This is a genomic window from Kribbella sp. VKM Ac-2571 (assembly GCF_004362255.1).
Taxonomy (GTDB): Bacteria; Actinomycetota; Actinomycetes; order Propionibacteriales; family Kribbellaceae; genus Kribbella; species Kribbella pratensis.
Genome location: NZ_SNWS01000010.1, coordinates 168,692 through 224,862, shown reverse-complemented (window position 1 = coordinate 224,862; position 56,171 = coordinate 168,692). Strand labels below are relative to the sequence as shown.

Below are 56,171 nucleotides of genomic sequence, written 5' to 3'. Positions count from 1 at the left end.
CTGTACGCCGTCGACGTCGCCCGCGGCGGCACCGGTGAGGCCGAGGCAGGCGAGGACGTCGACGTCACGTCGGCCGTCGACTGGCGGACCGTACTGCTGCTGATCGCCGCGTTCGTGGTGAACCTGGTGCTGATCGACCCGCTGGGCTGGGTGATTAGCGGGAGCCTGCTGTTCTGGGGTTCGGCGTTCGCACTCGGCAGCCGGCACCACATCCGCAACGTGGTCATCGCGGTCGCGCTGTCGCTGATCACGTTCTACGCGTTCGCGATCGGGCTCGGCGTCAACCTGCCGGCCGGCGTACTGCAAGGGATTCTGTGATGGACAACCTGACGAACCTGCTGAACGGGTTCGGCGACGTGCTGACGCCGATCAACCTGTTGCTGGCACTGCTGGGAGTCACGGTCGGTACGGCGGTCGGCGTACTGCCCGGGATCGGGCCGGCGATGACGGTGGCGCTGCTGCTGCCGATCACCTACGGGATGGAGCCGGTGCAGGCGTTCATCATGTTCGCCGGCATCTTCTACGGCGGCATGTACGGCGGCTCGACCACCTCGATCCTGCTCAACACGCCCGGGGAGTCGTCATCGGTGGTGACGGCGATCGAGGGCAACAAGATGGCCCGAGCCGGACGCGCCGCGCAGGCGCTGGCGACGGCCGCGATCGGATCGTTCGTGGCAGGGACGATCGGGACGCTGTTGCTGGTGCTGGTCGCGCCGCAGGTGGTGAAGTTCGCCATCAGCCTGGGTGCGCCGGACTACCTGGCGATCATGCTGCTCGCGTTCGCCGGTGCCACCTCGGTGCTCGGGTCGTCGCGGATCCGCGGGTTCGCGGCGCTGCTGCTCGGACTGGTGATCGGGCTGGTCGGCATCGACAAGGTGACCGGCCAGCAACGGCTCACCCTCGGGATCCCGCAACTGGCCGACGGCATCGATGTCGTGGTGGTTGCCGTCGGCATCTTCGCGGTCGGCGAGGCGCTCTGGGTCGCTGCGCATCTGCGGCGGAACCCGGGCACGGTGATCCCGGTCGGACGGCCGTGGATGGGCAAGTCGGACTGGCGTCGCTCGTGGAAGCCCTGGCTGCGAGGTACGGCGTACGGCTTCCCGATCGGAGCGCTGCCGGCCGGCGGCGCGGAAATCCCGACTTTCCTCTCGTACGCGACCGAGAAGAAGCTGTCCAAACACCCTGAGGAGTTCGGGCACGGCGCGATCGAGGGCGTGGCGGGACCGGAGGCCGCGAACAACGCGTCGGCCGCCGGCACGCTGGTCCCGATGCTCGCGCTCGGTCTGCCCACGAACGCGACCGCAGCGGTGATGCTCGCCGCGTTCACGTCGTACGGCATCCAGCCCGGACCGCTGCTGTTCCAGCGCGAACCGAAGCTGGTGTGGGCGCTGATCGCGAGCCTGTTCATCGGCAACCTGTTCCTGTTGCTGCTCAACCTGCCGCTCGCGCCGGCCTGGGCGAAGCTGCTGCAGATCCCCCGCCCGTACCTGTACGCCGGGATCATCTTCTTCGCCTCGATGGGCGCGTACGCCGTGAACGCGCAGCCGCTCGACCTGCTGCTGCTCCTGCTGCTCGGCCTGCTCGGGTTCGGGATGCGCCGCTTCGGGCTGCCCGTACTCCCGCTGATCATCGGCGTGATCCTCGGACCCATCGCCGAACGGCAGGCCCGGATGGCGCTGCAGCTGTCCAACGGCGACGTCTCGGGGCTGATCGGCGGGCCGGTCGCGTACGTGATCTACGCCGTGATCCTGCTGATGATCGCCTGGCCGCTGATCGCCAAACTCCGCCGGAAAATTATGACGAAAGATGTCGTATATACCGGCTGACACTAGGTGCATGAACGATCTGAACAGGGCCTGGCTGGGTGTGGTCTCCGCGGACCACACCCGGCGGGCCGTCGAGGGCGGTTTCATCCAGCTCAATCACGGCAAGCGGTACGGCGTCGCACGGCTGCGTGAGGGTGACGGGTTCGTGATCTACTCCCCCACCGAGCGGTACGGGTCCAAGGAACCGCTCCGGGCGTTCACCGCGCTCGGGGTGGTCGCCGACACCGCGCCGTACCAGGCAGAACCGATGTCGATGGGTGCCCGCGGCACGGTCCAGCCATGGCGGCGGCGGATCGAGTTCCTCCCCGTCCACCGCGCCGCGCTCCGCGAGGTCGACCTGAAGCTGACCCAGGCGCCGAACTGGGGCTACCAGCTCCGCCGCGGCCTCGTCCCGCTCGAACCGGACGATTTCGAGACGCTTCGCGAGGTCATGTCAATTTCCTGAGGTCGCGTCCGACGTAGGGGTATGACGACGACATTCAGGCGGTTGCTGATCAACACGTTGGTGGCGAACGTGACGACCACGTTCCTGAGCTTCGGCTTCGCCTTCTGGGTGTACCTGGTGACGCACTCGGTGCTCGCCGCGTCGCTCGTCTCCGGCGTCTCGATGCTGATCGGCGCCGCCTCCGGGACGATCTTCGGCGCGGTCGTGGACTCGCACCGCAAGAAGACCGCGATGGCGCTGTCCACCTCGATCACCGGCGTCGCCTTCGCGCTCGCGGGCATCCTGTACGTCGTTGTCGGCCGGCAGCTCACCAACTGGCACGGGCCGTGGTTCTGGACGTTCGCGCTCCTGGTCCTGGTCGGCAGCACCGCCGGCCAGCTCCGCAGCATCGCGCTCTCAACCGCGGTGACGTTGCTCGTCCCCGCCGACCGCCGCGACAAGGCGAACGGTCTCGTCGGCACGGTGAACGGGGTCGCGCACCTGATCACGAGCGTCCTCAGCGGCCTCTCGGTCGGCTTCGTCGGCATGGGCGGCACGGTCGCGATCGCCGTCGTGTTCACGGCCGCCGTACTCGTCCACCTGCTGCTCGCGATCCACCTCGACGAGCCGCGGCCGGAGCACCACGAGCGGACCCGGATCGACATCCGGAGCGCCTGGCAGACGATGCGCGACGTACCCGGGCTGCTTCCGCTGGTCCTGTTCAGCACGTTCAACAATCTGATCATGGGCGTCTTCATGGCCCTGATGGACCCGTACGGGCTGAACCTGTTCTCGGTCCAGTCCTGGGGCATCGTGCTCGGCATCACCAGCATCGGCTTCATCGCCGGCGGCGCCGTCGTCGCCCGCTTCGGCCTAGGCCGTTCGCCGCTGCGGCTGCTGATGCTGGCGAACGTCGGCATCGCGGTCGTCGGCCTGGGTACGGCGGCGCGCGAGTGGCAGTCGCTGCTGGTGCTGGGCATGTTCGGGTTCATGCTGCTGATCCCGATCGCCGAGGCGGCCGAGCAGACGATCCTGCAGCGGATGGTTCCGTTCGAGAAGCAGGGCCGGGTATTCGGGTTCGCGCAGAGCATCGAGACCGCGTCCACCCCGATCGCCGCCTTCGCCGTCGGCCCGGCGGCGCAGTTCCTGCTCATCCCCTACATGGACTCGGCAGCGGGCCGCACCACCTTCGGCTGGCTCCTCGGCGACGGCCAGGCCCGCGGCATCGCCCTGACCTTCGTCACCGCCAGCCTCCTGATGCTGATCGTCGTACTCCTAGCCTTCCTGAGCGCCGCCTACCGCCGCCTAACCCTCACCTACGACTCCCAACTGATGCCCGCGTAACACCGGTCCGCTATATGTTCGAAGCATGGCTGCCGTTGGTGATGAGGTTTCGGGGGCTGAGGCGCGGCGGATTGCGTTGGGGGCGCAGGGGTTCGGGGAGCTGCGCGGGCGCGGGGATGTGCGGCGCGTGCGGAAGGCTGTCCAGCGGGCAGGTGTGCTGCAACTCGACTCGGTGAACGTGTTGTGCCGGTCGCATTATCTGCCGGTGTTCTCACGGGTGGGGAAGTACTCGCGAGCGGGTCTGGACAAGATGAGTTGGGGCGCGGACCGGGAGTTGTTCGAGTACTTCTGGGCCCACAAGGCTGCACTGCTCCCGTTGACGACGTACCCCTTGATGCGGTGGCGGATGCGGGCGGCCGAGCGGCAGGTGTGGGACGAGGAGCTGAGCCCGGACGTGACCGCGCCGTGGTCGGTCGTCGCGGGAATGCGCCGGCTGACGGCGGAGCGACCCGGGTACGTCGACCAGGTCCTGCGGCTCGTGACGGAGCAGGGGCCGCTGACCGCGGGCGAGGCGAGCCCGGACGGCGTACGGCGGAAGCGCTCCGAGCCGCATCCGGATCCGACGACCGGCACGATGTGGAACTGGCAGGACGCGAAGATCGCGATCGAGTACCTGTTCTGCGCGGGCGTGGTGACGATCGCGGGCCGGCGGCACTTCGAGCGGATCTACGACCTGACCGAGCGCGTGCTGCCTGCCGACGTACTCAACGCTCCGGAGCCGACCGCCGACGAGGCCCGTCGTGAGCTGGTCGGGATCGCGGCCCGTGGTCTGGGGATCGCGACGCTGAAGGAGCTGTGTGGCGTCAGCGGCCGGGGGCACTTTCCGTTGCCCACAGCAAATGGTCGCGAGGTGGTCGGCGAGCTGGTCGAGGCCGGCGAGCTGATCCCGGTTCGTGTCGAGGGCGTGAAGCAGCAGGCGTACCGCTGGCACGAGGCGAAGGACCGCCCGATCGACGCGCAGGCGCTGCTCTCGCCGTTCGACCCGCTGATCTGGAACCGCGACCGCACCCATCACCTGTTCGACTTCTTCTACCGGATCAGCATCTACACCCCCGCCCCACAACGCATCCATGGCTACTACGTCCTGCCGTTCCTCCTGGGGGATCAACTCGTAGCCCTGGTAGACCTCAAAGCCGACCGCCAGACATCAACGCTCGTCATCCCCACCCTCACCCCCGAACCAGCCGCCCCCGACTTCGTCGAGCAGTTGGCCGCGGAGGTCCACCTGATGGCGGACTGGCTGGACCTCGAGCACATCGCCGTACCCGCCAATGGTGCTACCGCCCGCGCTTTGAGTGAGGCCCTCGGCTGATCACGCCCGCGGTCCCAGTAGGAGCCAGGCGGGCGTCGGACCCTTGCCCTTCAGATCGATCAGGCCGCGCTGTTCGAAGCTGTACCGATCAGACAGGCGGTCGTAGACCCGTGACGAGACCTGGATCGAGCCGGGCACACCATGACTCTCCAGCCGGCTCGCCGTGTTGACCGTATCGCCCCACAGGTCGTAGCTGAACTTGCGCTGCCCGATGACGCCGGCCACGACCGGACCGGTGTCCATGCCGATCCGCAACCTCACGGTGTTGAGGTCTGTCAACCCCTGGCACACCTGCAGCATCGCAAGGGCCATCTCGGCGACAGCCTCGCAGTGATCGTCCCGCGGCGTCGGAACGCCGCCCGCCACCATGTAGGCGTCGCCGATGGTCTTGATCTTCTCCAGGCGGTAGTCATCGGCGAGCCGATCGAAAGCGGTGAAGACCTCGTCGAGCAACCTGACCACGTCCTCCGGCGGCAACCCGACCGCAAGCGGCGTGAAGTCCACAATGTCGGCGAAGAGCACGGTTGCCTCGGGGAAGCGGTCGGCGATGACCCCCTCACGCTGCTTGAGACGGGCCGCGACCGCGGCCGGCAGGACGTTCAGGAGCAGGCGTTCCGACCGCTGATGCTCCCGATCGCGCTCGCGAACGAAGTACTGCAGGAGCAGGTAGGCGACCAGCGACGGCCCCGTCAGGTTCCCGACGAAGAACGCGGTCTGCACGGCATCCGGAATCGCAGCCGGTTCGAGGATGGGCTCGATTGCGGCAGAGATGGCCAAGAGGGCAAGGTATCCGGCGAACCAGACCACTGCCCCGCGCGCCCCCACGAACAAGACCGCGCCGAGTGCCGGCCAGAGACCCCAGAGCGACACGGCGCTCGACGCGACGAAGCCGCCGAGCGACCACTGGAGGGCGAAGGGGAGCAGGAGCATCAGCGTCAGCTGGAACGTCCGGAACGGGACGTATCGCCGCGTCCGGGCGAACCAGACCAGCGAAGGGATCGTGACGACCAGGTAGCCCAACGGGATCGACATCGGGATCGGCAGGCCGAGGGCGAGGTAGGTGACCACCCAGAGTGGCGTGAGGACGCAGATCAGCGAGGTCGACAGCACGAGCGTCGACCGTCGGAGGCGCTCGTCCTCCGCATCGCCGTCGACGGCGCCGAACGCTGCAAGGCGCTGGATCAGCAGCGATCGCTCCCGGCGGTTCGTCATGGTCCGCTCACGCCTCATCGTGACAGGAGCGAGCGGCTGCAAGCCAGAGGCGGCCGCCTAGCTGACCGAACGGATTCGGGTGACCAGTACGCCGGCAAGGAGCGTTACCGCGGATGCCAGGAGGTAGAGGACCGGGTAGCCGCCCAGGTGTTTGACGATGGGGGCGGCGATGGCTGGGGCCAGGACCTGCGGGAGGGAGTTGGCGATGTTGATGACGCCAAGGTCCTTGCCGCGGCTGCGGGCGCTGGGGAGGACCTGGGTGAGCAGGGCGAAGTCGACGGACAGGTAGACGCCGAAGCCGGCGCCGAGGACGGTCGCCCCGAGGATCGCGCCCGGCCAGGTCGGCCAGACCGCGAGTACGACGCCGGCCGCCGCCATCACCCACCCGGACGCGGTGACGAACACTTTGCGCCGCGCGGACCGGTCCGACCAACGGCCGAAGCTGATCGCGGTCACCAGCACGCACACGCTGTAGATCGCCGTCAGGATCAGTACGCCGGTGTCCGGGTCAGCGACACCGACCTCGTCCTGCAGGTAGTAGAAGAGGTACAACGTCCCCAACGCATTACCCACGTTGAACAGGAACCGTGTCAGCCACGCCCACCCGAAGTCCGGGTAGCGCCGCGGGCTGATCCAGAAGCTCTTCACGAATTCGCCGAACACGAACGCCGGTCGCTCCGTCAAGGTCGCATCCCCGCTCCGAAGCAGGTACGGCACGACCGACAACAACAAGAAGACGGCGCAGGCGACGTACCCGAGGGTGAAGCGGTTGAACGCCGCGGCCAACGCTGTCCCGACCAGTGCGCCGAGGACTTGAGAGATAGCGACCCATCCGCCGACGGCGCCGCGCTGCGTGACCGGGACGCGGTCGGGTACGACGGCGGTCGCCGCGGCGAGCAATGCGTTGCCGAACAGCTGCATCAGGCACCAGCCGATCAGCATCAACGCGATCACGTGCGCGCCCGACAAGATGCCGAGCCCGATCGCGCCACCGATCGCACCGGCGACCACCCACGGGACCCGGCGTCCGTAGCGGGACGTGGTCCGGTCGGACATCGCACCGAAAGCAGGGTTCGCAACCACCGAAACCGCCGCGCCGACGCCGGTCACCAAACCGAAAACGTATTCCTTGTTGCCTGGAGCAACTGCCTCGGACTGCTTCGCGAGCAGCACCTGAATCGGTCCGAGCCAGGCCGCGAACACCCCGACGTTCGCCAGTACGACGGCAGCGGTCCAGCCGCCGCGCACCCGGACAGTCGGTTCCGCCAGCGCGGACGGCACCACGCCCGGCTCGGGAATCATCGCCGACCCGGAACCGATCGACTCTGGGCAATCAGGTCACGGAACCAGTGGTACGACGCTTTCGGCGTCCGCTCCAGCGTCTCGAAGTCGAGGTGCACGAGCCCGAACCGCTGCGAGTACCCGGCCGCCCATTCGAAGTTGTCCATCAGCGACCACTGGAAGTACCCGCGGACGTCGATCCCGTCGTCCATCGCGGCCTTCAACGACCGCAGATACCCGTCCAGGTAGTCGATCCGCCGCTGGTCCGACACCACCCCGTCGACGGGCTCGTCGTTGATCGCGCACCCGTTCTCGGTGATGTAGATCGGCGGCAGCCTGTCGCCGTACCGCGCCTTGAAGATCCGCAGGATCTCGCCGAACGCGTCCGGCACGATCGGCCAGCCGAAGTCCGTGGTCGGGTACCCGGGCAATGTCCGCGGCTCGAACGGCAGGCCGGGCGGCAGCAGCACACCGTCGGTGGCCGCGGTGTCGGCCTGCCCGGTGGCGACACCGACGGAGACCGGCGCGTAGTGGTTGATGCCGAAGAAGTCGAGCGGCGTCGAGATGACCGCGAGGTCGTCGGCGACCGGGCCGGGCATCGCGTCGCCCATGCCGGCCGGGTACTCCCCGAGCAGGATCGGGTCGGCGAACAACCAGTTGATCAGGTTGTCGTACAGCGCGGCCGCCTCCTTGTCCTCCGCGCTGTCGCTCGCCGGCCAGGTCGGTGCGTGGTTGGACGCGATGCCGATGCTCGGGGCGCCGGCCGCTCGCAGCGCCTGTACCGCGCGGCCGTGGGCGAGCAGCTGATGGTGCGCGACCGGGAGCGCGTCGAACAGCAGCTCCTTGCCGGGAGCATGCGCACCGAGGGAGTAGCCCATCAGTGTCAGCACCATCGGCTCGTTGATGGTGATCCACATCGGCACCCGGTCCGCGAAGTGCGCGGCCAGAATTCCGGCGTATTCCGCGAACCGGTCGGTGATGTCGCGGGACAGCCAGCCGCCCGCGTCCTCGAGCGGCTGCGGGGTGTCCCAGTGGTACAGCGTCGGCGCCGGCTGGATCCCGGCGCCGAGCAGCGTGTCGATCAGCCGGTCGTAGAAGTCCAGGCCGGCCGCGTTCCCCGGCCCGCTTCCCGACGGCTGGATCCGAGGCCAGGAGAACGAGAACCGGTAGGTGTCCACCCCCAGCTCACGCATCAGCGCGACGTCCTCGGCGTACCGGTGATAGTGGTCGCACGCCACCGCCCCGGTGTCGCCGTTGAGAATCCGGCCGGGCTCGGCGCAGAACGTGTCCCAGGTCGAGGGACCGCGGCCGTCCTCGGCCACGGCACCCTCGATCTGGTACGCCGACGTCGAGACGCCCCACCGGAAACCGGGCGGAAATCGAAGGTCAGCTGTCATTGGCATCGTCCTCGTCGGGAGTCGTGTCGGTCGGCCGCGGCGGCTCGATCTTCCGCACGACCACCGCCGTACCGTAGGCGGCCACCTCGCTCATGGTCTGCGCGATCTCGTTGCAGTCGAACCGCATCGCGAGGATCGCGTTGGCGCCCATCTGCTGCGCCATCTGGCACATCCGCATCACGGCGACGTGCCGCGACTCGGCCAGCATCTGGGTGTACTCCGGCACCTCGCCACCGCCCAGCGACCGGAAGCTCGCGGTGAAGTTCGACCCGATGTTGCGGCTCCGCACGGTCAGCCCGAAGACCTCGCCGAACACGTTTTCCGCGGTGTACCCGGGCAGGTCGTTCATGGTCGAGACCAGCACCGGGTACGGCGATCCCTGCGGGGCGACATGCGGCACGTTCGAGGGAGCCGGCTGATAGCCGCCCTGCTGGCCGTAGCCCTGCTGCGGCTGACCCTGCTGAGGAGGCGGACCCTGCTGGTACCCCTGCTGATACCCCTGCGACGGCCCCGGCTGATACCCGGGCCCTTGCTGATAACCGGGCCCCGGCTGGTAACCGGGCTGCTGCGGCGGATACGGCGGGTTCGGGGGAAAGTTCTGGTTCATGGCCTAATCCTGACAGGCCCCGGGGTATCACCATCTGAAGACTTGCAGCTCATACAGTGAATACCCGTACGCCGTCGCCCGCTGGGTTCCCGTCACCCGCACATACCGGGCCGGTACGGCGCCGAACCGCACCACATCCACCCCACCGTCACCGGCCGTCGTCGCGTACACCTGCTGCCAGGTGGACCCGTCCCGTGACACCTCCACGCGGTAGCCCTTCGCGTACGCCGCCTCCCACCGCAGCACCACCCGGCTGACGGTCTGCTCGTTGCCGAGGTCAACCTTCAGCCACTGCGGATCGGACCAGTCACTCGCCCACCGGGTGTCCAGTTTCCCGTCGACCGCCTGGGCCGGCGGGGAGTTGTACCAGCCCTTCTCGTAGCTGCTCGCGGTCGCCGTCTTCCCGACCGCCAGGTTGCTGACGTCGTCGCCGCGCTTCGCCGGGAACTCGACCACCTGCTGGTACGTCGGCCGGTTCACCCACGCGATCCGGTCCTGGGTGATGCCGCCCATCAGGTTGTGCGCGATCTGGTCGGCGCAGAACTGATCACCCGCCGCACAGTCCGCGGTTGCCGGGTACGTCGTCGTTGCCGGCACCTTGGTTGCCGCCAGCAAGGTCTCGGTGAGGACCGACCGACACGCGGCCAGCGCCCCGCCACCGCAGTACGTCACCGGCTGGGCCGCCTGCACCGGGTCGCCGAGCACCTTCCGCAGATCCCGCTGGACGAAGCCCCACCAGCCGCTCTGGAACGCGGATCCCTGCGCGCTCGGGCGCTCGTCGATCTTCAGGTTCGCGACCAGGGCGCCGTACAGGTCGGGGCCGAGATCCTTGAACTCGGCCGGGACGAGCAGCGGCCACCAGGCGTCGAGGATCCGGATCGCGTCCGCGTTGTCATACGTCTTCGAGGACGCGTTCGGGGTCTTCCGGTGTGCGCCGGCCTGTTCCCAGGCGGTCAGCTTCGTGACCGCGTCGGCGACGGCCGGATCGCTGATCGGCGCGGACTCGAGGACTCTCAAGAGATAGGGCAGGACCTGGTCGCCGCGGAGGTCGACCGTGGCCGCGTCCTCCATCGCCTCGACCAGCTTCCCGCGGGTGAACTTCTGGCCGTTGCCGATGACCGCCTTGATCCGGTCGTCGAGCGGCTGACTCCGGTAGACCGCGTTGTAGCCCCACTGCCCGTCCGAAGCGGAGAACCCGGGCGCCTGCTTGTTGTTCCAGCTGGTCAGGTAGTCCTGGTTCACCACCTGCGGATGCTGGGCCTGCGGTGTATAGGTCGCGCGGTTCGTGGCCGGGTTCCAGCCTTGCCACTCGTACGAGCTCCAGCTCGGCAGGTTCGGGTCGGCGCCGTCCGCGCGGACCGGGTTGTCGCCGGAGTTGAAGTACGCGATCGAGTTCTTGTCGGTGTAGAACCAGTTGAACGTGTAGCCGATGTTCGCCGCGGCCTTCTGGAAGTCGGCGGCCGAGTGGATCTTGTCGGGGTCGTTGAACTGCATGAACCCGAGCGCCGACCCCGCCTCGTTGCCGTACGTCGACCGGTTCTTCGTGAACAGCACCGGCTTTCCGCCGACCGTTCCGCGGTGCGTGACGATTCCGTACTTGGTGCGCAGGGCAACCAACGTGTACGACCCGGCGGGCTCCGACGAACCGAGGCTGGAGTACCACGCATTGTGTCGCTCGAGCCGCTCGATCGGCACGCACTGGCCACGGAAAACGTAGTACTGCGAGGTCTTGGTCGGCGTCCCGCCGTTCGGCTCACACAGCGGTACGGCGAACGTGTCGGTGATGTCCTGCCCCGCGGACGTGGCGCTCCACGAGTAGTCGGCGCCGCGACCGATCAGCGTGTAGAAGTTCAGGCCGGCGAACGCGATCCCGCGTGAGCTGACTCCGGGCCCCTGCAGTTCCTGGCGGAGCAGCAGCTGCGGGGCGAAGTACCCGGTCTGCGGGCCGTAGACGGCGATCGGGTTGCCGGACTGCGTGTGCGCGCCGGAAACCAGCAAGGCATTCGACATGCCCTTCTTTCCGAAACCTTCCGGAAAGAGTCCGCCATCGAAGATTCCGCGCAGACTTTCCGCGCCCTTCGGCGCCGGCTTCGCGGTCGCCGTCTTGTTGACCGTCTGGTCGACCACCTCAGGCTCCGGGGTGACCGAGCCGCGGTCCGGCAGCGCGCGGCCGGCCGGGTTCGGGCCGGTGGTGCCGTACGGGAAGGTCGTGCCGTTGTGCACCGTCGTACTGGCTTCCGGGTCGTTCTGGGAACGGAACGACTCCCACACCTTGGTGCCCTGGGCAACGCCGTACTTCGCCTGCGCCTCGAGGAGCGCGAGCGCGGACGTGACCTCGGCGCCGCCGCCGGTGCCGAAGATGCCCGCGACCACGGCCGCGGTGGCGACCACGTCGGTCACCTTCCAGTGCGGCGTCGGCCAATCGAGACCGAGGGCGACGTACTCACCCGGGTACGCGATGCCGACCGTGTCGATGTAGTGGTTCACACCGTCGACCCAGGCCTGGATGTCCTGCTGCATCTTCACGCCGTCGGCGCCGTACAACTCGTCCGCGTCGTCGAACTGCCGCTGCAGATCGGCCTCCGTGTACGGCGCGGTCCGCCAGAACTCCTGCTCGAACTCGCGGTTCGCCGCCGCCCCACCCGCGAACGGGGTCAGCTGGCCGCGCCCGAGATGCCGGAACACGTCCATCACGAACAGCCGGTCCTGCGCGCCGGCGTACCCGGCACCGAACATCGTGCCAAGCCGGGTGGTGCCGGTGATGTGCGGGATGCCGCGCGATTTGTCCCGGACGATCGTGACATCACTGCGCGGTTTGACGGTGCTTGCCACGTCATCCGGTTTCACGCCGAACGACGAGTCGTCGTAGTACGACGCGAGGCCGTCGTCGGTGATGCCCTGTGAGTTCCAGACCAGGTCCTGGTACGGCTTCAGCGTGTCGCTGAAGTGCGCCGGCCGGACCCCTAACGCCTTGAAAGCAAGGAGATCCGTGAACGTGGCGTTACCGTTCTGGCCCGGCGGCAGGATGTCGCGACATTGCTCGAGGCAATAGTCACCGGGGCTCGCGGCAACAGCTTGCGACACCACTCGCGGTGCCGCTTGGGTCGGCGCGGGCAGGGCTGCGAGGGCGGCGGTGACGGCTGCCACGGCGAGCGTCGTACGAAGGCGGGTTCGGGGTGCGGGGCGGGGCACGGTTCCCTCCTCAGGTCGGTAAAAGTGAGAATGACTCACGAGTAGCTTTGGGTCAAGATCTCGACTGCTCTCAGGCTCTCGCCAATTGCAGTCCGTCACCACTACGCTCAGCAACACCATGAGCATTCACGATCGTTATCGGTTGAGTGTGGTGATCAACGCCAAGGGGACGTACACCCCGCTGGGGGTGTCGAGGAGCTCCGACGGCGTGGCGGCGGCCGTCGCACAGGCACTGCCCGAGTTCTTCGTGATGGACGAGCTCGGCGACCGCGCCAGCGAAGCCATCGCGCAAGTGACCGGCGCCCAGGCGGGCGCCGTCGTGCACTGCACCGCGGCCGGCATCACGCTCGCGGTCGCGGCCACGATGACCGGCGGCGACCCCCGGCGTACGGCGGCGTTGCCGGACACAACGGACATGCACAACCGCGTCGTCCTGCCGGCCTGCCACGTGATCGACTACGGGCATTCCAACCTGCAGGCCGTCCGGCTGGCCGGCGCGCACGTGGACCTGGCCGGCGACGAGGACGGCTGCTCGATCGCCGACCTGGAGGCCGAACTCGACGGGCCCGACATCGCCTGCCTGATGCTGGTGTCGTCGCGGTTGACGACGGGTGCGCCGATAGATCTCGTAGCCGCGATCCGGGCCGCGCACCGTCGCGGCGTACCGGCGATCATCGACGGCGCGGCGCAGTTCCCGCGGATCGCGGACCTGCTCGCGACCGGCGCGGATCTGGTGCTGGTGAGCGGGCAGAAGTACCTCGGCTCGCCGACCGCCGGGATGGCGGCCGGGAGCTGGTCGCTGGTGCAGGCGCTGCGGGCGCAGGAGAAGGGCATCGGGCGAGTGATGAAGCCGACGAAGGAAGCGATCGTCGGCGTCCTCGCGGCACTCGAGGAGTGGCAGGCGTTCGACCGGATGAAGTGGGAGGCCGACGAGCTCGCCAAGGTGGATGCGTTCGTCGCCGCGGTCGCGCGGATCCCCGGCGTCACGGCCGAGGTGGTCCCGGACCCGACCGGCCTGCAGGTGTCGCGGGTCCTGCTGAAGGTCTCCGACGCCAAGCGCGTCGCCACCGAGCTCGAGGCCGGCACACCACCCATCTACGTGATGACCGACCGGATGGCCGACAACGAGCTGATGCTGGAGCTCATCCCCCTCGACCCCGAAGAGATCGCAACCATCCTGGCCCGACTCTGGGCCGTCCTCACCTGAGGCACCGCACACAAAACGGTGGGCTGACACAGGTTATTTCCTGTGCCAGCCCACCGTTTGTTGTGTATCAGTGCTGGTAGGACTTTCCGTCGGTACGACGGCCGCCGCTGCCACTGCGACGCGGGCCGTTGCCGCCCCGGCTGTCGTGGCCGCGACCCGGACGGGTGCTGCCGTAGCGCTTGCCACCGCCCTTGTTGAAGCGCTGCGGCTTCGGGGCCGGAAGCTTCACCGGGTAGCCGGACGGCTTGGTGCCGCCGGTCAGCTCGGTGACGAGCTCGTCGCCCGGACGGGCCCGGACCGGCTCGGCCTTGACGCCGGCGGACTCGGCCATCCGGATCATCCCGCGGCGCTGGTGCGGCAGCAGCAGGGTGACGACGGCGCCCTTGCCACCGGCACGCGCCGTACGGCCGGCGCGGTGCAGGTAGTCCTTGTGCTCGGCCGGCGGGTCAGCCTGGACGACCAGGCCGACGTCGTCGACGTGGATGCCGCGAGCCGCGACATCCGTTGCCACGAGCACCGGAACCGAACCGTCCTTGAACTGGTCCAGCGTCCGGTTCCGCATGCCCTGGGTGAGGCCGCCGTGCAGCGCCGCTGCCATCACGCCACGGTCGCGCAGCTGTGTCGCGATCCGGTCGGCGCCCAGCTTGGTGCGGACGAACACGATGGTCCGGCCGTCCCGGCTGGCGAGTTCGGCGGTCAGGGACTGCTTGTGCGCCGGCTCGATGACCAGCAGGTGGTGCTCCATCGTGCTGACCGACGCCTGGCCGGACTCGGTCGAGTGCTGCACCGGGTCCTTCAGGTAGGTCTTCACGATCTTGTCGACGTCGTTGTCCAGCGTCGCCGAGAACAGCAGGCGCTGGCCTTCCGGCGGTGTCATGTCGAGCAGCGTGGTGACGGCCGGCATGAAGCCCATGTCACACATGTGGTCGGCCTCGTCCAGGACCGCGACCTCCACGGCGCCGAGGTCGGCCGCGCCCTGCTCGCACAGGTCGATCAGGCGGCCCGGGGTGGCGATCAGCAGGTCGACGCCGCGACGGAGCGCGTCGATCTGCTTCGGGTACGGCAGACCGCCGGCGATCAGCTTCAGCGACACGTTCATCACGTGCGCGAGCGGCTCGAGGGCGTCGTGCACCTGCATCGCGAGCTCACGGGTCGGCACCAGGATCATGCCGCGCGGGCGGCGCGACTCGGTGTGGCCGCCGGACAGCCGCATCAGCGTCGGAAGACCGAAGCCGAGCGTCTTGCCGGAGCCGGTCTGACCGCGGCCGAGCACGTCCTTGCCGGCCAGCGCGTCCGGGATGGTCGCGGCCTGGATCGGGAACGGCGCGGTGATCCCGTCCCGGGCCAGCCGCTGCACGAGCCGCGGCGCGAGGCCGAGAGCCGCAAACTGGTTGTCGTCAGCAACAGTACCGAGATCCACCGGCTGTTCCGCCCGCTCACTCCGCCGGTCGTCCCGGTTCTCCACTCGCTGGTCCCTCCGATAGCTCTTGTCGTCCTGGTCGAACCGCGGACGGTCATTGGTGTACTGCGGACGCTCGTCCCGGTTGAACCGCGGACGCTCGTCCCGGTTGTACTGCGGCCGCTCGTCCCGGTTGTACTGCGGCCGGTCGTCCCGGCTGTACTGCGGACGCTCGTCGCGATTGAACCGCGGCCGATCGGTCCGCTCGCCCTGCGAACGGTCGTCGCGCCGGTACGACGAACGGTCGTCGCGGCTGTACGCCGGACGCTCGTCGCGACTGCCTTGGGAGCGGTCGTCACGGTTGAACCGCGGACGCTCGTCGCGGTTGCCCTGCGGACGGTCATCCCGGTTGAACCGCGACCGGTCGTCACGGTTGTAGGAGGAACGGTCGTCACGGTTGAACGACGGACGCTCGTCACGGTTGAAGCGCGGACGCTCGTCGCGGTTTCCCTGCGAACGGTCATCCCGGTTGAACCGCGACCGGTCGTCACGGTTGTACGACGGGCGCTCGTCGCGGTTGCCCTGCGGACGGTCGTCCCGGTTGAACCGCGAGCGGTCGTCCCGGTTGTAGGACGGACGCTCGTCGCGGTTGTACGACGGGCGGTCGCCCCGGTTGTTCGACGAACGGTCGTCGCGGTTGTACTGCGGACGCTCGTCGCGGCGGAAGGCCGGGCGGTCGTCGCGGTTGGTGCGCGCGGCGGAGCGGTCGTCGCGGTTGTACGACCGGTCGTTCCGCTCGTCGCGGTTACGGTCGGTCGAGCGCTGCCCGCGATCGTTGCGGGGCTGCTCGGAGCGGTACCCCTTCACCGGCGCGCTGTCCGTGCGTGGTGCGACATAGGTCGGGTCCGCCGCGAGGCGTTCGCCGTACGACTGGTTCTGGTGTTTCTTGTGCCGTGGCTTCTTGATCCGCCCGTCGGCGGACTCGGGGTCGTGGGGGTGGTGCTGGGTCACGCAAACTCTCTCTCGGATTCACGGACGAATTGCCGGATCGCAGCCGCACGAGAGCGCCGGTCACGAACATGACCGGACAACAACGTGCTCAGCAGGAGACGGGCATCGACCTGCGGGTGCTATCGCGTTGCACCCATGTCGCCGGACTTTCAGCGGATGCCGAAACCGACGGGTCGGAGCGCCTGGAACATCTCTGGTGACGCGACGCGCGCACCGACACCCCAAAAGTATAACCGATCGTGACCGTTCCCCCGACCATGCACCCGACCATGCACCCAGCCATGCACCCGACCGCCAGACCACCCACCCGACTGGTCTTTCCCCGTACTTCAAGCGTGGTTGAATTTTTGGGGCGGGGTTCTAGGGTGGCGGGTATGGGTGAGGAGAACGTCCCCAGCAAGGAGCACTGGCTCTCGATCGGGGAGATCGCGCATCGGTCCGGGGTGGCGGCATCGGCGTTGCGCTTCTACGAGGACCAGGGCCTGATCGCGTCCCGGCGTACGGCCGGCAACCAGCGGCAGTACCAGCGCAGCACGCTGCGACGGATCGCGTTCGTGCAGGCGGCGCAGCGGGTCGGCCTCGCGCTCGCGGAGATCAAGCAGGCACTGGACTCGCTTCCTGAGGACCGTACGCCGACACGCGCCGACTGGAGCAAGCTCTCGAAGACCTGGCGCAGCCGACTCGACGAACGCATCGAGGAGCTCGAACGCCTCCGCGACGACCTCGACTCCTGCATCGGCTGCGGGTGCCTCAGCCTCCAGCGCTGCAACCTCTACAACAAGGAAGACCGGCTCTCCACCCGAGGCCCCGGCGCCCGCCTCCTCAACGTCGGCATCCCCGGCGAGGCCTGACCACCCGGACTACTAGGGCCACTAGGGCTATTAGGACAGCAGGCCGCACTCCACCACTTCGACAAGCAGTTCGGCGGCCGCCACAGCGTCGTACTCCGAATCCTTCATCGACTCGGCCACGATCGCGTCGATGCCGCCACCAATCAGCAATGCCGCGGACCGCACGTCCACCTCCCCCGTCAGCCCACGGGCAGCGCGCGCCGCGGACACCAGCTCCGCCACCGCCGACCAGCGCTGCTTCGAGTCGGTCAGCGACGCACCGGAGGTGATCGCCTCGATCAGCATCCGCACGTGTCGCGGCCGCTCCCGAAGGTGCCCGACCATCGACCGGATGTACGCCGCCGGGCCCTCCGCGGGCCCCACCGCTTCAACGGCTGCGCCGACCGTCGCCACAAACGCGGACACGACATGCTCGTGCGCAGCCTCGACCAGCGCTTGCTTCGACGGGAAGTGATACAGCACTCCCGCCTTCGTGATTCCCGCGCTCTCCGCGATCCGCCCGAGCGATGCGGCGGCATAGCCACGCTCAGCGACCAACTCGATCGTGACGTCGACCAGCTGCGCCCGGCGGGCCTCCTCGGTGAACGTCAGGTTCCGGCCGCGCGCTGAAGGCATGCCTACAACCTACCGTATGGTTAGATCACCTACCAATCGGTTAGGAGAGGATTCATGTCAAGGAATCCAGTGGGCCACTGGAACAGCGCAGCCGGCTTCGAGGACTACCGCTCGAAGTACGACGCAGCGATGCGGGACCTGCCCGCCCCGACCGCGGTCCGCGACGTCCGCACGGACTACGGCGTCGTTCGCGTCTACCAGTACGCCGGCGCCAAGAGCAGGCTGCACCCGCTCGTTCTGTTGCCCGGTACGTCGTCCGGAACGCCGGTCTGGGCCGACAACCTGAAGTCGTTGCTCGCGATCACCGATGTCTATGCGATCGACCTGCTCGGCGAGCCCGGGATGAGCATCCAGACCAAGCCGATCACCTCCGACGAGGACAAGGCGGCCTGGCTCGACCAGACCCTCGCGGCCCTGCCCGAGCAGCGGTTCAACCTGCTCGGGCTGTCGATCGGTGGCTGGACCGCGATGAATCTCGCCGTACGTCGGCCGGACCGGATCGCCACCGTCACCACCCTGGACGCGCCCTTCGTGTACGACGGCCTGCCGCTGAAGACCGTGATTCGTTCCGTCGCGGCCACGGTCAAGTGGCTGCCGCGATCCTGCCGGGACAGCTTCAACTCGTACACCGCCGGCGGCGCGCCCGTGGAGCACGTACCGGTCGCCGACATGATCGAGGCCGGCATGAAGAACTACACGATCAAGCAGCCGTCACCGCACCGCATCACCGAGACCCAGCTGGCCGCACTACCGATGCCGGTCCTGGCGATCATCGCCGGCCGCTCGGTGATGCACGACCCGCCGATGGCCCGGAGTACGGCGGAACGCGCACTCCGGATCAAGACCGTCGTGCTGTATCCGGACGCGTCCCATGCGGTCAACGGCGAGTACCCCGACCGGATCGCGGATGATCTGCGGACGTTCCTCGCGGCGCACGACCGCTGAGCTCATAACCCCGCAGTTATGTGAGGCATAGAACGGGCCGTCGCATTCGCGGGTTAACCCGAGGGTTTTGCGGGAAGCGATGCGGAAAATCGGGAGTCTTGGGAGCATCCGATGGTGGCGATCGGTAATCCGCCCGTCGCTATCCGCCACCGATTCGGAGTGAGGCCCTCCATGTCGCATCGCCGTATCCTCTCCAGCCTCGCGGGGCTCGCCGCCGCCGCGCTGGCCGTACCCGCGCTGGCAGCGTCCCCCTCGACTGCCGCGCCCGCCGTTGACCCGCACGTCTCCACCGCCGCCACCCGCGCGGCGTACGTCGGCTCGCCGCAGGACGAAGCCGCCACGAAGGCGTTCTACGACGCCGTGATGAAGTCAGCCCGGGCCAAGCTGGCCCAACAGACCAAGGCCGGTCGGAAGGTCACGGCAGTCACCGTCACGTACGCCGTCGACGCGCCGACGTTCGCTTCCCAGATCTCGTCCAGCACGCAGATCTGGAACTCGTCGGTAAGCAACGTGAAGCTCGTCGAGGGCAGCAACTACGACTTCTACTACACCGAAGGCAACGACTCGCGTGGCTCGTACGCGTCGACCGACGGGCACGGGAGCGGCTACATCTTCATCGATTACGCCCAGTCGCAGCAGTACAACAAGACCCGGATCGTGGCCCACGAGACCGGCCACGTCCTCGGTCTGCCCGACCACTACTCCGGCCCCTGTTCCGAACTGATGTCCGGCGGCGGCCCGGGCCCGTCCTGCACGAACGCCTACCCGAACTCGACCGAACGCTCCAAGGTCAACCAACTCTGGGCCAACGGGTTCGGCGCAGTTCCCGGCGCAGCGTTCCACACCGCTCGCTGACCGACCTCCGGCTCGGCTCCTCCGGCAGGGGACGAGCCGAGCCGGAGCCCAACCCTCAGGTGTTCCTGACCGGGCCGGTCGAGCCGCGGACGACGAGTTCTGGTCGGAAGAGGAACTCGGTGCGGGGGGTGGTGTGGCCGCGTACCTCCTCGAGGAGGGACTGGACCGCGGCCAGGCCCATCGCCTGTACGGGCTGGCGGATCGTCGTCATCGGCGGGTCGGTGAACTCCATCATCGGCGCGTCGTCGTACCCGACCACCGAGAAGTCACCGGGAACCGAAAGGCCACGCTGACGGGCGGCGCGGATGACGCCGAGCGCCATCATGTCGGAGCCGCAGACGACCGCGGTGACCTCGGCGTCCAGCAACTGCCGGCCGGCCGCCTCGCCGCCCTCGACACCGAACATGCTCAAGGCAACCATCGGGTCCAGGTCCTCGTCGGACAGGCCGAGTTGCGCCTTCATCGAGATCCGGTACCCGGCCAGCTTCCGCTGGACGACGATGAACCGCTCCGGCCCGGAGGCGAAACCGATCCGGCGGTGCCCGAGAGCGACCAGGTGGGTGACCGCCTGCTCCATCGCGGCGTACTCGTCCGACGACACGAACGGCGCCTCGACCGACGGCAGCCAGCCGTTCACGAACACCACCGGCAGCCGACGCTCGACCAGGGCCTGGTAGCGCTCGTGGTCCGCGCCGGTGTCCGCGTGCAGACCGGAGACGAAGATGATCCCGGAGACGCCGCGCTCGAGCAGCATCTCGACGTACTCCTCCTCGGTCGCGCCCGACGGCGACTGCGTACACAGCACCGGGGTGAATCCGCGCTGCGACAACGCCGACTCGATCACCTGCGCGAACGCCGGGAAGATCGGGTTGATCAGCTCCGGCATCACCAGCCCGATCAGTCCCGCGGACCGGCGCCGCAACCGCGACGGCCGCTCGAACCCCAGTACGTCGAGGGCGGTCAGCACCGACTGTTTCGTGTCCTCGGCGACCCCCGGCTTCCCGTTCAGCACCCGCGAGACCGTCGCCTCACTGACCCCCGCCTTGGCCGCGATGTCCGCCAGCCGTGCTCTGCTGCTCACGCCCGGCACTGTACCCAGGCGCCTCTGACTTTTCAGCAAGATCCTGCAAGAACTTGCAGGATGCGCGATGGTGTCCACAACGTGAACAGAACGGACACGTCACACGCCGTACACCTTGTCAGGACGAGCTGGGCCGGGCGAGGATAGGCGGACTCCCCCGCCTGGGGGAACCTTTACTCGGATCGTCCGGCACGTTCCTGCCGGTGAAGGGAAAGATCAGTCATGGCTACTGTGTCGTTCAAGTCGGCAACCCGGATCTACCCCGGTGGTGACACCCCCGCCGTCGACAAGCTCAACCTCGAGATCGAGGACGGCGAGTTCATGGTGCTCGTCGGCCCGTCGGGTTGCGGCAAGTCCACCTCGCTCCGGATGCTCGCCGGCCTCGAAGAGGTCAACGAGGGTTCCATCTACATCGGCGACCGCGACGTCACGCACCGTCCGCCGAAGGAGCGGGACATCGCGATGGTGTTCCAGAACTACGCGCTCTACCCGCACATGTCGGTCGCGGACAACATGGGCTTCGCGCTGAAGATGCAGGGTGTCTCCAAGGAGGACCGGGCAAAGCGGGTCGGCGAGGCCGCCAAGCTGCTCGGCCTGGAGGAGTACCTGGACCGCAAGCCGAAGGCCCTGTCCGGTGGTCAGCGCCAGCGCGTCGCGATGGGCCGCGCGATCGTGCGTAACCCGCAGGTCTTCCTGATGGACGAGCCGCTGTCGAACCTCGACGCCAAGCTGCGCGTCCAGACCCGTACCCAGATCGCCGAGCTGCAGCAGCGCCTCGGCGTCACCACCGTCTACGTCACCCACGACCAGGTCGAGGCCATGACGATGGGCGACCGGGTCGCGGTCCTCAAGGACGGTCTGCTCCAGCAGGTCGACACCCCGCTGAACCTGTACGACAACCCGAAGAACAAGTTCGTCGCGGGCTTCATCGGCTCGCCTGCGATGAACCTGCTCGAGGCGGACATCACCGAGACCGGCGCCAAGGTCGGCGACTACGTGATCCCGCTGCAGCGCAGCCTGCTGGCCAAGGCCGGCAGCGACAAGACCCTGACCGTGGGCGTTCGCCCGGAGGCCTTCAAGGTCGCCGACGAGGGCCTGCCGGTGAAGGTCGCCGTGGTCGAGGAGCTCGGCGCCGACGCGTACCTGTACGGCACCGCGGAGCACAACAACGAGCACCAGCAGATCGTCGCCCGGATCGACGCCCGGATGCCGGTCGAGAAGGGTTCGACCATCCGCCTCGCGGCCGTCCCGGACAAGCTGCACCTGTTCTCGACGTCCACCGAGGAGCGGCTTACCGCCTGATCCTCAGCAGTAGCTGTCCTACCGGCCCCGGGTGGTTTGTCCGCCTGGGGCCGGTGGCTTTTGCAGCCTGTCCGCGGGGTCCATGTTGGTCTGCTTCAGCAAGTAGTGCGGGCGCTTCTTGGTCTCGTAGTAGATCCGGCCGATGTACTCGCCGATCACGCCGAGCATCACCATCTGCAGTCCGCCGAGCCCGGTGATCGCGGCGATCAGCGTGACGTACCCGGGCATCTCGACCCCGTGCACGATCGCGGCCACGATCACCCAGATCGCGTAGCCCGCAGCCACCGCGGTCAGCAGCAGGCCGACGTAGATCGCCATCCGCAGCGGCTTGTTGTTGAACGACAGCAGCCCGTCCAGCCCGTACTCCAGCAACCGCCGGAACGTCCACCGGCTCTTCCGCTCCACCGGCGGTTTCACGTTGTCGTACTCGAACAGGAGCGACTCGAACCCGATCCAGGCGAACAGCCCTTTCGAGAACCGGTTGTACTCGTTCAGTTCGAGCAGCCCGTCGACCGCACGCCGCGACAGCATCCGGAAGTCCCCCACCCCGTCCATCAGCTCGACGTCGGCCCACTTGTTGATCAGCCAGTAGTACGCCCGCGCGAACAGGGTCCGGGACGCCGGGTCCCCGGTCCGGTTGCGGCGCGCGATCACCTGGTCGAAGCCGCGCTCGTACTCCTTGAGCATCCGGCCGATCAGCTCCGGCGGGTGCTGCAGGTCGGCGTCCATGATCACCACGGCGTCGCCGGTCGCGTACCGCAGGCCGGCCAGCATCGCGGCCTCCTTGCCGAAGTTCCGGCTGAACGACAGGTACCGGACCGATTCGTCCGCCGCTGCCAACTCGACCAGGGCCTCGAGCGTCCCATCAGCACTACCGTCGTCGACGTACACGATCTCGTACGGCCGCCCGGTCTCCTCGAGCTCGCGACTGAGCGCCTGATGGAACCGCGAGATCACCTCGACCTCGTTGTAACACGGCACCACCAGACTCAACCGCATCGTCGTCCCCGTCCGCCCCGTACGTCGATCATGATGCGATTCTTGTCCAGACCAGAACTACCCGCTAGCTTTGGCGACCGGGTGAGCGGAACGAAGGGGCGGCCAATGGTTTCCGAGGACAGTGCCGACGGAGGCGCCGAGGGCGGCGCTGACGAAGGGTCTGCCCGACGGCGCTCGGCACTCCTGCCGGCCGCCGTCGCCGCTGTCGTGGTGGCGGCTGTGTTCGCCGCCTCCGGAATCATCCGCGGTACCTTTCCCTTCGGTTCGCTGTCCCGCAGTACCAACGATCTTGGTACCCAGTACATCCCCTTCTTCGCCCATCTCTGGGACGTCCTGCACGGCCAGGCTCAGGGCGACCTGCTGTTCAACTGGCAGAGCGCCTTCGGCGTCGGCTTCCTCGCCGATGCCGGGGTCGATCTCGGCAGCCCATTGTCCCTGCTGGTGGGCCTGTTCCCCCGCGACCAGATCGACCTCGCCGTCTACGTCGTCACCACACTCAAGCTGAGCCTGGCCGCGGCCGCGATGGCCGCCGTACTTCTCAAGATGCATCCAGGCCCCCGTTGGGTTGCAGCAACCTTGGGCGCGTCGTACGGCGTCTGCGGCTGGGCACTCGACGACGGAGCCTACGTGCCGATGTGGCTGGACGGCCTCATCGCCCTGCCGATGTTCTTCCTGGTCGCCGAATGGTCACTACGCCGGACCAACCGGGTGCTGAGTGTGCTGGTGGTCGCCGTCTTCTGGCTGTCCAACTTCTACACCGCCTACATGGCAACGGTCGCGGGTGGGATCTACCTGCTCGCCCGGCTGCTGACCAGCGACCTCAGCTGGTCGCTGCGCCTCCGGTCGGTCGTCCGGCACGGCGTCTCGTTCGTGCTCGGCATGACCTTGGTCGCGCCCATCCTGCTACCGATCGTCACCACCAACCGCGCCGCAACGCCGTCCCCGTCCGGGATCTTCCATCCCTCGGCGTGGGAGTTGTTCCTGTCCCGGCTGCTGCCGCTGTCCGAGGGCGTCGGCCGGACCGCGAGCCTGTACGTCGGAACGATCGCCCTCCTGCTCGCGCTGACGATGCCGTTCAACAAGTTCGTCCCCTGGCGTTCGAAAGCGGTCTGGGTGATCACGGCCGTCCTGATGACGCTGTCGTTCCGCTGGGCGCCGACGCAGGAGTTCTGGCACGCGTTCGACACCCCCAACGGCAGCCAGTACCGCGAGGCGTTCGTGCTCTGCGGCGTGCTCGTCGTGGTCGCGTGGGTCTCGGTCGCGCACAAGCTGCCCGGTCCGATCGCCCTGCTGGGCGGTGCGGTCCTGCTGGCGCTGATCGCCGTACTGTCCGACGGCAGTCGGCTGCTGACCGAGCACTGGATGGAGGTGCTGATCGCGTCCGGGGCGGTCACGTTGGTTGCGTTCGGCACCATCTGGGCGTTGCGCCAGTTCCCGAGGACGCGCCGGGTGAAGTGGCCGGTCGCCGCCGCGTTCGCCGTACTGCTGGTGGTCGTGGCAGTCGAGACCACCTGGACCGCGGTCATCACCGACGAGCAGCGCTCGAAGGTGCTCAGCACGTCGGTTGCCCCGTGGAACGATCTGCAGACGACGCGGTACGACGCGCTGCGGGCAGTCGACGGCTGGCCGGCGTACCGGACCGAGCCGGGGACGTCCGTCACGCCGAACGACCCGATTCTGCTCGGCGGCCAGGGCGCCGGCCTGTACAGCAGCCTGTTGCCGCACTCGGTGAACGAGATGATGACCGCGCTCGGCTTCGGCTGGTCCGGGTACGGTCGCGCGGCCCGCACACTCGACAACCCGGTGACCGACACGATCTTCTCGGTCGGCGCCCGGATGCAGCTCGTCGACGGCAACCCGAAGATCGCCCGGGCGACGGTCCCGCCGCTGGTGACGGTACGGCGCCGGCTCGATGCGGCGGTGCCGGTCGACACCAATGCCCCGAACCCGTACGCCGCCCAGGAGCGCCTGCTCGGGACGAAGGTCTACGACGTCCCGAAGTACAAGGGCACCCGGTTCGCCACCGGTGACGTCAAGCTGGTCGCGGCATGCAAGGCGGGCAGCGAGGCGTACCTGTACATGCCGCGGGTCGGCGGCCGCGCCCGGCTGGCCGACGGCGAGTGGCACGAACTGAGCTCGTCGCGCCGGCCCGGCATCAACACCAGCAGCGCGATGATCGGGCTCGGCACCGTGCCGGCGACCGGGATCGTGCTGGTCGAGGTCAACTTCGGCGACGCCCCCCAGGGCATTCCGCCGCGGAACGCCCTCGGCTGCCTCGATCAGCAGGCGTTGAGCAGCGCGGTCAAGAAGCTCCGGGCGACCGGAGCGACGGACGTGGAGGCCGGCGGTCACTCCCTCCACGCGACACTGCCCGCGGGCAGCAAGGGCTGGGCGGTGGTCGGCGTACCGAAGATCGACGGCTGGACCTGCAAGGTCGCCGGCGGCAAGGCGCAGACCCCGCGGAACTTCGGCGGCCTGATCGCCGTCCCGCTGACGGGCACCGCGGACCGGGTGGACTGCACCTTCGTGCCGCCCGGACTTCTCCGCGGGCTGGCGGTCGGTGCGGCCGCCGCCGTGGCCACGCTCGGGATCGTACTGATCGGCGCAGTACGGCGTCGGCGGAGCGCCGCTAGTTGACGTCCCGGCGGTGGAAGACCCATCCGCCGACCAGGACCACGACCACGGTGAAGATCGCCAGGTACCAAGCGCCGTGCTCGAACGAAAGCGTTTTCTGTACGTAGTCGCAGACGTAGCTGCCGTCGCTGCCGGTCTTGCATTCTGTCACGGAGTACTGTGCGCCGTGCCGGACGAAGGCGTCGAAGTTGAGTTTCACCAACCACGGCTGGGCCTTCTCCAGGAACGCGGCGAAAACGCCTTCCGCGAGGACCAGGTACGCCATCACGACACCGATCGCGGCAGCGGTGTGCCGGAGCAATAGACCGACGACGCTGCCGAGTGCGGCGGCCAGTGCGGTCGTCAGTACGGCGCGACCGCCGATCGCGGACAGGTCGCCCCAGACCTTCCCCGTCGTACTCGCGGTGTCACCCAGCTTGTCGACGATGAGGAACGTTCCGAACAGGATGACCGCCAGCACCACCGCGGCGATCGGCACGAAACCGGTAGCCGCCGCGAGCAGCTTGCTGCCGTAGACCCGGAGCCGGCGCGGCTCGAACGTCAACCAGTTGCCGATGGCACCGGAACTGAACTCGGCGCCGAGGAAACTGGCGCCGATCAGAAACGCGGCGAACGCCAGGAAGTACGACGAACCCTGCAAGAGGTCCGGCATGATCTGGGCGAACACGGTCGGCGGCTTGCCGAAATCCTCCGGTCTCGGCTCGGAGTAGACGCACATCTCCTCGAGTTTCGGCTTCGGGTCGGGTTGGGTCTTCCAGTCCGCCTCGCACTGCGCGCGCATCTCTTGCGCATGGTCGACCCAGTCCTTGTGGGCCATCTCGTACTGCTGCTGGGCCAGCTGCTGCTCGGCGGCGGACAGCGGCCGCGCGTCGAACCAGGTGGCGACCAGCAGCAGGATCGTGATCAGGAACAGGCCGGCGAGACCGACCGCGGTCAGGCGGCGTGCCATCAGCCGGCGGAGCTCGACCTTGGTCAGGCGGACCATCACAGCCCCTCGCCTTCGGTGAGCTCGAGGAAGACCGACTCGAGGTCGGCGCGGACCGGGGCCAGCTCGGACACGTACAGCTCCTGGTGGGCGAGGCGCCGCGTCACGTCGGCGGGATCCGGCGCGCCGTCGACGAACAGATAGTTGCCGTCGGCACGAACCGTCAGACCGGCGGCGGTCAGGATGCGGGTCGCGGCCTCATGGTCGTCGACAGCAACCTTCACTGTCGGCGCCGTACCGCCGCCGATCACTTCCGCGACCGTGCCGGACGCGAGCAGGCGGCCGTGACCGATGATCGACACGGTGTCGGCGACCTGCTCGACCTCGGCCAGGATGTGACTGCTGACCAGGACCGTCCTGCCCTGCTCGCCGAGACCGCGCATGGTCTCGCGGATCTCCCGGATACCGGCCGGGTCAAGGCCGTTGGTCGGCTCGTCGAAGATCAGCAGGTCGGGCTCCTTGAGCAGGGTGGCCGCGATCGCCAGCCGCTGCTTCATGCCCAACGAGTAGGACCGGAACCGGTCCTTCCCCCGCTCACCGAGCGAGGTCTGCTCCAGCACCTCACCGACCCGGGCGCGCGGGGCGCCGATGGCCTCGGCTAGCAGCTCCAGGTTCTTCTGTCCGGTGAACGCCGGGAAGAACTTCGGCGACTCGACGATCGCTCCGATCCGCCCGACCACCTCCGGCAACTGCGCCGGCACCGGCTTGCCGAACACGGTCATCGTCCCGGCGTCGGCGCGCACCAGCCCGAGCAACATCCGGATCGACGTGGTCTTCCCCGACCCGTTCGGCCCGAGAAACCCGTGCACCCCACCGGCCGGAACCTCCAGATCCAGCCCCTGCACCGCCACCACCTTGCGCCCCCGCCGGGTCCGATACGTCTTACGCAACCCACGCGTACTGACGGCCACGTCGGACATCCAAACCCCTCTCGTCACACACCAGACGCACAGAGTGACACCTTTGTTCACCCCCCGCCCCACCAACCGCCCCCCACCAACCGCCCCCCACCAACCACCCCCCACCAACCGCCCCAGTGCACCCCAAGTGGGGGCGGTGCACAGGTAATAACCCGTGTTGCGCCACCAGATCCTGTTCAACGCCCCTGCGTAGGGCGGTTTGGCGGTGCGGGCGGCGTACTGCGTGATCATCCTCAATAGATACCCCTGGGTGGTATCTGTTGAGGACTTGCGTTCTATACCCGTAGGGGGTAACTTCTTGGGTGTGGAGATACCCCGGAGGGGTAGTTGAGGCGAGAAGAGGACGCGAGATGGCCACCGATGAGGGACATGTGCACGGATACACCGCTGAGAAGAGCAGTCATCTGAAGCGGTTGCGGCGGATCGAGGGGCAGGTTCGCGGCCTGCAGCGGATGGTCGACGAGGACAAGTACTGCATCGACATCCTGACCCAGGTGTCGGCGGCCACGAAGGCGTTGCAGTCGTTCTCGCTGGAGTTGCTCGACGAGCACCTCTCGCACTGCGTGGTCGAAGCCGCGCAGAAGGGCGGGCCCGAGGCCGACGAGAAGGTCCGCGAGGCCTCCGACGCGATCGCCCGCCTCGTCCGCAGCTGAACCACCTTCGTCCGCGGCTGGCCCACCTTCGTGAACCACCCTCGTCCGGCTGAACCATTCGACCGGCTGAACCATTCGTCCGGCTGAACCCCATCTCCGACAATCACCCCGTTTCGAGCAAGGAGCATCGATATGAGCACCACTACGACGTACTCCGTGTCCGGTATGACCTGCGGCCACTGCACTTCGGCTGTCACCGAGGAGCTGCGCAAGCTCGTCGGTGTCCAGGACGTGAAGATCGACCTCGTCGCGGGCGGCACCTCCGCGGTGCACGTGACGAGTGAGTCCGATCTCGACGAGGCCGCCGTCCGCGACGCCGTCGACGAGGCGGGCTACGAACTGGCGGCGTCGTGAGCCGGGCCGTCGCGCTCCGGCTCGGCGCGTTCGCCGGTGCGGTGGTGCTGGCCTTCGGGGCGGCGTACGGCATCGGCTCCGCGATCGATCCGATCGCGGCGGCCGACGACACCTCCGCGGCACCGGCCCACGGAGAGGAGATGGGTGGCATGGAGCAGACTGCAGGCACCTCGGAACACGGTGGACACGAGTCGGCCGGGCAACTGCCCGGACTGGCGGTGTCCGACGCGGGCTACACGTTCGCACCGGCGAAGACGTTCTTCACCAGCGGCACCAAGACCGAGCTGCGCTTCACGATCCAAGGACCGGACGGCAAACCGGTCACGAAGTACACGAAGACCCACGAGAAGGACCTGCACCTGATCGTGGTCCGGCGGGACCTGTCCGGGTTCCACCACGTGCATCCCACGCTGGCGGCGGACGGGACGTGGAGCATCCCGTTCACGTTCACCGCCGGCGGGACCTGGCGGCTGTACGCCGACTTCCAGCCGGCCGGCCACGACAGCACGATCACTCTCGGCACGGATGTGAACGTCACCGGTCTGTACGTCCCGGTCCCGGTCGCCGAGCCGGCGAGCGTCTACAGCTTCGACGGGTACGACGTGACGCTGCAGGGCACCCCGGTCGCCGGCAAGGAGTCGGAGCTCACGTTCACGATCAACCGCGGCGGCAAGCCCGTCACCGACCTGCAGCCGTACCTCGGCGCCTTCGGACACCTGGTCTCGCTGCGCGGCGGCGACCTGGCCTACCTGCACAACCACCCGGCGCAGCACGCCGAGCCGGGGATGAAGGGCGGACCGTCGATCACCTTCGGTACGACGTTCCCGACCGTCGGCACGTACAGCCTGTTCCTGGACTTCCAGCACGCGGGCAAGGTCCACACCGCCGAGTTCACCGTGAAGGTGAGCTCGACGGGGACCACGATCGTGCCGCCGACCGTCGTGCCGACTGCTACGACAACCCCCGGGCACGCCGAAACGCCCCACGGCCACTGAGAGGAGGCACATCATCATGACCAGCACCGAGCCCGGTCAGTCCGTCGAACTCATCATCGGTGGTATGACGTGCGCCTCGTGCGCCGCCCGGGTGGAGAAGAAACTGAACCGGATGGACGGCGTCACCGCGACCGTCAACTACGCCACCGAGAAGGCAAGGGTCACGTACGCGGACGGCATCTCCACCGACGACCTGGTCGCCACGGTCGAGAAGACCGGCTACACCGCGAGCCTGCCGGCGCCGGCAGTCGAAGCCTCGGCCGACGAACCTGACGAGCTGAAACCCCTGCGGGAGCGGCTGATCGCGAGCATCACGCTCGCGGTGCCGGTGATCGCGTTCGGGATGATCCCGGCCTTGCAGTTCGAGTCGTGGCAGTGGGCGTCGCTGACGCTGGCGTTCCCGGTGGTGACGTGGGCGGCGTGGCCGTTCCACAAGGCCGCCTGGACGAACCTGCGGCACGGCGCCGCCACGATGGACACGCTGATCTCGCTGGGTGTGGTGAGCGCGTTCCTGTGGTCGCTGTACGCGCTGTTCCTCGGCTCGGCCGGCGAGCCCGGGATGAAGATGCCGTTCACGTTGATCCCGTCCCGCGGGAGTGGCGCGGAGGAGATCTACCTCGAGGTCGCGGCCGGCGTCACGACGTTCATCCTGGCCGGGCGGTACTTCGAGGCACGGGCGAAGCGCCGCTCGGGCGCCGCGTTGCGGGCCCTGCTCGAACTCGGCGCGAAGGACGTCGCCGTCCTGCGCAACGGGACCGAGACCCGCATCCCGGCCGACCAGCTCGTCGTGGGTGACGAGTTCGTCGTCCGGCCGGGCGAGAAGATCGCCACCGACGGCGTGGTCGTCACCGGCAGCAGCGCGGTCGACGCGTCGATGCTGACCGGCGAGTCCGTGCCGGTCGAGGTGGCTCCCGGTGACGCGGTCGTTGGTGCGACCGTCAATGCGGGTGGCCGACTGGTGGTAAGGGCGACAAGAGTCGGTTCGGACACGCAGCTGGCGCAGATGGCGCGGCTGGTCGAGGACGCCCAGAACGGGAAGGCCGCCGTACAGCGGCTGGCCGACAGGGTGTCCGGGATCTTCGTGCCGATCGTGATCGGGCTGGCGGTGGCGACGCTAGGTTTCTGGCTGGGCAACGGTTCGCCGCTGGAGGTCGCGTTCACGGCCGCGGTCGCCGTACTGATCATCGCCTGCCCGTGTGCCTTGGGTCTGGCCACGCCGACCGCGTTGATGGTCGGGACGGGCCGGGGCGCGCAGCTGGGCATCCTGATCAAGGGCCCGGAGGTGCTCGAGTCCACGCGGCGGGTCGACACCGTCGTACTGGACAAGACGGGAACTGTCACCACGGGCCGGATGGAGTTGGTCGACGTACTGCTCGCTCCGGATCAGGACCGGGCCGAGGTACTGCGGTTGGCCGGGGCGCTCGAGCACTCGAGCGAGCACCCGATCGCGCAGGCCGTGGCGCGGGCCGCCTCGGAGGCGGGGAAGCTGCCGGAGGTCGAGGACTTCGGGAACGTCGAAGGTCTTGGTGTGCAGGGAATCGTCGACGGGCACGCCGTACTCGTCGGGCGGACGCGGTTGCTGGAGGAGTGGAGCCAGTACCTGCCGGAGGAGCTCGCGCATGCGAAGGAGCACGCCGAGGCCGAGGGCAGTACGGCGGTCGCGGTCGGCTGGGACGGGCAGGCACGGGCCGTGCTGGTCGTCGCGGACACGGTGAAGCCCACGTCCGTGGAGGCGATCGTTCAGCTCAAGTCTTTGGGTCTGCGGCCGGTGCTGCTGACCGGGGACAACGAAGCCGTGGCGATGAAGGTCGCCGCCGAGGTCGGGATCGACGAGGTGATCGCCGAGGTCCTCCCGGCCGGCAAGGTCGACGCCGTGAAGAAGCTGCAGGACGAGGGTCGCGTGGTTGCGATGGTCGGCGACGGCGTCAACGACGCGGCTGCCCTTGCTCAGGCCGATCTCGGGCTGAGCATGGGTACGGGCACCGATGTGGCGATCGAGGCGAGTGACCTGACGCTGGTGCGCGGCGATCTGCGCGCGGCCGCGGATGCCATCCGGCTGTCCCGCAGCACGCTCCGCACGATCAAGGGCAACCTGTTCTGGGCCTTCGCCTACAACGTGGCCGCCCTCCCGCTGGCAGCTGCCGGGTTGCTGAACCCGATGCTCGCGGGTGCTGCGATGGCCTTCAGCTCGGTGTTCGTGGTGTCGAACAGCCTGCGACTGCGGAGATTCCGTCCGCTCAGCTGAGAAGTGGGGGCCTTGTCCGAGGCCCCCACTTCTTGTTCATCGGACCCAGGCGGTGGTGTCCGGTGGGAGTGCGCCGTTGTCCAGGGGGATGCTGGAAATCAGCACCTCCTCGTGGGGCGGGAGGAGTACGGCGATCTGGCTCAGGTTGGTGATGCAGGTGAGGTTCTCGCGCTGGAACGTGAGGACGTCGGGCGGTGAGTCGAGCCAGCTGAGCGTGCCGTCGCCCAGGAGAGTGCGACGTAGGTGGAGGCCGGTGCGGTAGAGGGTGAGCATCGAGTTCTGGTCGTCGTACTGGGACTCGACGGTGAGGTTCTTCCAGTCACGCGGTTGCGGGAGCCACGGCGTACCGCTGCCGAACCCGAACGGCGGCTCCTTGCCCGACCACGGTAGGGGCACGCGGCAACCATCACGGCCGCGGTCGGCGCCCTTCGAGCGGGTGAAGATCGGGTCCTGCAGCAGTTCGTCGGGCAGATCCTCCACCTCGGGCAGCCCGAGTTCCTCGCCTTGGTAGACGTACAGACCACCCGGCAGCGCCATCGCCAACAGTGCCGCGGCCCGCGCGCGACGTTCGCCGAGCACGAGATCGGTTCGCATCCCGTGCTTGCGGTCCTGGTGCGAGAAGGACGTGTCCGCGCGCCCGTACTTCGTCACCGGTCGCGTGACGTCGTGGTTCGACAGGACCCAGGTCGGCGGTGCGCCGATCGGGACATGGGTGGACAGCGTGAGGTCGATCGACGCCTTCAGTTCCGCGGCTTCCCAGGGGCGGGACAGGAAGTCGAAGTTGAACGCGGTCTGCATCTCGTCCGGCCGCAGGTACAGCGCGAAACGTTCCTGGTCCGGCATCCACATCTCACCGACGAAGAACCGGTCGTCGTAGGATTCGGAGATCCGCCGCCAGCCGCGGTACACCTCGTGCACCTCGTCGTGGTCGGTGTACGACTCCTCGGCACTGTCCAGGTCCTTGAACAGTACGGCGGCGCTGTCGATCCGGATCCCGTCGACGCCGCGGTCCAGCCAGAACCGGAGGATGTCGTGGAACTCCTCGACGACCTCCGGGTTGCGCCAGTTGAAGTCGGGCTGCTCCGCGGCGAACAGGTGCAGGTACCACTCGCCGTCCTCGACCTGCGACCAGGCCGGTCCGTTGAAGATCGACTGCCAGTCGTTGGGTGGCCCGTCACCGCGGCCCGGCCGGAACAGGAACCGCTCGCGCTCGGGTGATCCCGGGCCGGCCCGCAGCGCCTGAACGAACCAATCCTGTTGGTCCGACCCATGATTCGGCACGATGTCGATGATCGTCCGGATGTTCAGGGCGTGCGCCTCCGCGATATACGTCTCCGCCTCGGCGAGGGTGCCGAACGCCGGGTCGATCGCGCGGTAGTCGGCGACATCGTACCCGCCGTCGGCCATCGGCGACGGGTACCACGGGTTCAGCCAGATCGCGTCGATCCCGAGCTCCGCCAGGTACGGCAGCTTCGCGCGCAGACCGGCCAGATCGCCGATGCCGTCGTCGTTGCCGTCCGCGAAACTCCGCAGGTACACCTGGTAGATCGCAGCTCCACGCCACCATTCGTCGGCCATCAAATCTCCCTAACCTTTCAGGCTTCCGGCCGTCAGACCAGCCATGATGCTGCGCTGGAACACGAAGAACACAAGGATTGTGGGCAGGCTGGCGATCACCAGCGACGCGATCAGGACGTTCTGCGGCATCTGGGCCGACAGCGACGCGATGCCGACACTGATCGACATCTTGTCCGTCTCCGGCAGCACCAGCAGCGGCCAGACGAAGTCCTTCCAGACCGTGACCACGGACAGGATCGACACCACCCCGATGATCGGTCGCGACACCGGCAGCACGATCGACCAGAGGATCCGCAGCGGTGACGCGCCGTCGATCTCGGCCGCCTCCAGCAGCTCCTTCGGGATCGAGTCGAAGAACCGCTTGAGCAGGAACACGAAGAACCCGTTCGCCGCCGCCGGCAACCAGATCGCCCAGGGCGTGTTCAGCAGGTCCGCGTGCAGGATCGGAAGGTCCTTCGCCACCAGGTACGTCGGCAGCAGCAGGACCATCGGCGGGATCATCAACGTCGCCAGCATCGCGCCGAGCACGAGCTTCCCGAGAACGGGCCGCAGCTTCGACAGCGCGTACGCCGCCGACACGTCGACTGCCAGCGTGAACAGCCACGCGCCACCGGCGTACACGGCGGTGTTCTTGAGGAACACGCCCAACTGGAGCTGGTCCCAGGCCTCTTTGTAGACGCTGAAGTCGACCGACTTCGGGAAGAAGCTGGGTGGGATCTGCGCGAGCTCGTCCGGCGACTTGAGCGCGCCGCTCACCATCCAGTAGAAGGGGAAGACGAACGCGCCGGTGAAGCCGACGACCGTGACCGTCAGGATCGTCCAGTAGATGATCCGGCCGTGCGGCGTGCGGAGTGCGAGGGGTGACACCAGAGTTCTCATCGCTCGGCCTCCTCGCGGGACACGCGCAGGTAGATCGTGGAGAAGATCAGCAGGACGATCATCAGCATCAGACCGAGAGCGGACCCGCCGCCGAAGTCACCGAAGTTGAACGCGTACTGGTACATCAGGTAGGCGACCGTGACGGTCGCGTTCTCCGGGCCGCCCCCGGTCAGCAGGTACGGCTCGATGAAGACCTGCATCGTGGCGACGACCTGCAGGAGCAGCATCACCAGCAGGATCAACTTGGTCTGCGGGATCGTCACGTGCCAGACCCGCTTGAACAGGCCGGCCCCGTCGAGCTCCGCCGATTCGTACAGCTCGCCGGGGATGCTCTGCAACGCGGCGAGGTAGATCAACGTGCCGGTGCCGAGGTTCATCCACGTCGACACGATCACGAGGCTGACGAGCGCCGTACTCGTCGAGTCCAGCCAGCTCAACGGCGGGAGATGCACCGCGTCGAGCGCCTGGTTGAACAGGCCAGCTCCGGGGTCGTAGAACCACTTGAACAGCAGTACGGCGACTGCGGGCGGAAGCATCACGGGCAGGTAGACGACGAAGCGCAGGTACGCCTTCGCGTGCTTCAGCTCGTTGAGCACCACAGCGAGCACGAACGGTACGGCGTACCCGATGACCAGTGCCAGGCCGCTGAACGCCGCGGTGTTCAGCCAGGCGGAGCGGAACGCCGGGTCCGCAATCACCGCGCGGAAGTTGTCGAAACCGACCCACTTCCCCGGGTCGACGAAGTTGTTCTGCTGGAAGCTCAGCACGATCTCCCGGATCATCGGATACCAAGAGAACAAGGCGAAACAGATCAGGGCGGCGCACAGGAACCCGTACGCCGTGAGGTTTCGCCCCACCGCCCTCCGCAGGGCACCCGTGCCGTCGGCGAGGAGGAGATCACCAGAGCCGCTCGACTCCCTCGGCAACGGCCCGCGACCACCTGGTCGACCCACCACTCCGCGGCGTCGCCCACCGCCCGCCGGCTGCACCTCGACCACCGCCCCGTCACCCCCACCACCCGCCGTCTCCGCGGAGCGGGGACGGCGGATGTTTGTTGTGATGTCGTCGACCATCAGGTGTTCTTCGCCAGGATCTTGTTGGCCTTGGACTCCGCGTCGCTCAGCAGCTTGTCGATGTCGGCGTCCTTGCGGGTCAGCACTGCGGACATCGCCACGTCGAGGACGGCGTACAGCTCCTGCGCCTTCGGGGGTTCGAGCTTGTTGGTGATGCCGCCCTGGGCCTCGACGTACGGCGTGAAGTTGTCGACCGGGACCGTGGCGTACTGCTTGCGCAGCGCGTTGATCTCGTTGCCCGGGGCACTGTCCCCGTACAGGTCCGGGATCGGCAGCCCGACCGGGCGGCCCTGCGCCTTCGACCGCGCGTAGTTGAACTGACCCTGGCCCGGCGTCAGCTCGTGGAACTCGAGCCACAGCAGGCCCGCCTTGATCTTCTCCGGCGACGCCTTCGGGTTGAACATGTACCCGTCGCCGCCACTTAGCGACGAGTTCCCGTTCGACTCCGGTACGGCGGTGACGCCGTAGTCGTCGAACTTGCCCTTGAAGTCGTTGTTCACCGACTGCACGACGTCCGGCGCACCGATCATCATGCCGAGCTTGCCGCCGCCCATCATGCGCATCAGGTCCTCCCACTGCAGCAACTGCTTGCTGCCCATGGAGTTGTCGTCCCAGCGCATCTTCTTCAGGTTCTCGAGGACGGCCTTGCCCTCGTCGCTCTTGAACGCGGCGGTCTTCCCGTCGTCGCTGACCATCGACCCGCCGCGTGCGTACAGCTCCGCGGCGAAGTGCCAGCCGCCGGTGTTGCCGGCCGAGTACTCACCGAAGCCGACGTAGTTCGGACCGAGCGCGGCGATCTTCTTGGCGGCCGCGCGGACCTCCTCCCAGGTCTTGGGCGGGTTGGCCGGGTCGAGACCGGCCTGGGTGAACAGTTTGCGGTTGTAGACCAGGCCCATGTTGTAGTTGTTCCGCGGCAGGCCGTACGTCTTGTCCCCGTCCTTGAAGACGCTCATCACGTCCTTGCGCAGGTCGTTCACCGGCTTCACGCTGCCGACGTACTGACTGATGTCCGCGGCCTGCTTCTTCTCGATGATCTTCCGGACGTCGGTGTAGTAGACGTAGAAGACGTCTTCCTGCGTACCGCCGGCCAGCTTCGCCTGGAAGGTGTCCGGGTTGATGCAGGGGAACGCGTCCTTGCCCTCGACCGTGATGTTCGGGTGCGCCTTCTGGAACGCGGCGACATCGGCCTCCCAGGCCTCGCGTTCCTTCGGATTGCTCTTCGGCGGCTCGCAGCCGACCGTGATCGTGACCGGACCGTCGGCCGCCCCCGCCGACTTCGTGTCGTCCGATCCGCAGGACGCGGCCACCAGCCCGAGTCCCATCACCAACAGCAGGCTGAGCCCGCGGCGCGTTGTGGTCATCTCCACCCTCTCCCTTTCCTGGTGCCGACACCGTAGGGAACTGAATGGATGAACGCAATACTTCGATCTAGGATTGCAAAAACATGACTGCATATGGGAGATTGCCTGCCGACGGACAAACGACAGCAGCCGCCGACCTCATCGGTCAGCGGCTGCTCGGAGTTGCGCCGGTGTTTGCGTTGGCTAGATGCGGGCGCGTGCGGTGGAGGCGCGGACGACGAGCTCGGGCTCGAAGAGGAGCTCGTCGGCGGGGACAACGGCGCGTTCGATCAGGGCGACCAGCATGTCGACGGCGGCGCGTCCCATCGCGTCGATCGGCTGCCGGACGGTGGTCAGCGGCGGGTCGGTGCAGTTCATCATCGCGGAATCGTCGTACCCGATCACCGAGACCTCGTCGGGGACGCTCAGGCCGGCCCGGCGTACGGCGCGGATGGCACCGAGGGCGAGGATGTCACTGGCACAGACGATGCCGGTGACACCGGAGTTCACCAGCTTGGTCGCGGCCGCGTGCCCACCCTCGAGCGAGAACATCGTGTGCTCGACCAGGCTCGGATCCGCCTCCTCCGCGGCCATGAACGCCTCCAGCTTGCGCCGCGACGGGATGTGGTCGCGGGGGCCGAGAACCATCCCGATCCGCCGATGGCCAAGGGCGCGCAGGTGGCCGATCGCCATCTCCGCGGCGACGTAGTCGTCCGACGAGACCTGCGGGAAGCCGAGGTGATCGACGGCCGCGTTGACCAGTACGGTCGGCAGCTTGCGCTCCTGGATCAGCTCGTAGTGCCCGTGCGGCGCATCCGCCTGCGCGTAGAACCCGCCGGCGAACACGACCCCCGACACTTGCTGCTGGAGGAGCAGGTCCACGTAGTCGGCCTCGGACACACCGCCGACCGTGCGGGTGCAGAGCAACGACGTGAAACCTTGCTGCGCGAGGGCCCCGCCGACGACCTCGGCGAACGCCGGGAAGATCGGGTTCTGCAACTCGGGCAGCACCAACCCGACCAGCCGGGCGCGGTCACCCCGCAGCTGCGTGGGCCGCTCGTACCCGAGCACGTCGAGCGCGGTCAGGACGGCTTCCCGGGTCGCCTCGGACACGCCGGGCTTCCCGTTCAGCACCCGGCTCACCGTGGCTTCACTGACCCCGACCTTCTTGGCCACCTCTGCAAGTCGTCGTGTCATGATGCAAACTCTACGCCTATTAACGCAAGAATTTGCAAGCACTTGCGTACCTCGCTGAACTATCAGGATTCCTGACACACTGGGAGCCGTGCCTCGATTCGTTGCCACCCGCCCGGACACCGGTCTGCTGTCGCTCCCGTGGGACATCCCGCTGGAGGACTGGCCCGAAGATCAGTTGGTCGCGCTGCCGCGCGGTATCTCGCGGCACGTCGTCCGCTTCGTCCGGGTCAACGGCAGTGTGTACGCGATCAAAGAGGTCCTCGAGCACCTGGCGATGCACGAGTACCGACTGCTCCGCGACCTCGAACGGCTGGAGACACCGTCCGTCGAGCCCGTCGGCGTGATCACCGACCGGGTCGACCGCAACGGCGAGCCGATCGACTCGATCCTGATCACCCGGCACCTGCAGTTCTCGCTGCCGTATCGCGCGCTGTTCTCCAGCACGCTGCGCCCCGACACGGTCAACCGGCTGATCGACGCGCTCGTCGCGCTGATCGTCCGGCTGCACCTGAACGGCTTCTTCTGGGGCGACTGCTCGCTGTCCAACACCTTGTTCCGCCGGGACGCCGGCGCGTTCGCGGCGTACCTGGTGGACGCCGAGACCGGTGAGCTGCACCAGGACATCTCCGACGGGCAGCGGGCACACGACCTCTACACCGCGGAGATCAATCTGTTCGGTGAGCTCCTCGACCTGCAGGAGGGCGGCCTGCTCGACGAGGCGATCGACCCGCAGGAGACGGTCGAGTCGATCCAGAAGCGGTACGAGGCGCTCTGGGCCGAGCTGACCGCGCCGGAGGAGTTCGCGAACGACGAGATGCACCGGCTGGACACCCGGATCCGGCGGCTGAACGAGCTCGGCTTCGACGTCGCCGAGATCGACATCATCACTGACTGGGACGGCAGCCAGGTCCGGATCCAGCCGAAGGTCGTCGACGCCGGGCACCACTCCCGGCGACTGCTGCGGCTGACCGGGCTGGACGTCGAGGAGAACCAGGCTCGCCGGCTGCTGAACGACCTGGACTCGTTCGCCGCCTCGACCGACCAGCAGAACGAGGACGAGGAGATCGTCGCCCACCAGTGGCTGACCGAGGTCTTCGAGCCTGTCGTGCAGTCGGTCCCGCGCAACCTGCGCGGGAAGCTCGAGCCGGCCGAGGTGTTCCACGAGGTGCTCGAGCACCGGTGGTTCCTGTCCGAGCAGGCCGGGCACGAGGTCGACACCTTGGAGGCGGCCCGCTCGTACGTGAACGACGTACTGGCCGCGAAGCCGGACGAGAAACTGGCCCTCCCGACACCAACCCTCCCCGAACCCGACTAGGTCCTGCAACGTTCCGGGCCTCACCGGCGTGATGTGGGTGGGAGGTGCCGGATGGAGACACCGGAGTTCGACGAGTGGGTGGCGCAGCGGGGTGCCGCGCTGTTGCGGTTCGCCTACCTGCTCACCCGCGACCACGCGCGCGCCGAGGAGGCTGTGCAGGACGCGCTGATCGCTGCGTACTCACGGTGGACCCGGATCTGCCGCGGTCAGGATCCCGAGGCGTACGTCCGTCGGTCGATCGTGAACGCCGACATCTCCCGCTGGCGCCGGTTCCTCCGACGCGAGACACCGACCGCGGATCCGGTGCAGACATCGTCCCGCCCGGACCATGCCGACGCGCAGGCCGAGCAGGACGCGGTGTGGACGCTGTGCGCGACGCTCCCGGCCAAACAGCGCGCGGCCGTCGTACTGCGGTACTACGAGGATCTTCCGGATGCGGAGATCGCGGAGATTCTCGACTGCTCGCCGGCCACCGTCCGGTCGCAGATCCATCGTGCGCTGGCCTCGCTGCGCACCACTATCGGAACCGAGGAGGTCAAGGGCTGATGGACGCATCCGAGAAGCTGATCGCGGACACCCTGTCGAAGCACGCGGCCGACGCACCGGCCGACGACCACCTCCTGTCCGTGGTCCACGCCCGCCTGCGCCACCGCCGTACCGGTCGCTCGATCGGCGCTGTCGTCGTCGCCGCGGCGGTCGTCGCAACGGCGATCACCACGGTGCACTCCCTCACCGCCGAGACGCGGACCGACCCGCAGGTCAGTCGGCCGGGACCAGCAGCCGCCGGGTGGCGGTGGGAGTCGTACAAGACAGTGCAGGTCCAGGTCCCGTCGAGCTGGACGCAGTACATCTCCGGCCCGGCACCGTGCACGACCTTCGCGAACTCGGCCGTCCCCTCGGTCGGACGGTTGAACGGCTGGCTCGGAAAGGACTGGTACACCTGCAGCGACGCCGTACTGCCGCTGAACAGTCGGCAGCCGTACCTCTGGTTCGACGACAACCAGGCGCCAGGGATCAAGCGGTACGACGCCGGGTGGACGGAGGAGACCCGACTCGTCGCCGGCACGAAGATCAGCGTGCTGACTCAGGACGACACGCTCCGTCGCCGCATCCTCGACTCGGCCCGTCCGATCACCGGCACCGACTACTACGGTTGCGCGCCGACGGACCTCGGACCGCAGGGCACGGGCCTGAACGCCAAGGACCCGATCACCTCGGCCGACGTCTGTGAGTACTGGCACGGCTCGCTGGTCTCTGGATCCCAGCTCGGCGCCGGGACCGCGACCGCGTTCGCGCAGCGAGTGAACGGCTCACCGGAAGGTCCACCATCACCCCGCGCCAAGGGGTGCGGCAACATCGACCAGCGCACGTTCGTCGTCACCCTGCACGGCCGCGCCAAGTCCTATTCGGTCCGGATCATCGCCGACTACTGCAGCGCGGATCACACCTTCGCCACCGACGACGGCACCACCCGGCGCCGCGCCGACGGCGGCACCCTCGGCCTGATCCAGCAAGGCGTCCACAAGCCCACCCAGCCCAGCGACATCTTCGACCCGGTCCGCCCCATCACTCCACCGAACCGCTGAACTCAGGACGCCCCTGGGCTGGCGACGGGAAGCCCGATCGCCTTGGCCGTCGCCAGCAGTCGCCGGTCGTAGCTGACGAATGCGGTCAGATCGTCGCCCAGAACCGCGTCCGCCGTCGCGAGGTGGATCGCGTCGAGCGAGCGAATCCACGGATCCTGATAGGAGGCCGCGGTGCTGCGCACCGTCTCGTCGACGTCATAGACAGAAACGTGGGCCAAGACGGAAGGGGCGGACATGAGAAGAGCAGGCTCGGATCGCCGGAGGGCGCGAGGCAATTCCACCTCCACCAAAGCCGACGAGACGAAGATCCGATCACCTTGCTCGTTGAGCCAATCGACGAGCTCGTCCGAGGCGGTCTCGCGTCGGACGAGCTTCACCAACGCCGCTGTATCCAGGTAGATCATCAGTAGCGCTCCTCGTCACGCATCTGCTCCAAGAGAGCACCCGCCTCGTGATCAGTCCGCACCTCGCCCTTCGGTCGCGAGAAGGCTCTAGTCAGCCGAGCTGGCCGGAAGCTGCCTGTAGCGAGCAGCCACGCTGTTGGCGACGCCTCAGCGGGCACCAGTCGCGCGACGACCACGCCGCGTTCGGTGATGTCGATCTCCTCGCCCTGCTTGACCCGGGCCAGCACCCGGGCCGTCTCCTGGTTCAACATCCGGATCGGAACTTCAGCCATGGCCTCAGAATAGTACATATTTGTCTGACACCCACCCTTCCTTGTGGTCGCCAGAGAAGGTACGGGTGTTTCGATCCGGATCAGCCCTTGTCCACAGGGTTATTTCGACTGATAGGTCCGGACGTAGTCGATGTCGAAGGAGTTGGGGAACGGGGTTGTGGGGTCGGGTGGGCCGCCGCGGTCGGGGTTGGCCCAGGTGCCGCTGTTGAGGACGACGTACATGGGCTTGTCGGGGACCTGGGCGCCGGTGATGGTCGAGGTCGGTTTGCCGTCGACGGTGAAGGCGATGCGGCCGGGTGACCACAGCACGCCGTACGTGTGCCAACCGGTCGTGGGATTGAGTCCGGTCGCCCAATGGCTGTCCCAGCGGACGTCCGGCCAGGTGCCCGACGCCAGGCCGCTGTGCATGCTCTCGATACTTCCGAACCACTCGGCGACGTCGATCTCCGGCGGCCAGCTGCGGTCCTGCGGAATCAGCCAGAACGCCGGCCACAACCCCTTGCCGGCCGGGAACTTCGCGCAGATCTCCCAGTACCCGTAGGTCTGGAAGAACTTGTCGTGCGAGGAGATGAACCCCTCGGTGTACTGGTAGGTCCCGGCCGGATCCGTGCCCACCACCGGCTTGTTGTCGGTCACCAGCCGCAACTTCCCATCGGACAGCACAACGTTCTCGTCGACGGCGTAACTCCCGTACGACGTGTTGTGGTAGTGCCCACCCGCCCGTCCGGGGAAGTCCATCACCGTGCTCCACGACCGCCGGTCCAACGCCTGCCCACCGAACTCGTCGTGCCAGCTCAACCGCATCCCAGCAGGTCGCTGCGGCGCCGACGTACACGTTGGACTCGCCGCCTGCGCTTGGGCGGGGACGCTGGTGAGGCTTGCCGTGAGAAACAGCACGGCAGCGCCCAAGATTCGCAGTTTCATCATTTGATCCCTGACGTCGAGAAGCCGCTGACGAAGCGGCGTTGCATGAACAGGAAGAGGATCAGGACGGGGAGGACGTACATGACGGCACCGGCGGCGACCAGGTTGTTCATCGGGAGGCCCTTGTCGTTGACGTAGCCGGTGGCCATCGCGACGGCCAGGGTCGTGCTGTCCTGGCTGAGGAACATGGCCGGGCCGACGAAGTCACCCCAGGCGTGCGTGAAGGAGAGGATCACGCTGGCCGCGATCACCGGCCAGGACTGCGGCAGGAAGATCCGCCAGAAGATTCCGACGTACCCGCAGCCGTCGATGATCGCGGCCTCCTCCATCTCCCGCGGGATACCGGCGAAGAACTGCCGGAACAGGAAGATCAGGAACGCGCTGCCGCCCAGCCCCCACGCGACCCACGGCCAGTACGTGTTGACCATGTGCAGCTTCGCGAAGATCAGGTACGTCGGAACGAGTGTGACGATCCCCGGCAGCATCATCGTCGCCAGCAGCACGACGAACAACTGCTTCTTGCCGGGCGCGGTCAGCCGCGCGAACCCGAATCCGACCCAGGCCGAGCTCAGCGTGGTCAACGTCGTACTGATGAACGCGATGGTCAGCGAGTTCTGCGCGGCGCCGAGGAAGTTCACGCTGGTGATCGCCTCGGTGTAGTTCTCGAACCGCGGCTGCGACGGCCACCAGGTCGGCGGAAAGGACGCCATGTCCGCCGACGACTTCAGCGAGCTCGACACCAGCCACAGGATCGGGCTGATCATCACCAGGACGACAGCCAGCAGTACGAGGGACAGCGCCCACCGGTAGGTCCGCGTCATTTCGAGGCCCCTTCCGGTTCGACGGTGTAGAAGACGGTCCGGGCGCTCACCTTGATGATCAGCAGGGTGACGAGCAGGATCACCGCGAACAGCAGCCACAACATCGCCGACGCGTAGCCGAAGCGGGAGGCGCTGAAGTACTGGGCGAAGACGTGGATCATGTACAGGTAGTTGCCCTGAGGCACCGCACCGGCGCCGCTGAGCGAGCCCGACGACAACAGCAACGGCGCGAACGACTGCAGCGAGCCGATCATGCCGGTGATCACCTGGAACAGGATCACCGGCGACAGCAACGGGATGGTGATCCTGGTGAACGACTGCCAGTACGACGCTCCGTCGACCTGGGCGGCCTCGAGCAGCTCCCGGGGAATGTCCTGCAATCCCGCCAGCGAGATGATCATCGATCCGCCGCAGCCCCACAGCACCAGGGCATACAGCACATAGCGGACGTTCGGATCCACCAGCCAGGTGATCGGGTTCGCACCGAGGGTGCTCAGGATGCCGTTCGCCGCGCCGGCGTCGCGGTCGAAGATCAGCCGGAACGTCAGGGCCGCTCCGACCGGCGGCACCACGGCCGGCAGATAGATCAGCGCCCGGTACAACCCCCGCGCCCGGATCGGCTGGTTCACCATCACCGCCAGGAGCAGCCCGGCCAGGATCGACAACGGTACGGTGACGAGCGCGAACATGCCGGTCTTGGCGAGCGAGCTCAGGGTCAGCGGGTCATGGAAGATGTCGACGTAGTTCTGGAAGCCGACGAAGTGCGTCCGGGGCGACAGGCCGTCGGAGTCCGTCAGGCTGAGCCAGAACGCATACCCGAGCGGGAACACGGTCAGGCCGACGAACCCGAGGACCCACGGGGCGACGAACAGGTAGAAGGTGCGCGCTTTGCGCAGCGTCGGCGGCTTCTTCTTCCGGTCCGGGCGCTCGACCGCGGCCTCCGCGACGGTGGAACGCCGTACGTCGGTCAGAGCGGAGCTCACCGCAACCGCTTCTTTCCGTCCGCGAGCTGCGCGTTGATCTGCGAGTTCAGCGTATCGGCGAACTGACCGGCCGACATCGAGCCCTTGATTGCCTTGGGCAACTCCCGGGTGATGACCGCGTTGATCGCGTCCTGCCGGACGTACGGGGTGACGGACGTGACCGAGAAGTGCTGCTGCTCGGCCATCTGCACCTCGTAGGCCTGCTTCTGGTACGGCAGCTTCTGCGGCATCAGCTTCTGCAGCGACTTGAGCGGTGGGATGCCCCAGCCGCCGGCCGCCCGCGCCTTGGCGGGGTCGCCGGCCATGAACCACTCCAGCACGGCCCAGGCGGCATCCTTGTTCTTGCTCGCCTTGGGGATCCACAAGCCGGTCGCGCCGAAGCACGGACTGATCCGCCGGCCGGTGTCGAACTGCGGCGCCGGCGCGAAGCCCGCGACCTTGGCGGACTTCGGGTCGCCGGCGAACAAGCCACCGAGCCAGTAGCCGCTGAGCGTGGCCGCCATCCGGCCGGCCTGGAAGGTCGGGCCGTCCCAGCCGTTCGGGTCGGGGTTGAGCACGGTCGGCCCGATGCCCGCCTTCGCGTAGTCCAGGTACCAGGTGAGCGCACGCTGCGCCTCCGGGCTGCTGAAGTCGACCGAGGCCAGGTCGTCGGACGTCAGCTTCCCGCCGGCCAGGTCGGTCAGCCAGCTCAGCTGCGTGAACAGGCCCAGCCCGTTCGGGTTCAGGCCGTAGACGCTGACCTTGGCGCCCTGCCGCTTCACCAGGCGCTTGCCCTCGTCGAGCAGTTCGTCGAGCAGCAGCGGCGTCGTCGCACTCGGATGGGTCACCTTCGCCTGGTCGAACAGCGCGCTGTTGAACCAGATCGTGCAGTCCTGCGAATAGTCCTTTGCGAAGCCGTACCGCGGACCACTGCCCTGCTTCTCGCCGTCGAACCGCCACAGGTCGTTGACCGGGTCGATGTCGTCGGCCTTGATCAGCGTGCTCTTGGCGAAGTACGGATCCAGGTTCTCCGCCACCTGCCGCGCCACCAGGTACGGCGTGTCGAGCGCACCCATGCCCCGGACCACGTCCGGCGGGTTGCCGCTGGCGAGCATCGCGGTCAGCTTGGTCAGGTCGTACTCGACGGTCTTCACCGTGACACCGAGCGCCTGCCCGGCGGCCTTCGCCTCCTTCGGGCCGAACTCGCCCGACTGCGACATGACGGTCACAGTGCCCTTGGCGGCCGAGCCTGTGCCAGGAGCCGCGGCCGGGGTGTTCGTGGAGGACGCGGGTGAGCAGCCCACCGCCAGCGCACCGCCGGCGGCCGCGCCGCCGAGCGCCAGGAACCGGCGGCGGGAGAGCCCTGCGTTCGTTGTGGTCATGGCCAGCCTCTCAATCGGATGTCTCGGGGTCGAACAGCCGGCAGACCGGGCCGGAGGAGGGGCCGGCCCGGTCCGCCAGGGCTTCGCTGTCGTCTTCTGGTCGATAGCCCAGCTCGTGCCGGGCGGAGGTGGTGTCCCAGTAATTGCGGGTGTTCGCGGACACGCCGAAGTGCACGCCGTACCGCTCTCGCGCCTGGAGGGCGGCGAGCATCAGCCGGCCGGCGTCGTCATCGGACAGCCACTGCCCGAGGTAGCGGCGTTCGGTCGGTGGCCAACCGGTCAGGCCCAGACGCAGGCAGGTGACCGACGTTCCGGTGCGCTCGGCATGGGTCCGGCCGAGCGCCTCCAGGACGACCTTGCCAAGTCCGTACGGACAGCACGGTCGCGGGTCGAGCCGTGGATCGACAGGCCAGTACTGCGGCCGGTTGTACTCACCCAATGCGTGCAGCGAACTGGCCAGCACCAGCTTCGGTACGGCGTGCGCCGCGGCGGCCTCGAGTACGACCTGGGTCGTCCACACGTTGGCGGCGTACACGCTGTCCCACGTCTGCCACGGGCTGCTGTTCCCGGCCAGGTGCAGGACGGCGTCAGCTCCCGCCAAGGCGTCGCGGGTCTCTTCTGGATCGCCCAGGTCGGCCTGCACCAGCCCGGTAGTTCGCCGCGCCGGGACGGCGCTGTCGATCAGCCGCACCCTGTAGTGCTTGCGCAGCCACGGCAGCACCACCGTGGCGACGCGCCCCAGTCCGCCGGTCACCACCACCAGCGGCGCGTTGTCGAGCTCAGCGTCCATGTCGTTCGTCCGGTCGCCGGGCCCGGGGTGGTCCCCGGGCTGTGGCAGGAATTGTTCGAGCACTTCGCCGTTTGTGTCAAGAGTGTGAACGCAGTTTGTCAGTTTTGTTGACGGCGGTTCGGAGTTCGTCAATACTTTTCGTCGTGGCTGCCAAGGACACCGGATCTCTACGAGCGCTACGGCGCACGAACTCCGAACGGATGCTGTCCGCGCTGATGGAGCACGGAGCACTGCACCGGGCGGAGCTCGCGCGGATCTGCGGTGTGTCCCGGACGACGGTGTCGACGATCGCGGCCGACCTGATCACCGGCGGCGTCGTGATCGAGGTGGTCGGCGACCAGGTCGCTCGGGCCGGTATCGACGCGTCCGAGGTCGACGGCCGGGCGCGCGGATTCCTGCGGGCCAACCCGGCGGCCGGCGCGGCGGGAGGCCTCGACTTCACTCTCGAACGCGTCTGGTGCCACCTCACCGACCTGTCCGGCGAGACGCTGGCCAGCGACGGGGTCCGCGTGGGTCGGGACACCCCCTGGCAGGAGCGGCTCGCGGCCGGGATCGAGTTGCTCGACGGCCTCCTGGAGCAGACCGGTCGGGGCCGCGACAACCTGGTCGGCGTCGCGATCGGCGTGCCCGGGCCGCTCGACCTGCAGACCGGCGTGGTCGGCCCGTCGCTGCCCGGTCAGGCCTGGGCAGGGGTGAACGTCGCGGCGGAGTTCGGCCGGCGCCTCGACGTACCGGTGCTGGTGGAGAACAACACGCGGCTCGAGGCGGTGGCCGAGTTCACGTGGGGCGCGGGGCGGGACATCCGCGACGTGCTCTATCTCGGGTTGTCGACCGGGATCGGGTCCGGATTGCTTGTCGACGGCAACCTTCATCACGGCGGCGCCCGCGGTGGCGGCGGCGAGATCGGCCACCTGTCCGCGGATTCCAACGGTGCGCCCTGCCCATGCGGGAATCGCGGCTGCCTGGTGCAGTACGCGTCACTTCCCGCCGTACTCACGGCTCTCGCGCCGGTGCTCGGCGAGGACGCCGGTCTCGACGAGTTGCTCGCAGCCGCCGCCGACGGTCAGACGGAAACCTTGCAGGTGCTGCGTGAGGCCGGTGAGCTGACCGGGCGGGTGCTCGCGAACATCTGCAACCTGCTGAACCCGGAGCGGATCATCGTCGGCGGCGAGCTCGCGCGGGCCGGCGACCTGATCCTGGATCCGATCCGCGCCACCCTCCGCCGTACGGCGATGGCACTCACCCGCGACGTCGACGTGGTCGCGGCCGAACTCGACCTCGGCGCCCGCGCCGGTGCGTCCGGCGCCGCCGCCCTGGTGCTGCGCCAGACCGACCAACTGGTCGCCGCGCTTCTGTCCGCTCCTGACCGGCAACCGAATGAGGCAGTGTGAAGATCGTCGGATACGAGACGTTCCTGGTGGCGCCGCGGTGGCAGTTCCTGCGGATCGACACCGACGAAGGGATCAGCGGGTGGGGTGAGCCGATCGTCGAGGGCCGCGCCGAGGCCGTCCAGGGCGCGGTCGCGGCCCTGATGGAGTACTTGGTCGGCGCGGATCCGCTGCGGATCGAGGAGCACTGGCAGGTGATGGCGAAGGGCGGCTTCTACCGCGGCGGTCCGGTGCTGTCGAGCGCGCTCGCCGGCATCGACCAGGCGCTGTGGGACATCAAGGGCCGCTACCACGAGGTCCCTGTGCACGAGTTGCTCGGCGGACCGGTCCGGGAGCGGGCGCGCGTCTACACGTGGGTCCACGGGCGTGACAACGCGCAGCTGGTCGACGAGGCCGAAGCCAAGGTGGAGAAGGGCTTCACGGCCCTCAAGCTCAACCTGTCCGAGGCGCTGCCGCCGATCCCGTCGCCTGCCCAGCTCCGGGTCGCGGTGAGCCGGGTCGAGGCGCTGCGGGACGCACTCGGCGACGGTATCGACATCGCACTCGATTTCCACGGCCGGTTCAGTACGGCGGCGACGCGGCAGATCCTGCCCCTGCTCGAGCCGCTGCTGCCGATGTTCGTCGAAGAGCCGGTGCTGCCCGAGTTCGCCCGCGACCTGCGCCGGATCACCGAATCGACCAGTATCCCGATCGCCACCGGCGAGCGGCTGTTCTCCCGGTGGGACTTCCGCGACGTCCTGACCACCGGCATCGCGGTCGCCCAGCCGGACATCTCGCACGCCGGGGGCATCTCTGAAGTACGCCGGATCGCCGCGATGGCCGAGGCGTACGACGTGAGCGTCGCTCCGCACTGCCCGCTCGGGCCGATCACGCTGGCCGCGAGCCTGCAACTCGACTTCGCGATCCCGAACTTCCTGATCCAGGAGCAGAGCCTCGGCATCGAGTACGGCGGCGGCAACGCGCTGCTCGACTACCTGGTGGATCCGAACGTCTTCGCGTTCACCGACGGGCATGTGCAACGCCCCACCGGTCCCGGCCTGGGCATCCAGGTCAACGAGGACGTCGTACGGGCAGCCGCCGCGGAGCCGCATCGTTGGCGATCACCCGTGCTGCGGCACGACGACGGATCCTTCGCGGAATGGTGAGCGCCGCGACCCCGCCGATGGGGTGGAACAGCTGGGACTGCTTCGGTACGACGGTCACCGAGGCCGAGGTGCTCGCGAACGCGCAGGTGATGCACGACCAGTTGCTGCCGTTCGGGTGGGACACGGTGGTCGTGGACATCGCCTGGTACGACCCGACCGCTCGATCACACGGCTACAACGAGAACGCGCCGGTCGTTCTGGACGACTACGGCCGCCAACTGCCGGCGCCGCTGCGGTTCCCCTCAGCCGCGGGCGGTGCCGGCTTCGGGCCGTTGGCCGCGAAGGTGCACGAGCTCGGGCTGAAGTTCGGGCTGCACATCATGCGCGGCATCCCGCGGCGGGCGGTCGAGCTCGACCTCCCGGTGTACGGGACGCGGTGGACGGCGCGGGAGGTCGCGGATCCCGATCACGTCTGCCCGTGGAACCCGGACAATCTCGGACTGAACCACGACCATCCCGGCGCGCAGGCCTACTACGACGCTCAGGTCGCGCAGTTCGCCGAGTGGGGTGTGGACTTCGTGAAGGCGGACGACATGCTCGCGCCGTACCACGATCGCGAGATCGCGGCGTACGCGCAGGCGATCGCGCGGAGCGGGCGGGACATCGTCCTGTCCTTGTCACCCGGCACGCGGTTGTCGACGCATCATGTCGAGCATCTGCGGGCCAACGCGCAGCTCTGGCGGATCTCCGACGACCTGTGGGACCGGTGGGAGGACGTGCACGCGCAGTTCGCGCGACTGGCGCGGTGGGCGCCGTTCCAGCAGGCCGGCGGTTGGGCGGACGCGGACATGCTGCCACTCGGCCACATCGGCATCCGGGCCGAACGCGGCGACGACCGCGACAGCCGCCTCACCGTCGACGAACAGAAGACGCTGCTCACCCTCTGGGTCATGGCTCGCTCGCCGCTCATGATGGGCGGCGACCTCCCCAGCACATCCCCGGAAACCCTTGCCCTGTTGAAGAATCCGGCCCTCGCCGAGCTGCTCACCACGTCGTACGACGGCCGCGAAATCATCCGCGAGCCGGTGGACGACGGCGAGCTGATCGTCTGGACGGCGCAAGGCGACAACTGCTCTTACGCAGCCCTGTTCTGGACCGGCGCCGCGCCCCGAGAGGTTCTGCTCCCTGGCGAACTTCCCGCCCCGTCACAAGACCTCTGGACCGGCACACCGACTGCCGAGCGCGTGCACGTCGTCCCTGCGCACGGCGTTCGCTGGCTGAAGCTCAGCTCACGGCTGTGAGGTTCGAGTTTCGTGTCCGGGGCGATCCCCGATCCACCCCGGACACGAACTCCGACCGGACCTACTTGTAGACAACCCACAGCTCGTAGTCGTCGCCCGGGACGGCCGAGCCGTTGATGCACTTGTACTTCGTCCACTTGGTGCCGGCGGCACCGGCTGCGTGGCAGTCCGACTGCCAGAAGAAGTCACCGACGTACTCCCAGTTGTCGGCGGCAACAGCTTGCGAGGATGCGGTGGCCGTCGCGGGCACTGGCGCCTCGACCGCCTGCGCCGCCGGTACGGCGAGGCCGCCCGCCGCGATCGCTCCGCCGGCCAGGACGCTGTAGAAAACCCTGCGAATGTTCATGATCCGTACCTTTCGTGGTTGGCTCGATCACTTCGAGAGTGCCGGTCGAACCACGAGGGCCGCACCTCCTTTCGGGCGACCCCGAAAGGAGCGAGACCTATTCGATGAGGGCCGAAAGCAACCACTTGGAAAGTGGCGCATCTCCCAATTCCTGAAGGTCTTTCACCCACCGCGCCTCGGCGATCTCAGGCGACAAGATGAGCGAGTCGTCGCCGGGGACACCTGCGGTGAGGATCGTGAGGGTGTCGTGTTTGCCCTCGAGGGTGGTGACGGTGGTGTCGAGGACCGTGAAGGCATCGGCCGGTACGACGAGGCCCAGTTCCTCGTGGATCTCACGGGCAGCCGCGTGCGCCGGCGTTTCGCGGGCTGGTTTGTAGCCGCCGCCGGGTAGTGCCCAGCGGCGGGTGTCGGCGTACGAGTGGCGAACGACCAGGAAGCGGCCGTCCGCTTGGCGGAGCAGAGCCTTGACGCCGAACGTCGTGGGTTTGCGGACGCGGAACCAGAGTTGGGCGAATGGGGAGCTGGCGCGGAGTAGGAGGGCTCGGGGGCGCATTAGCGGGGTGGCATGCGGAGGGCGCCGTCCAGGCGGATTACTTCGCCGTTGAGGAGTTGGTTGTCGAGGATGTGGCGGACGAGGGCGGCGTACTCGGAGGGCTTGCCGAGGCGGGAGGGGTGGGGAACCTGTTGTTCGAGGACTGTGCGGGTTTCCTCGGGGAGGCCGGCGAGCATGGGGGTCTCCATCGTGCCGGGGGCGATCGTGACGACCCGGATCCCCTTGTCCGCGAGGTCGCGGGCGGCGGTCAGGGTCAGTGCGACGATGCCGCCCTTGCTGGACGCGTACGCCGCCTGCCCGACCTGACCGTCGTACGCCGCAATCGACGCGGTCATGATCACGACGCCGCGGTCACCGTCCGCAGAAGGCTCCAGCGCGATCATCCGCTCCGCAGCCAGCCGGAGCACGTTGAAGGTGCCGATCAGGTTGATCTCGATCACCTGCCGGAAAGTTGCCAGCGGCAACGCACCCTTCCGCCCGACGACCCGGCCGGGGGTGGCGACGCCGGCGCAGTTCACCACCACCCGCAGCGTGCCCAGCGCCTCCGCCGCGTCGAGCGCCGCGGCCACCGCGGTCTCGTCGGTGACGTCGGTCGGCGCGAACACCACCCGATCGCCCAGCTCGTCCGCGACCGCCTTGCCCGCGGACGACGGCAGGTCGACGATCACGACGCCCAGTCCGTCCGCGGCCAACCGCCGTACGGTCGCCTCTCCGAGCCCGGAACCGCCACCGGTGACGAGAGCGACATCGGACGGACTGAACTGCATCACACGCTCCTCAACAAGTCACGGCTGATCACGAGCCGCTGGATCTGGTTCGTACCTTCGAAGATCTGGGTCACCTTGGCCTCGCGCATGTAGCGTTCGACCGGGAACTCCCGGGTGTAACCGTACCCACCGAGCACCTGCACCGCGTCCGTGGTCACCTTCATCGCCGCGTCGGTGCAGACCAGCTTCGCGATCGCCGCCTGCTGCGTGAACGGCCGGCCGAGGTCACGCCGGCGGGCGGCCTGCAGGTACGTCGATCGCCCGGACTCGACCGCAGCCGCCATGTCGGCGAGCAGGAACTGCACGCCCTGGAACTCCGCGATCGAGTGCCCGAACTGCTGCCGCTCCTTCGCGTACGTCGCCGCGGCTTCGAGGGCCGCCTGCGCGAGGCCGATCGCACACGCGGCGATCCCGAGCCGGCCGGAGTCCAGCGCGGACAGCGCGATCCGCATCCCCTGCCCCTCGGTCCCGATCAGGTTCGCGGCCGGGACCCGGACGTTGTCGTAGTTGACCAGCGTGGTGGTCGACCCGGTCAGGCCCATCTTCCGCTCCGGGGCGCCGAAGCTCAGTCCCTCGGCCGACGCAGGCACGTGGAACGCGGAGATCCCGCGTGTCCGGTCGTCGGAGGTGCGGGCGAAGGTGGTGTAGAAGTCGGCGTGCGAGCCGTGGCTGATCCACGCCTTGGTCCCGTTCAGGACGTAGTCGTCGCCGTCCCGGACGGCCCGCGTGGTCATCGAACTGATGTCGGAGCCGGCCTGCGGCTCGGACAGCGCGTAGGCACCGAGGTGCTCGCCGCCGATCATGTCCGGCAGCAGCCGCTCACGCTGCTCCGCGGTCCCGAACGTCGCCAGGGCGTAGGTGGTCATCGTGTGCACCGAGACACCGACGCCGACGGACATCCAGGCTGCGGCGATCTCCTCGAGCATCTGCAGGTAGACCTCGTACGGCTGCTCGGCACCGCCGTACTGCTCCGGATAGGGCAGGCCGAGCAGACCGGCCTTACCGAGCGTCCGGAACGCGTCCCGCGGGAAGGTCTCGCTCTCCTCCGCCTGGGCGGCGTACGGCGCGAGCTCGTGCTCGCACAGGTCGCGGACCAGGGCGAGCAGGTCAACGGATTCGTCAGTAGGCAGGAGACGATCGACAGCCATCAGGTACCCCTCTCAACAGCTGACGAAATGATACTCGTAACGATACTGACGAACGCAACTCAGTATCGTTCTATGCTGTCTCGATATGACAACAGTCGTTCCGGGGCGGCGGACCCGCCGGCAGTCCGAGCTGCTCGACCGGCTCCTGTCCCTGTTCCTCGAGCAGGGGTTCAGCCGGTTCACCCTGGACGACCTGGCCGCCGAGCTGCGCTGCAGCAAGACGACCCTCTACGCGCTGGCGCCGAGCAAGGAGCAGCTCGCCGTCGAGGTCGTGAAGCACTACTTCAAGAACGCCACTGCCCAGGTGGAGTCCGCGGTGGCCCGGCAGACCCGGCACGACCGGCGGATCGCGGCGTACCTGAACGCGGTCGCGGACGCGCTGCGGCCGGCCAGCCGGACCTTCCTCGACGACGTGGCGACGTTCGCGCCGGCCCGGTCGGTGTACGAGCGGAACACCCGGATCGCCGCCGAGCGGGTCCGGACGCTGATCGAGGACGGCATCAACAACAAGATGTTCCGGCAGGTCGACATCGCCTTCGCGGCCGAGATGATCGCGCACACCATGCAGGCGATCCAGCGCGGCGACATCGCCCGCCGTACCGGACTGAACGACGCCGAGGCGTACCGCGAACTGGCCTCCTTCGTCCTGCACTCCCTACGCATGGACTGAACCGGGCCCGGACTGAACCACCGCGCCGTTTAAGGTTGGGGACCGTCCTCTTGCTGCCATACCGCGCATCAGAGCCGTACGCCCCGGAAGGCTGATGACATGAACACTCTCCGACGAGCCGCGGCCATGGTCGCCGCTGCCGCTCTCGCCCTCACCGCCGCCGTGCCGGCCGGGGCCGATCCGGTGAAGCCGCCCCGCCTCTCCGCCAAGGCGATCACCAAGACGTTGAACGACCAGATCCACACTCCTGGTACGGCGTGGATGACGCAGCCGGACGGCACCGTGCTGGTGTCGTACGACCCCACGGTCACCGGTACGAAGCTGAGCAAGCTGACCGGCCTGACCAAGCAGCTCGGGTCGAACGTCAAGCTCGAGAAGCTGCCCGGCAAGCTGCAGAAGTACATCAGCGGCGGCATGGCGACGTACGGCGGCGAGTACAAGTGCAGCGTCGGTTTCAACGTGCAGCGACGCGGCAAGTACTACTTCCTCACCGCCGGTCACTGCGGGGTCGACGCGGCCCGCTGGTACCAGGACCCGGGCCACAAGGTGTTCACGGGCGCGGTCCACCACGCCAGCTACCCGTGGAACGACTACGCCCTGGTCGTGTACCGCACCGACATCCCGCTGAAGGTGCCGGGCGGCAGCGTGTACCTCTACAACGGGCACTCGCAGGACATCACCAAGGCGATGAATCCGGGCCTCAACCAGCTGGTCTACCGCTCGGGCGCCACCAGCGGCCTGCACAGCGGCCGGGTGACCGGGCTGAACTCGGTCGTGAACTACGGTGACGGGCGCGTGGCCGGCCTGATCCGCACCAGCGTGTGCGCGGAGCCGGGCGACTCGGGCGGTCCGCTGTTCTACCGGCAGTGGGCGTTCGGCCTGACCTCCGGCGGTTCGGGCGACTGCACCTCGGGCGGCGTGACCTACTTCCAGCCGGTCGTGGAAGCCCTCAACGTGTACGGGGTCTCCATCTACTGAGCGGAGGTTTCCCCTACGCTCCGAGATTGTCTGAATACTCACGGAGATTGTGGGTAGGACTCGTCACGGTTGAAGTCAAGGACGCCCCGCCCCGAAGGCGTCCTCATCGTGAGGAGGCTGAAACCGTGAACATGTCCCCATTCCGCCGTACCACCGCTCTCCTGGCCGCGGCCGGGCTTGCTGCCGCCGGACTTCTGGCAACGCAGGCCTCGGCCGCACCGGTCAACCCGTCCACCCTGTCCACATTGTCGACAGCCGCGATCACCTCTACGCTCGTCAAGGACGCGACGATCCCGGGTACGGCGTGGCAGACCGACCCCGACGGCCGGATCATCGTGTCGTACGACGAAACCGTCACCGGCGCGAAGATGTCGAAACTCACCAGCGTCACCAAACAGTTCGGCGACCGGATCAAGCTCGAGAAGCTGTCCGGCAAGCTGACGAAGTACATCGCCGGCGGCGACGCCATCTACGGCGGGCAGTACCGCTGCTCGCTCGGCTTCAACGTGCGCAGCGGCACCACGTACTACTTCCTGACCGCAGGACACTGCGGGAACATCGCATCCAGCTGGTACTCGAACTCCAGCAAGACCACGCTGCTCGGCACCACGTACGGGTCGAGCTTCCCGGGTAACGACTACGCGATCGTGAAGTACAGCACGTCGTACACGAACCACCCCGGGACCGTGGACCTCTACAACGGTTCTTCCCAGGACATCACGTCCGCCGGCAACGCCTCGGTGGGGCAGGCGGTCAAGCGCAGCGGTAGCACGACCGGTGTGCACAGCGGCTCGGTGACCGCGACGAACGCCACGGTGAACTACGCCGAAGGCACTGTCACCGGCCTGATCCGTACGACGGTGTGCGCGGAAGGCGGCGACTCCGGCGGCGCGCTGTTCGCCGGCTCGGTGGCCCTCGGCCTCACCTCCGGCGGCTCCGGCAACTGCTCCTCCGGCGGCACCACCTACTTCCAGCCCGTCACCGAAGTACTCTCCCGCTACGGCGTGAGCGTCTACTGATCCCAAGAGCTGCGGGCTCGGAGGAAACTCCGGGCCCGCAGTGCCGTCAGGCCGGCGACAGGACGGGGAAACCGAGCTCCTCGGCCGCTGTAGTCAGCTCCTTGTCGTAGGTAACGAACTCGGACAGATCCGACCGGAACGGTTCGGCGCTCGCCAGGTGGATGGCGTCAAGAGAGCCCAGCTTGGCCGTGCGATACGCCATAGCCCGAGCGAGCACCGTCGAGGTGAGATCGGCCAGGTACACGCCACGGACCGCTTGCGCGGCGAAGTACGGCACCTGCTGATGATTGACTCCCGCACGGAGAAGCGTGCGGGTGATCTCCAGGCTCGCGAGTTCGCTGGTGACCAGCTCTGCGTCCGCAGGCAGTGCCTCACGCCAGGCACGCAGAGCAGCCGACTCGGCTTCCGGCTTGATGAACTTGAGCAGGGCGCAGGAATCGAGGTAGATCACCTGCGCCGCTCCTTGTCGCGATCCTCGATCAGCAGGTCGGACAGGCTGTCGACCTCTGGCGCCAACTCCAGCATCAGATCCGGCATCCCGAGCTCAGCCGGCGGGGATACCTCGCCAGAGTCCAGCAGATGCTGCAGAACTCCCGGATGCTCGTCTTCGGGAACAAGGCGAAGCACCGGACGGCCCCGGTCGGTCACGACGATCGTTTCGCCGGCCCGCACTCGAGCCACCGCCTTCGACGGATTCTGGTTCAGCTCCCGCAGCCCGATCGTCCTCATAGCACCAATGTAACTACA

Annotated in this window: 54 protein-coding genes (1 of these 54 cut by a window edge); 24 read left to right on the top strand and 30 right to left on the bottom strand. The window is 67.9% G+C overall.

The window, feature by feature from the left end:
• The 5 genes in view from EV651_RS23085 to EV651_RS23065 are tightly spaced (at most 25 nt apart) and all read left to right on the top strand, a layout consistent with a single transcriptional unit that may run on beyond the window.
• Positions 1-318 carry the 3' portion of a tripartite tricarboxylate transporter TctB family protein gene (locus EV651_RS23085; protein ID WP_133787306.1) on the top strand. 195 nt of this gene lie to the left of the window's left edge, so the window shows 318 of its 513 coding nt (coding positions 196-513); its start codon lies beyond the left edge, outside the window; it ends in the stop codon at positions 316-318.
• Positions 318-1,826, top strand: a complete 1,509-nt coding sequence (locus EV651_RS23080) for a tripartite tricarboxylate transporter permease (RefSeq protein WP_133787305.1) — start codon at positions 318-320, stop codon at positions 1,824-1,826. The genes EV651_RS23085 and EV651_RS23080 overlap by 1 nt, the downstream gene beginning before the upstream one ends.
• Before the next feature lie 10 nt (positions 1,827-1,836).
• The gene (locus tag EV651_RS23075; RefSeq protein WP_133787304.1) at positions 1,837-2,271 is read left to right on the top strand and encodes an EVE domain-containing protein; all 435 of its coding nucleotides are present in this window, start codon (positions 1,837-1,839) and stop codon (positions 2,269-2,271) included.
• Between the two features lie 21 nt (positions 2,272-2,292).
• Complete coding sequence (locus EV651_RS23070; RefSeq protein ID WP_133787303.1) at positions 2,293-3,594, top strand: MFS transporter; 1,302 nt, start codon at positions 2,293-2,295, stop codon at positions 3,592-3,594.
• 25 nt (positions 3,595-3,619) lie between these two features.
• The gene (locus EV651_RS23065) at positions 3,620-4,906 is read left to right on the top strand and encodes a winged helix-turn-helix domain-containing protein (protein ID WP_133787302.1); all 1,287 of its coding nucleotides are present in this window, start codon (positions 3,620-3,622) and stop codon (positions 4,904-4,906) included.
• Here EV651_RS23065 and EV651_RS23060 read toward each other — a convergent pair whose 3' ends face one another.
• Genes EV651_RS23060 through EV651_RS23040 form a run of 5 tightly spaced genes read right to left on the bottom strand, consistent with a single transcriptional unit; the run spans position 4,907 to position 12,595 of the window.
• A complete protein-coding gene (locus EV651_RS23060) occupies positions 4,907-6,118 on the bottom strand; it encodes an adenylate/guanylate cyclase domain-containing protein (RefSeq protein WP_166658716.1) in 1,212 nt (403 codons plus the stop codon).
• 57 nt (positions 6,119-6,175) lie between these two features.
• Positions 6,176-7,420 carry an MFS transporter gene (locus tag EV651_RS23055; RefSeq protein WP_133787300.1) on the bottom strand — a complete coding sequence of 415 codons (1,245 nt, stop codon included), beginning with the start codon at positions 7,418-7,420 and terminating at the stop codon, positions 6,176-6,178.
• Complete coding sequence (locus EV651_RS23050) at positions 7,417-8,796, bottom strand: GH1 family beta-glucosidase (protein WP_133787299.1); 1,380 nt, start codon at positions 8,794-8,796, stop codon at positions 7,417-7,419. The genes EV651_RS23055 and EV651_RS23050 overlap by 4 nt, the downstream gene beginning before the upstream one ends.
• Positions 8,786-9,403: a YbjQ family protein gene (locus tag EV651_RS23045; protein WP_133787298.1), complete on the bottom strand. Its 618-nt coding sequence runs from the start codon at positions 9,401-9,403 to the stop codon at positions 8,786-8,788. The genes EV651_RS23050 and EV651_RS23045 overlap by 11 nt, the downstream gene beginning before the upstream one ends.
• A gap of 27 nt (positions 9,404-9,430) precedes the next feature.
• Positions 9,431-12,595: a penicillin acylase family protein gene (locus tag EV651_RS23040; RefSeq protein ID WP_133787297.1), complete on the bottom strand. Its 3,165-nt coding sequence runs from the start codon at positions 12,593-12,595 to the stop codon at positions 9,431-9,433.
• A 118-nt stretch (positions 12,596-12,713) separates the two neighbouring features.
• Here EV651_RS23040 and EV651_RS23035 point away from each other — a divergent pair, with 118 nt between their 5' ends.
• Complete coding sequence (locus EV651_RS23035; RefSeq protein ID WP_133787296.1) at positions 12,714-13,802, top strand: aminotransferase class V-fold PLP-dependent enzyme; 1,089 nt, start codon at positions 12,714-12,716, stop codon at positions 13,800-13,802.
• Positions 13,803-13,869: 67 nt separating this feature from the next.
• On the opposite strand, the gene EV651_RS23030 is transcribed toward EV651_RS23035, so the two are convergent.
• The gene (locus EV651_RS23030) at positions 13,870-16,212 is read right to left on the bottom strand and encodes a DEAD/DEAH box helicase (RefSeq protein WP_238157134.1); all 2,343 of its coding nucleotides are present in this window, start codon (positions 16,210-16,212) and stop codon (positions 13,870-13,872) included.
• A 374-nt stretch (positions 16,213-16,586) separates the two neighbouring features.
• Here EV651_RS23030 and soxR point away from each other — a divergent pair, with 374 nt between their 5' ends.
• Positions 16,587-17,063, top strand: a complete 477-nt coding sequence (gene soxR / locus EV651_RS23025; RefSeq protein ID WP_133787295.1) for a redox-sensitive transcriptional activator SoxR — start codon at positions 16,587-16,589, stop codon at positions 17,061-17,063.
• Between the two features lie 30 nt (positions 17,064-17,093).
• Here the strand turns inward: soxR and EV651_RS23020 are convergent, their stop codons facing one another.
• Positions 17,094-17,678, bottom strand: a complete 585-nt coding sequence (locus tag EV651_RS23020) for a TetR/AcrR family transcriptional regulator (protein WP_133787294.1) — start codon at positions 17,676-17,678, stop codon at positions 17,094-17,096.
• Positions 17,679-17,732: 54 nt separating this feature from the next.
• On the opposite strand from EV651_RS23020, the gene EV651_RS23015 reads away from it, so the two are divergent.
• Both EV651_RS23015 and snpA read left to right on the top strand, forming a co-directional pair.
• A complete protein-coding gene (locus EV651_RS23015; RefSeq protein ID WP_133787293.1) occupies positions 17,733-18,623 on the top strand; it encodes an alpha/beta fold hydrolase in 891 nt (296 codons plus the stop codon).
• A gap of 171 nt (positions 18,624-18,794) precedes the next feature.
• Entirely contained in the window at positions 18,795-19,478 is a 684-nt protein-coding gene (snpA, locus tag EV651_RS23010) for a snapalysin (RefSeq protein WP_133787292.1), read from the top strand.
• A gap of 55 nt (positions 19,479-19,533) precedes the next feature.
• Here the strand turns inward: snpA and EV651_RS23005 are convergent, their stop codons facing one another.
• Positions 19,534-20,559: a LacI family DNA-binding transcriptional regulator gene (locus tag EV651_RS23005; RefSeq protein ID WP_133787291.1), complete on the bottom strand. Its 1,026-nt coding sequence runs from the start codon at positions 20,557-20,559 to the stop codon at positions 19,534-19,536.
• A gap of 222 nt (positions 20,560-20,781) precedes the next feature.
• On the opposite strand from EV651_RS23005, the gene EV651_RS23000 reads away from it, so the two are divergent.
• Entirely contained in the window at positions 20,782-21,861 is a 1,080-nt protein-coding gene (locus EV651_RS23000; RefSeq protein ID WP_133787290.1) for an ABC transporter ATP-binding protein, read from the top strand.
• Between the two features lie 18 nt (positions 21,862-21,879).
• Here EV651_RS23000 and EV651_RS22995 read toward each other — a convergent pair whose 3' ends face one another.
• Complete coding sequence (locus EV651_RS22995; RefSeq protein ID WP_133787289.1) at positions 21,880-22,860, bottom strand: glycosyltransferase family 2 protein; 981 nt, start codon at positions 22,858-22,860, stop codon at positions 21,880-21,882.
• A gap of 105 nt (positions 22,861-22,965) precedes the next feature.
• Between EV651_RS22995 and EV651_RS22990 the strand changes: the two genes are divergently transcribed.
• The gene (locus EV651_RS22990; RefSeq protein WP_166658715.1) at positions 22,966-25,497 is read left to right on the top strand and encodes a YfhO family protein; all 2,532 of its coding nucleotides are present in this window, start codon (positions 22,966-22,968) and stop codon (positions 25,495-25,497) included.
• Here EV651_RS22990 and EV651_RS22985 read toward each other — a convergent pair.
• Both EV651_RS22985 and EV651_RS22980 read right to left on the bottom strand, forming a co-directional pair.
• Positions 25,490-26,479, bottom strand: a complete 990-nt coding sequence (locus tag EV651_RS22985; protein WP_133787287.1) for an ABC transporter permease — start codon at positions 26,477-26,479, stop codon at positions 25,490-25,492. The two genes, EV651_RS22990 and EV651_RS22985, sit on opposite strands and share 8 nt — an antisense overlap.
• Positions 26,479-27,399 carry an ABC transporter ATP-binding protein gene (locus EV651_RS22980; protein WP_133787286.1) on the bottom strand — a complete coding sequence of 307 codons (921 nt, stop codon included), beginning with the start codon at positions 27,397-27,399 and terminating at the stop codon, positions 26,479-26,481. Before EV651_RS22980 ends, EV651_RS22985 begins: the two co-directional genes overlap by 1 nt.
• Positions 27,400-27,749: 350 nt before the next feature.
• Between EV651_RS22980 and EV651_RS22975 the strand changes: the two genes are divergently transcribed.
• The 4 genes from EV651_RS22975 to EV651_RS22960 all read left to right on the top strand — a co-directional run bounded on the left by EV651_RS22975 (position 27,750) and on the right by EV651_RS22960 (position 31,646).
• A complete protein-coding gene (locus EV651_RS22975) occupies positions 27,750-28,052 on the top strand; it encodes a metal-sensitive transcriptional regulator (RefSeq protein ID WP_166658714.1) in 303 nt (100 codons plus the stop codon).
• Between the two features lie 132 nt (positions 28,053-28,184).
• On the top strand, positions 28,185-28,406 hold the full coding sequence (locus EV651_RS22970; RefSeq protein ID WP_133787285.1) for a heavy-metal-associated domain-containing protein: 222 nt from the start codon (positions 28,185-28,187) through the stop codon (positions 28,404-28,406).
• On the top strand, positions 28,403-29,401 hold the full coding sequence (locus EV651_RS22965) for a hypothetical protein (protein WP_133787284.1): 999 nt from the start codon (positions 28,403-28,405) through the stop codon (positions 29,399-29,401). Before EV651_RS22970 ends, EV651_RS22965 begins: the two co-directional genes overlap by 4 nt.
• Before the next feature lie 16 nt (positions 29,402-29,417).
• Positions 29,418-31,646, top strand: coding sequence for a cation-translocating P-type ATPase (locus EV651_RS22960; RefSeq protein WP_133787283.1), 2,229 nt, complete (start codon positions 29,418-29,420; stop codon positions 31,644-31,646).
• Between the two features lie 36 nt (positions 31,647-31,682).
• Here the strand turns inward: EV651_RS22960 and EV651_RS22955 are convergent, their stop codons facing one another.
• From EV651_RS22955 to EV651_RS22935, 5 genes are all read right to left on the bottom strand, one after another.
• Positions 31,683-33,224 (bottom strand): glycoside hydrolase family 13 protein, encoded by a 1,542-nt coding sequence (locus tag EV651_RS22955; RefSeq protein WP_133787282.1) that lies wholly within the window; start codon positions 33,222-33,224, stop codon positions 31,683-31,685.
• Positions 33,225-33,233: 9 nt separating this feature from the next.
• The gene (locus EV651_RS22950; protein ID WP_133787281.1) at positions 33,234-34,103 is read right to left on the bottom strand and encodes a carbohydrate ABC transporter permease; all 870 of its coding nucleotides are present in this window, start codon (positions 34,101-34,103) and stop codon (positions 33,234-33,236) included.
• The gene (locus EV651_RS22945; protein WP_238157133.1) at positions 34,100-35,176 is read right to left on the bottom strand and encodes a carbohydrate ABC transporter permease; all 1,077 of its coding nucleotides are present in this window, start codon (positions 35,174-35,176) and stop codon (positions 34,100-34,102) included. The genes EV651_RS22950 and EV651_RS22945 overlap by 4 nt, the downstream gene beginning before the upstream one ends.
• Positions 35,176-36,537: an ABC transporter substrate-binding protein gene (locus EV651_RS22940; RefSeq protein WP_133787280.1), complete on the bottom strand. Its 1,362-nt coding sequence runs from the start codon at positions 36,535-36,537 to the stop codon at positions 35,176-35,178. The genes EV651_RS22945 and EV651_RS22940 overlap by 1 nt, the downstream gene beginning before the upstream one ends.
• Before the next feature lie 183 nt (positions 36,538-36,720).
• Entirely contained in the window at positions 36,721-37,713 is a 993-nt protein-coding gene (locus EV651_RS22935) for a LacI family DNA-binding transcriptional regulator (protein WP_133787279.1), read from the bottom strand.
• A 67-nt stretch (positions 37,714-37,780) separates the two neighbouring features.
• Here EV651_RS22935 and EV651_RS22930 point away from each other — a divergent pair, with 67 nt between their 5' ends.
• Genes EV651_RS22930 through EV651_RS22920 form a run of 3 tightly spaced genes read left to right on the top strand, consistent with a single transcriptional unit; the run spans position 37,781 to position 40,614 of the window.
• Positions 37,781-39,028, top strand: a complete 1,248-nt coding sequence (locus EV651_RS22930; protein ID WP_370343369.1) for a DUF4032 domain-containing protein — start codon at positions 37,781-37,783, stop codon at positions 39,026-39,028.
• 51 nt (positions 39,029-39,079) lie between these two features.
• Positions 39,080-39,574, top strand: a complete 495-nt coding sequence (locus EV651_RS22925; RefSeq protein ID WP_133787277.1) for a SigE family RNA polymerase sigma factor — start codon at positions 39,080-39,082, stop codon at positions 39,572-39,574.
• Positions 39,574-40,614 carry a hypothetical protein gene (locus tag EV651_RS22920; RefSeq protein ID WP_133787276.1) on the top strand — a complete coding sequence of 347 codons (1,041 nt, stop codon included), beginning with the start codon at positions 39,574-39,576 and terminating at the stop codon, positions 40,612-40,614. The genes EV651_RS22925 and EV651_RS22920 overlap by 1 nt, the downstream gene beginning before the upstream one ends.
• A gap of 2 nt (positions 40,615-40,616) precedes the next feature.
• On the opposite strand, the gene EV651_RS22915 is transcribed toward EV651_RS22920, so the two are convergent.
• The 8 genes from EV651_RS22915 to EV651_RS43300 all read right to left on the bottom strand — a co-directional run bounded on the left by EV651_RS22915 (position 40,617) and on the right by EV651_RS43300 (position 46,249).
• Positions 40,617-41,018 (bottom strand): type II toxin-antitoxin system VapC family toxin, encoded by a 402-nt coding sequence (locus EV651_RS22915; RefSeq protein WP_133787275.1) that lies wholly within the window; start codon positions 41,016-41,018, stop codon positions 40,617-40,619.
• Positions 41,018-41,290, bottom strand: coding sequence for a type II toxin-antitoxin system Phd/YefM family antitoxin (locus EV651_RS22910; RefSeq protein ID WP_133787274.1), 273 nt, complete (start codon positions 41,288-41,290; stop codon positions 41,018-41,020). The genes EV651_RS22915 and EV651_RS22910 overlap by 1 nt, the downstream gene beginning before the upstream one ends.
• A gap of 99 nt (positions 41,291-41,389) precedes the next feature.
• Entirely contained in the window at positions 41,390-42,214 is an 825-nt protein-coding gene (locus tag EV651_RS22905) for a family 16 glycosylhydrolase (RefSeq protein ID WP_166658713.1), read from the bottom strand.
• Positions 42,214-43,035 carry a carbohydrate ABC transporter permease gene (locus EV651_RS22900; protein ID WP_133787272.1) on the bottom strand — a complete coding sequence of 274 codons (822 nt, stop codon included), beginning with the start codon at positions 43,033-43,035 and terminating at the stop codon, positions 42,214-42,216. Before EV651_RS22900 ends, EV651_RS22905 begins: the two co-directional genes overlap by 1 nt.
• Positions 43,032-44,018: a carbohydrate ABC transporter permease gene (locus tag EV651_RS22895; protein ID WP_133787271.1), complete on the bottom strand. Its 987-nt coding sequence runs from the start codon at positions 44,016-44,018 to the stop codon at positions 43,032-43,034. The genes EV651_RS22900 and EV651_RS22895 overlap by 4 nt, the downstream gene beginning before the upstream one ends.
• The gene (locus EV651_RS22890) at positions 44,015-45,379 is read right to left on the bottom strand and encodes an extracellular solute-binding protein (protein WP_133787270.1); all 1,365 of its coding nucleotides are present in this window, start codon (positions 45,377-45,379) and stop codon (positions 44,015-44,017) included. The genes EV651_RS22895 and EV651_RS22890 overlap by 4 nt, the downstream gene beginning before the upstream one ends.
• A gap of 10 nt (positions 45,380-45,389) precedes the next feature.
• Entirely contained in the window at positions 45,390-46,169 is a 780-nt protein-coding gene (locus EV651_RS22885) for an NAD(P)-dependent oxidoreductase (RefSeq protein WP_133787269.1), read from the bottom strand.
• Entirely contained in the window at positions 46,130-46,249 is a 120-nt protein-coding gene (locus EV651_RS43300; RefSeq protein WP_133787268.1) for a CxxxxCH/CxxCH domain-containing protein, read from the bottom strand. Before EV651_RS43300 ends, EV651_RS22885 begins: the two co-directional genes overlap by 40 nt.
• A gap of 63 nt (positions 46,250-46,312) precedes the next feature.
• Here EV651_RS43300 and EV651_RS22875 point away from each other — a divergent pair, with 63 nt between their 5' ends.
• The 3 genes from EV651_RS22875 to EV651_RS22865 are packed head-to-tail and all read left to right on the top strand — an operon-like array spanning position 46,313 to position 49,943.
• Positions 46,313-47,560, top strand: coding sequence for an ROK family transcriptional regulator (locus tag EV651_RS22875; protein WP_133787267.1), 1,248 nt, complete (start codon positions 46,313-46,315; stop codon positions 47,558-47,560).
• Entirely contained in the window at positions 47,557-48,702 is a 1,146-nt protein-coding gene (gene dgoD / locus EV651_RS22870) for a galactonate dehydratase (RefSeq protein WP_133787266.1), read from the top strand. The genes EV651_RS22875 and dgoD overlap by 4 nt, the downstream gene beginning before the upstream one ends.
• Positions 48,696-49,943, top strand: a complete 1,248-nt coding sequence (locus tag EV651_RS22865) for a glycoside hydrolase family 27 protein (protein ID WP_202870463.1) — start codon at positions 48,696-48,698, stop codon at positions 49,941-49,943. Before dgoD ends, EV651_RS22865 begins: the two co-directional genes overlap by 7 nt.
• 61 nt (positions 49,944-50,004) lie before the next feature.
• Here the strand turns inward: EV651_RS22865 and EV651_RS22860 are convergent, their stop codons facing one another.
• The 4 genes from EV651_RS22860 to EV651_RS22845 form a co-directional block, all read right to left on the bottom strand.
• Positions 50,005-50,289 carry a hypothetical protein gene (locus EV651_RS22860; RefSeq protein ID WP_133787265.1) on the bottom strand — a complete coding sequence of 95 codons (285 nt, stop codon included), beginning with the start codon at positions 50,287-50,289 and terminating at the stop codon, positions 50,005-50,007.
• A gap of 97 nt (positions 50,290-50,386) precedes the next feature.
• Entirely contained in the window at positions 50,387-50,842 is a 456-nt protein-coding gene (locus tag EV651_RS22855) for an NUDIX hydrolase (protein ID WP_133787264.1), read from the bottom strand.
• Positions 50,842-51,609 carry an SDR family NAD(P)-dependent oxidoreductase gene (locus EV651_RS22850; RefSeq protein ID WP_133787263.1) on the bottom strand — a complete coding sequence of 256 codons (768 nt, stop codon included), beginning with the start codon at positions 51,607-51,609 and terminating at the stop codon, positions 50,842-50,844. The genes EV651_RS22855 and EV651_RS22850 overlap by 1 nt, the downstream gene beginning before the upstream one ends.
• The gene (locus EV651_RS22845; RefSeq protein WP_133787262.1) at positions 51,609-52,757 is read right to left on the bottom strand and encodes an acyl-CoA dehydrogenase family protein; all 1,149 of its coding nucleotides are present in this window, start codon (positions 52,755-52,757) and stop codon (positions 51,609-51,611) included. The genes EV651_RS22850 and EV651_RS22845 overlap by 1 nt, the downstream gene beginning before the upstream one ends.
• Positions 52,758-52,842: 85 nt before the next feature.
• On the opposite strand from EV651_RS22845, the gene EV651_RS22840 reads away from it, so the two are divergent.
• The 3 genes from EV651_RS22840 (at position 52,843) to EV651_RS22830 (ending at position 55,424) form a co-directional block, all read left to right on the top strand.
• Entirely contained in the window at positions 52,843-53,427 is a 585-nt protein-coding gene (locus EV651_RS22840) for a TetR/AcrR family transcriptional regulator (RefSeq protein ID WP_133787261.1), read from the top strand.
• A gap of 99 nt (positions 53,428-53,526) precedes the next feature.
• Positions 53,527-54,405, top strand: a complete 879-nt coding sequence (locus tag EV651_RS22835) for a S1 family peptidase (RefSeq protein WP_133787260.1) — start codon at positions 53,527-53,529, stop codon at positions 54,403-54,405.
• 131 nt (positions 54,406-54,536) lie between these two features.
• The gene (locus EV651_RS22830; protein ID WP_133787416.1) at positions 54,537-55,424 is read left to right on the top strand and encodes a S1 family peptidase; all 888 of its coding nucleotides are present in this window, start codon (positions 54,537-54,539) and stop codon (positions 55,422-55,424) included.
• Positions 55,425-55,470: 46 nt separating this feature from the next.
• Here the strand turns inward: EV651_RS22830 and EV651_RS22825 are convergent, their stop codons facing one another.
• Together EV651_RS22825 and EV651_RS22820 are read right to left on the bottom strand one after the other, a co-directional pair.
• Positions 55,471-55,875: a type II toxin-antitoxin system VapC family toxin gene (locus EV651_RS22825; protein WP_133787259.1), complete on the bottom strand. Its 405-nt coding sequence runs from the start codon at positions 55,873-55,875 to the stop codon at positions 55,471-55,473.
• Positions 55,872-56,153, bottom strand: coding sequence for a type II toxin-antitoxin system Phd/YefM family antitoxin (locus EV651_RS22820; RefSeq protein WP_133787258.1), 282 nt, complete (start codon positions 56,151-56,153; stop codon positions 55,872-55,874). Before EV651_RS22820 ends, EV651_RS22825 begins: the two co-directional genes overlap by 4 nt.
• Between the last annotated feature and the right edge of the window lie 18 nt (positions 56,154-56,171).

Bases quoted from the DNA above. Each gene is read 5' to 3' on its own strand.
- EV651_RS23080 (WP_133787305.1), top strand. From the start codon at position 318: ATGGACAACCTGACGAACCTGCTGAACGGGTTCGGCGACGTGCTGACG.
- EV651_RS23075 (WP_133787304.1), top strand. From the start codon at position 1,837: ATGAACGATCTGAACAGGGCCTGGCTGGGTGTGGTCTCCGCGGACCAC.
- EV651_RS23070 (WP_133787303.1), top strand. From the start codon at position 2,293: ATGACGACGACATTCAGGCGGTTGCTGATCAACACGTTGGTGGCGAAC.
- EV651_RS23065 (WP_133787302.1), top strand. From the start codon at position 3,620: ATGGCTGCCGTTGGTGATGAGGTTTCGGGGGCTGAGGCGCGGCGGATT.
- EV651_RS23060 (WP_166658716.1), bottom strand. From the start codon at position 6,118: ATGACGAACCGCCGGGAGCGATCGCTGCTGATCCAGCGCCTTGCAGCG.
- EV651_RS23055 (WP_133787300.1), bottom strand. From the start codon at position 7,420: ATGATTCCCGAGCCGGGCGTGGTGCCGTCCGCGCTGGCGGAACCGACT.
- EV651_RS23050 (WP_133787299.1), bottom strand. From the start codon at position 8,796: ATGACAGCTGACCTTCGATTTCCGCCCGGTTTCCGGTGGGGCGTCTCG.
- EV651_RS23045 (WP_133787298.1), bottom strand. From the start codon at position 9,403: ATGAACCAGAACTTTCCCCCGAACCCGCCGTATCCGCCGCAGCAGCCC.
- EV651_RS23035 (WP_133787296.1), top strand. From the start codon at position 12,714: ATGAGCATTCACGATCGTTATCGGTTGAGTGTGGTGATCAACGCCAAG.
- soxR (WP_133787295.1), top strand. From the start codon at position 16,587: ATGGGTGAGGAGAACGTCCCCAGCAAGGAGCACTGGCTCTCGATCGGG.
- EV651_RS23020 (WP_133787294.1), bottom strand. From the start codon at position 17,678: ATGCCTTCAGCGCGCGGCCGGAACCTGACGTTCACCGAGGAGGCCCGC.
- EV651_RS23015 (WP_133787293.1), top strand. From the start codon at position 17,733: ATGTCAAGGAATCCAGTGGGCCACTGGAACAGCGCAGCCGGCTTCGAG.
- snpA (WP_133787292.1), top strand. From the start codon at position 18,795: ATGTCGCATCGCCGTATCCTCTCCAGCCTCGCGGGGCTCGCCGCCGCC.
- EV651_RS23000 (WP_133787290.1), top strand. From the start codon at position 20,782: ATGGCTACTGTGTCGTTCAAGTCGGCAACCCGGATCTACCCCGGTGGT.
- EV651_RS22995 (WP_133787289.1), bottom strand. From the start codon at position 22,860: ATGCGGTTGAGTCTGGTGGTGCCGTGTTACAACGAGGTCGAGGTGATC.
- EV651_RS22990 (WP_166658715.1), top strand. From the start codon at position 22,966: ATGGTTTCCGAGGACAGTGCCGACGGAGGCGCCGAGGGCGGCGCTGAC.
- EV651_RS22985 (WP_133787287.1), bottom strand. From the start codon at position 26,479: ATGGTCCGCCTGACCAAGGTCGAGCTCCGCCGGCTGATGGCACGCCGC.
- EV651_RS22980 (WP_133787286.1), bottom strand. From the start codon at position 27,399: ATGTCCGACGTGGCCGTCAGTACGCGTGGGTTGCGTAAGACGTATCGG.
- EV651_RS22975 (WP_166658714.1), top strand. From the start codon at position 27,750: ATGGCCACCGATGAGGGACATGTGCACGGATACACCGCTGAGAAGAGC.
- EV651_RS22970 (WP_133787285.1), top strand. From the start codon at position 28,185: ATGAGCACCACTACGACGTACTCCGTGTCCGGTATGACCTGCGGCCAC.
- EV651_RS22960 (WP_133787283.1), top strand. From the start codon at position 29,418: ATGACCAGCACCGAGCCCGGTCAGTCCGTCGAACTCATCATCGGTGGT.
- EV651_RS22955 (WP_133787282.1), bottom strand. From the start codon at position 33,224: ATGGCCGACGAATGGTGGCGTGGAGCTGCGATCTACCAGGTGTACCTG.
- EV651_RS22950 (WP_133787281.1), bottom strand. From the start codon at position 34,103: ATGAGAACTCTGGTGTCACCCCTCGCACTCCGCACGCCGCACGGCCGG.
- EV651_RS22945 (WP_238157133.1), bottom strand. From the start codon at position 35,176: ATGGTCGACGACATCACAACAAACATCCGCCGTCCCCGCTCCGCGGAG.
- EV651_RS22940 (WP_133787280.1), bottom strand. From the start codon at position 36,537: ATGACCACAACGCGCCGCGGGCTCAGCCTGCTGTTGGTGATGGGACTC.
- EV651_RS22935 (WP_133787279.1), bottom strand. From the start codon at position 37,713: ATGACACGACGACTTGCAGAGGTGGCCAAGAAGGTCGGGGTCAGTGAA.
- EV651_RS22925 (WP_133787277.1), top strand. From the start codon at position 39,080: ATGGAGACACCGGAGTTCGACGAGTGGGTGGCGCAGCGGGGTGCCGCG.
- EV651_RS22920 (WP_133787276.1), top strand. From the start codon at position 39,574: ATGGACGCATCCGAGAAGCTGATCGCGGACACCCTGTCGAAGCACGCG.
- EV651_RS22915 (WP_133787275.1), bottom strand. From the start codon at position 41,018: ATGATCTACCTGGATACAGCGGCGTTGGTGAAGCTCGTCCGACGCGAG.
- EV651_RS22910 (WP_133787274.1), bottom strand. From the start codon at position 41,290: ATGGCTGAAGTTCCGATCCGGATGTTGAACCAGGAGACGGCCCGGGTG.
- EV651_RS22905 (WP_166658713.1), bottom strand. From the start codon at position 42,214: ATGAAACTGCGAATCTTGGGCGCTGCCGTGCTGTTTCTCACGGCAAGC.
- EV651_RS22900 (WP_133787272.1), bottom strand. From the start codon at position 43,035: ATGACGCGGACCTACCGGTGGGCGCTGTCCCTCGTACTGCTGGCTGTC.
- EV651_RS22890 (WP_133787270.1), bottom strand. From the start codon at position 45,379: ATGACCACAACGAACGCAGGGCTCTCCCGCCGCCGGTTCCTGGCGCTC.
- EV651_RS22885 (WP_133787269.1), bottom strand. From the start codon at position 46,169: ATGGACGCTGAGCTCGACAACGCGCCGCTGGTGGTGGTGACCGGCGGA.
- EV651_RS22865 (WP_202870463.1), top strand. From the start codon at position 48,696: ATGGTGAGCGCCGCGACCCCGCCGATGGGGTGGAACAGCTGGGACTGC.
- EV651_RS22860 (WP_133787265.1), bottom strand. From the start codon at position 50,289: ATGAACATTCGCAGGGTTTTCTACAGCGTCCTGGCCGGCGGAGCGATC.
- EV651_RS22855 (WP_133787264.1), bottom strand. From the start codon at position 50,842: ATGCGCCCCCGAGCCCTCCTACTCCGCGCCAGCTCCCCATTCGCCCAA.
- EV651_RS22850 (WP_133787263.1), bottom strand. From the start codon at position 51,609: ATGCAGTTCAGTCCGTCCGATGTCGCTCTCGTCACCGGTGGCGGTTCC.
- EV651_RS22845 (WP_133787262.1), bottom strand. From the start codon at position 52,757: ATGGCTGTCGATCGTCTCCTGCCTACTGACGAATCCGTTGACCTGCTC.
- EV651_RS22840 (WP_133787261.1), top strand. From the start codon at position 52,843: ATGACAACAGTCGTTCCGGGGCGGCGGACCCGCCGGCAGTCCGAGCTG.
- EV651_RS22835 (WP_133787260.1), top strand. From the start codon at position 53,527: ATGAACACTCTCCGACGAGCCGCGGCCATGGTCGCCGCTGCCGCTCTC.
- EV651_RS22830 (WP_133787416.1), top strand. From the start codon at position 54,537: ATGTCCCCATTCCGCCGTACCACCGCTCTCCTGGCCGCGGCCGGGCTT.
- EV651_RS22820 (WP_133787258.1), bottom strand. From the start codon at position 56,153: ATGAGGACGATCGGGCTGCGGGAGCTGAACCAGAATCCGTCGAAGGCG.